The organism is Brucella sp. GW823-FHT04E01 (genome assembly GCF_058796175.1).
The window spans coordinates 398,242-455,912 of record NZ_JBXAIK010000002.1; the positions used below are offsets into that span (position 1 = coordinate 398,242).

Sequence of the window (57,671 nt, forward strand, 5' to 3'; positions counted from 1 at the left end):
ACCGGTTGAAAGCTTTAGTCAAAGCCGGGGAAGAGCAATCGGTTGTAGCTGTTGATGAACGTATACGCAGCGAAAGTTTCGGGCTCATTGATGTCGATCCGACTGCACTTTTAAGTTGGTCTTCCTCGGCAACTGATAAGGATATTGCAGAAAAGTTCAGCCAGCTTGCAAAAGTACGGCAGCAACAAATCGACAAGCAGCTCGAACTTCAAAGATCTGATGAGAAACTTCAGTATCTCCAAGGTGAGCAGAGTCGTCTTCGCGACAATATCGCGGCTGTGCCAGAGAATAGCGACCTGAAAGCCAAATATCTAACGATGCTAGAGGAAAGTGAGAGGGCTATCTCAGAAATGTCGAAAGCCAGTGAAGCGAGTAAAGTAGACCTCGATCGCTTTGCCAAAGAGCTCAAACAGCAGATACGGGATTTCTAGAACGGGAAACGTGACTGTCCCATCTCTCGAATGTTCATTTCATGGACACCAGTTTATCGGGCGTCCATGAAATGGTTGAAGTGAGTTACTCTGATTAAAATGTGGGCTTATTCTGACGGACAATCAATGGATTTGACGGCTGCTTGAGGTGCTCTGTTACGTTTTAGGCGGTCAGGGAGCCATCCACTTTGTGGAGCACGTCTTCAAGCGGGACAAGTCCTTTCATGGCACCCCTGCCGATGGCCGGCTTGCCGTTTTCAATCGCCAATGCAAAGCGAAACGCGGCGTCAACCTCGAGGCGTTGGCGCAACTGCAGAATGCGTGGAAAATGTCGCGGTTCGATTGCCTGGTGGAAATCCGCCCATCGCGCTACCCCTACAAACATAGCGTCCGCTAACGTCGGCTTGTCTCCCAACAGATAGTCGGTATCGCCGATCATCGCTTCTAGCTGTTCGTGGCGCGTGGCAATGAAGTTGCGGCCGAATTTGCGCAGCGTTTGCTTTTCTTCTTCGGTGGAGTCCTCCGCTTCCAGCGCGACCCACATTGGAGAGAATGCTCCGGTGAAGCCCGTATTGAGGAAGGCGATGTATTGATGCATGCGGTCAGCCTCCGGCGTACCAGGCTCGAAGCTAATCAGGCGCTCGGTATCGCGCGCTTCAAGCCAGAGGGCGATCGCCATCGTCTCGGTGAGAACGCGGCCTTCAGAGGTGACTAGCACCGGCGTTTCCACCCTGCCGTTCAGGCGTTTATAGGCTTCAGTGCGCATTTGCCCAAGCATGTCCACGCGGGTAATGCGATAGGGCTGGCCAAGCCATTCAAAGGCAGTGACGAGCCCCGCCGAACTGCCAAGCGGGAAGCCTGAGGTGAGGATCGGTTCGAATATCGGTTTCATGAGAATGTCTCCGTAGAATTGATGCGTTGATATTACAAATGTAGACTTTGATACAAAAGACTGGAAAAATGAGACTCAATAGACACAAACGTGGACATTAATGTTGAACCTCAACGATCTCTATTTCTTCACCCAGGCAGTTGAATACGGGGGCTTTGCTGCGGCAGCCCGACGGCTCGACTGTCCAAAATCGACGATCAGCAAAAGGGTCGCGACCCTGGAAAAAACACTCGGCGCGCAATTGGTCCACCGCACCTCACGCAGGTTTTCGCTGACCGACGTGGGGCGTGAAGTTTACGATCATGCTCGTGCGGCGATGATCGAAGCGGAGGCGGTTGAAGCTGTCGTGCATCGGCGGTTGGCGGAGCCCAGCGGCACTGTGCGGATCACAGCATCAGTGCCAACCGCGCAGTTTCAGCTTGCGGACCGTTTGCCTCTGCTGGCACGGCGGTATCCGAAACTAACGATACAGTTGCACGTCACCGATCGCTTCATTGATCTGGTTCAGGATGGTTTTGACATAGCGGTTCGTAGCCATTTTGAGCCATTGCCGGACTCAGGCCTTATACAGCGCCGCTTGAGTGAGGATCGGATTATTTTAGTGGCTGCACCCTCTTATGTTGCTCATTACGGCGAGCCGATAACACCGGAGGTGTTGAGCGAGCACGACGGTCTGATGTCCAACATGACAATGAAGCCCTGGCGGTTAAGTGACTCAGACGGCGGCACTGTCGAAGTGGTGCCGCGGCCGCAGTTTTGTTCGGATGAATCTGTGACGCTGATAAAGGCTGCCGTAATGGGTATGGGGATAGTTTGTTTACCTGAAATGATGTCCGCGCAGGCCATCAGGGATGGACAATTGGTACGTGTGTTGCCGGGATGGACGGCTGGTAGCGTGATGACAACAATCCTGACGCCACACAAGCGAGGACAGCTTCCCGCAGTGCGCGCAGTCATCGATTTTCTAGCAGAGGAGGCTGCTTCGGGAGCGGCTTTACCGGTCAGCAACACTTACTGATTTTAAGCGGCTCAGCGATCATGTTGCCAAGGAGCGGGTTGCCAATACGAACAATATCACGACCGACATCATCAAATTGTCCGGTGGATTTTATCTTCTTCGGCTGAACTGGCATCGTCGGATTTTCTATTCACAATGATGCGTTATCTCGTGTCCCGGACATCACTTATCACCGCGGTCTATCGCAGGGCAGATTATTTCAAATGCGGACCAGACGAACACGCTGCGATCGTGGATGCCATATTACAGAAAAATGTGACGAACGCTGTCAGTCTGATGGCGCATCATATCGACTATGTGGAAACCAGCTCGATCTTCGCGAAGTTAATGAATACTCGTATGATTTGAGCACTATGCTTGCTTAGTTCGCTGAGGTGGCAGGGATTCAACCCGAACGCAATGATTTGTCGTGAGGTTTGAACTCTCTCTACCGTCCAGCAATATCGCTATAATGAGAGAATGACAGGGATACCGGCTTCGTCAAGCATGCCGGACAGGATCGGGGCAGGCATTTCATTTGTTATAACCGCGGTGAAGTCGCGAACCGAACCAAGCTTCACCATGGCGCGTTTGCCAAACTTTGAGCTATCAACTGCGAGCAATTTGTGTGCAGCTTGTCCAAGTGCTGCTGAAACGACGGCTACTTCCGTATGGTCGTCGTCACATAGATCGCCGTCATCATCGATGCCGCTCACGGAGATGATTGCATAGTCGAACTTGAAACGCCGAATGAATTCCGGTGTGTCTCCCTGAAACATTCCTCCATCGATTGGCCGTACAAAACCACCCGGGACCGCCAAGGTAAAATCTGTTTTCTCACTGATTATGGCGGCTGATCGCAGGCTATAGGTGACGACGTGCAATCGCTCTTTGCTGATGAGCGCTTTGGCGATAGCTTCACAGGTGGTCCCGGCGTCAAGAAAAACAGTGGCGTTGTCTGGAATGAGTGCGACGACCGCTTCTGCAATGCGGGCTTTTTCATCCATTCGATCGCGTCTGCGCTGCCGATAGGTAACGGGATCAAGTGGGGCGAGTTGCGATACACCGCCATGAAGTCTTCTTACTTTGCCCTGATGTTCCAGATCCGCAATGTCGCGTCTTGCGGTCTGCGTGGTCACGCGGAATTGTTCAGCGATCTCTTCAAGGGAAACATAGTGGCTGTTCTCTACCCATTGCAACAACATCTGCTGCCGGATTTCTTTCTTCCTGCTACCGGAACCAGAAAGTTCATTCATACCCGCTGTCACATCCTTAAGCAGTTGGTTGCTCAGCTTCATCTCTCATTCCCAGATAGAAATAAGCAAGGAAAAAGTGGAGTTAGGCCTCAATGGTTTCCAGAGCACTATCAAATAAAAATGTAATATCAATGACATTTACCATAATTTCCCTGCGGAAACAGCGCCCATCCAAGCTCAGTTATGAGTAAAGTGTAATAAAAGTGACATTCAACTCTGTCATTTCAAAATCGAGTGAAGCCAGATGATCAAACTGGCCTTCGCATTGATGAGATGGAAGCATTTTCCAGGAAAGGGACCGAGGGATGGCGCCGGAGACAATCAAACCTAATCGAAAATTTCTGGCTTTGGCAACGCAGCTTTCATGTTGTGTTGGAGTTTCAGTTGCCGGCACCACTCAGGCACGCGCAGTCAAGCTGGGGTTGACGGCGGCAGGAGCCCTGTTCCTGTTATCGTCAGGATCGGGAGCGCTGGCACAAGGCATGACGGGCGAAAGTCACTCCTTGACTATCATGGGGTTCAATATCTGGAACAACGGTGCCAACTCAAAAATGTGGGATGCCAACGAAAAGGCGAAAGGCAATCTCGTTTACAATCAAAAAATGCAGGATCTTTTGCGCGGTGTGGCACCAGATGTCCTCATCATGCCGGAGCTTTATAACAACTCAGGTAAGGTATTTAACGGACAAAGCGTTGTTGGAGCGCATGTCCAGAATACGCTTGATCTTCTCAACAGCAATCCAGGCAAGCTTGGGATTTATCAGAAAAACAAGGACTATGACGCTCGTGAAGGCAGTGGCATGGTTTTCGCGAGCGGCAATGTTCAAAGCCTGGGCAACAATACAATTCGCGTGAATCCCGGCAACGGCTTCTCTGATGTTATCATTGAGGGACGCCACCTGAACTATTACGATGAACCAACAAACCGCATCGTTGAAGCTAAACAACTCGCTCAAGCTGCGCAAACACGCACACTTCCAACGATTGTTGCAGGTGATTTCAACGCCGGTGATGTTTCGGAACGCGGATTACTGAGTATCGATGCACAAATCAGGCTCATGAAGAAAGCAAGCGGCCAGAACTTTTACGCCAGGCTTGCCTACGAATACATGGCCGCTGGTGATGAGGCGATCTCGCACAAGATCATCCAGGACGCACATCCATCCAGCAATATTAATAACCTGACGTGGAGGCAATGGGCGGACGCGCTTGACGCTGCCTACAGGCAGGGAGCTGACACCGGTCTGAAGGATGAAACCTATCCCGTGACCAACAATGAGCCCGTAACGCTGAATATTCTCAAACAGCAGTATCAATTGATGCAACTCGAGAGAAACCGTGAGCTTTTCAAGCCAAGCGAGATGGGTGACGGTCGCGCAACATGGACAAGCGACGGCGAGGACGCGACCAACATTTGGGAAAGTTGGGATCGCGTGAATATCGACCACATCATGGTGTCGCGTCCGTTCGCCAAGTGGGTGGAAATCGTCGACAATGGCAAATGGTCCGGCACGCTTTCGGAAGCGGCGCGTCTGCCAAATGGCAATTCCTTGTCGGATCACGAACCCATAGCACAGGAACTGCGTTGGACCGGGCCGCAAATCCAGACCTACAAGGAGGGCGAAACAGAAAAATCGCGTCTTGTCTGGGGTGCGGGAGCATATGGTTTTGAGACAAGGAACAATGAACTCGTTCTGACCAGGAACAATCACCGGGCCGATGTTTATCTTGGTCAGATTTCGGATGCCGATGGCAAGTCGACCTTGAATGATCTGACGCTTGAAGAAAAGAAAACGCTGCTTGATTGCGAGAGTGGGGATGCACGCTTCCAGCAGGCTATCAAGGACTATTGCATCGACGACCATTCCTTCATCGGTGAAACAGCTGTCACCGACGGCGGGACGATCCTCGTCAGCGAAGATGCGGCTCTTGGCAATGCCGATGCTCGGCTGCGTCTTATTGATGGCGGTCTGCGTATAACGGGCAGCGACATGAAAACGCTGGATCGCACCGTGTCCCTTGAGGGACTCGGATGGATCGACATCGCGGATGCAAACAACCGCGTGACGCTGCTGCAGCAAGCCACAGGAGAGGGCGCGCTGCTCAAGCGCGGAGCCGGTACGCTCGTTCTGGGCCAGGCAAATAGCTATACGGGCGGAACCTCGGTGGAAGGTGGAGTGCTTCAGGCTGGCGTGGACGGGGCATTCGTCGACAATACGGCCTTCTCGGTGAATGGTGGCAAGCTTGATCTCAATGACTTCAACGTGACCATGTCGTCGTTAATGGGCGAGGGCGGCACATTGAGCCTTGGTTCGGCAGCTCTGGCCGTAGACCAGTCCGCCAATACCCGTTTCGACGGCAATATTGATGGTACTGGCAGTCTCACGAAGTCCGGCACTGGTGTTCTGGTTCTGAATGGAGCCAACACCTATACAGGCGGTACGACTGTAAAAGAAGGTGGGCTGGTCATTGGCGATGCATCCCATTCAGGTGCATTCCTCGGCGGCACAGCCAGCGTTGAAAACGGCGCATATCTGGCTGGTGCAGGTTCAGTCGGAGGCCTTTATGCCGGCGCTGGCAGTATCATCGCACCGGGCAATTCTATCGGCACGCTAAAGGTCAATGGCAATCTGGCCTTTGATGCGGGAGCCACTTACGTTGCGGAAATTGATGCTTCCGGTAAAAGCGACCGCATCGATGTGAACGGAACGGCGACGCTTGGTGGCGCGAAGGTCTACATAGAAAAAGCCGCCGGCACCTATATGCCAGGCAAACGCTACACGATTTTGAGCGCTGGAGCTGGCATCACAGGTACATTTGGCGATTTGAGCCAGAACATGCCGTTCGTCGACCTTGGTCTGACCCATGATCCCAATGCGGTTTACCTCGATATCGCTCGTAATGATGTTGACTTCATTGCGACGGCAAAGACAGGCAATCAGAAGTCGGTAGCTGTGGCTGTCGAAGCGCTTGGTGCTGGCAATGCTGTTTACGACACGGTCGTCATGCAGGACAACGAAGACAATGCGCGTCGCGCATTCAATGCACTCTCAGGTGAAGTTCATGCATCGATGCGAACTGCGATCATCAATGACAGCTCGGTTGTTCGGAATGCCGTTTTGGACCGACTTGGTGCAGCGTTCGGTGGTGAAGTGCCGGACACACCGTTATCGACAGTCGCAACCGATGCCGGTTCAGCCCCGTTGTCGGCACCGCGCGCATCAATCTGGGGACAGGCGCTCGGCCAATGGAGTGAAACCGGAGCTGATGGAAATGCAGGCAAGCTGAAGCAATCCACGGGCGGTTTCGTTGCTGGTTATGATGCGGAAGTTGTCGAAAACTGGAGGCTGGGTACTCTCGCCGGATATAGCCGCACCAGCTTCGATGTGAATGATCGTAACTCGTCTGGCCACAGCAATAACTATCACCTGGGTATTTATGGCGGCACTCAATGGGCTGCGACGCTGCTCAAGGCAGGTGTTGGCTATAGCTGGCACAAGATCGAAACTGATCGCGTTGTCGCTTTCCCGGGTTTTTCAGAAAGTCTTGATGCGGGTTACAGCGCAGATACCTTCCAGGCTTTTGGTGAACTCTCACATCGTTTCGATCTGAACGGAACAGCGATTGAACCGTTTGCGAATGTTGCTGTAGTACGCCTGAAAACTGATCGGTTTAATGAAAATGGTGGCAATGCCGCGCTCCAGATTCGAAAAGAAACAACTACATCCACGTTCACCACACTTGGTCTTCGCGCTTCTGCTCCAGTCGTATTCGGCGGTATGAATGCCAAGCTCAACGGAACCGTTGGTTGGCAGCATGCTTATGGCGACACTATACCAACTGCAGCTGCTGCATTTGATGCTGGGACAGTATTTGAAGTGGCTGGTGCGTCAATTGCCAGGGATACCGCGATTATCAAGGCTGGCCTTGATATTGATCTGGGCAATCAGACGACGCTGGGTCTTGAATATTCCGGCCAATATGGTTCGAGCTTCAATCAAAACACTGCTAAGGCCAAGTTTATTGTAGATTTCTAAAATAATTATAGTAAAAACTACATCGCCAGCGGAAATATATTTCGATGGCGATGTGGTTTTTGAGTAATTATATAATAATAGAATTCTGTTATAACTATTTATATGGATTATTAATTTTGGAAATTTATTTCCTTTAGGGGAATCGGATTTTATTTAAATGATTGCTTCGAACACTCGCCAACCTACAGAATTCAATTTCCCTAAAACGGAACGCAATGACGAAGATGAACGAAGTGTGCTCAAATGGTGGTTATACGAAATTAAACTTGACTATTATAGTCATATATAAGATGAGGAGCGGGCGAGCTGCCAGAGCAGCGACGCACCAGTTCGTCATCCCCCATTTGACTGGTTTCAAGCAATGTGGAATTTGCATCGTCTTTTCCAGAACCATGCCCGGGAGTTGAACCGGTTCTTTCGGCGCAGGGGGCACAATGCGGAAACGGCTGCCGATTTGACGCAGGATACATTCGTCCGGGTGCTGACTGCGACACCACAAAAGGACGGCAATCCGCGTGCCTATCTGCATCAGGTTGCGCGTAACCTGTCGATCGACTTGTATCGGCGCGAACGGCTGTTCCAGCAGTCCGATCTAGCAGAAGACGAATGGCAGCGACTTGCCGATAACACGCCGACGCCCGAAGCGGTCGTCTATGACCGGCAGCGTCTGGCGATCATCGAAAGCGCGCTCCTGGAACTGCCTGAAAAGACACGCAGGGCCTTCGAGATGCATCGTCTCGACGAGAAGACGATCACCGAAGTCGCGTCGGAGCTTGATCTTTCCGTATCGCGGACATGGACGCTCATCAAGCGCGCCTATCTGCACCTGCGCGCGCGGCTCAAGGAAGATGTCTCTTTTTGATCGCCGTTCTTCCGCTGGCAGGTGAAAATTCCCGCCGCTCGTCCGTTTCACCCATTATAGAGAGATTACTCCGGCTTGCGGAGTTGCAGCGCCACGAGGAACTATTCGTTCATGGATGAAAAACTGTCGAAAAGCGAAAGGCTGTTCGAGGAGGCGCTCGACCTCGTCATCCGTATGCAGGACGACCCCGGCAATCCGGTCGCGCATGACCTTGTCGCCCGCTGGCGTGCCCGCAGCCCCGATCATGAAACCGCTTGGCGCGAGGCAATGGAAATTCACGACATGGCCGGAAAGGTAATGCAGGCGCAACGCAATAGCGCGGCTGGCAAGGCGATGTCGCGCCGCTCGGTTCTATTCGGCGGCATGGCTGGTCTGACGGTGATTGGCGCAGGCGCAATACTAGGACCACAGTTGGTCCTGCAAGTGCGCGCCGATTATGTGACGGCCGCCGCCGAATTGCGCCGGCTCGCACTCAAGGACGGAACGCAGGTGACGCTCGGTCCGGACAGCGCCATCCGGTCGCGCTTCGGCGACCAATATCGCCGCGTAGAGCTTCTGGCAGGCATGGCCTTCTTCGATGTCGCACCCGATACGGCACGGCCCTTCCAGGTGACGACGGGCGACCTGGTGGTGACGACGCTGGGAACGGCGTTCGACGTGAGTAACGATGCGGGTTACCTCGCCGTTTCCGTCGATTACGGCGCGGTGGATGTGAAGGTTCGGGCGGCGGGCTTGCCCACGCAGCCGCCGGTTGGCGCAGGTGAATGGCTGTCCTTCGATCCCCGCAGTTCCAGCTTTGAGCGCGGTGTTCGCGATGTCAGCCAGATCGCGGCATGGCGGGAAGGGCTGCTGGTGGCGGATCGCGATACCATCGCCTCGGTCGTTGCCCGTATTGCGCGGTGGAAATCGGGCCGTGTCGTGCTGGCCCAGTCGGATTTTGGCGCTGAGCGCATCTCTGGCGTGTTCGATCTCAACCAGCCGCTGTCGGCACTGGAAGCGGTGGTCGAACCCTATGGTGGCAAGGTTCGTCAGATCTCGCCGTGGCTCACGATTATTTCCACTATCTGATTTTTTCCCTCTTTTTTAGAAATCAGGGGAGAAAATTGCGCCCGCCCGTCCGTTTCAGACATCAGGGCCGGAAGTTAGCTGCTGCCATACGACTGCCCATTTCCATAAATGGCGGATTGGAGTGGTTGAGCTATGGGGCTTGATGTCAATATTCGGGTTGGGCGGCAGTTCGGACGGCAATTTGGAATCGGTATTCTGACGACGGCGCTTCTGGGATCGACCTGTGTCGTCGCACTTTCATTGGCGGCAAGTGTCGCCGCGCATGCCCAGACCGCGAGACAGACCTCGTTCAACATACCCGCCGGGTCCCTTTCGGGCGCGCTTGCCACCTTCGGCAAGCAGGCGGGTTTGCAGGTCACCTATCTGCCGGAGCTAGCCTCTGCCAAGCGCTCTGCGGGCGTTTCCGGCACGATGACATCGCAACAGGCGCTGACAAGGCTTCTGTCGGGGTCGGGCATTTCCTACCGGTTCACCGGCAGCGGAACGATTGCGCTTTCTGGCCAGACAGTTGGCGGACAGGCGCCGCTCGATGTGGGCGGGACGACGCTTCTCGACACGATCACGGTTACGAGTGGCGGGGGCATCGCCGCGCAGGATGCGCCTTACGAAACACCGGCGGCCACTTCGCACATTTCAGCTGAGACCATCGAGCGGTTCAGGGGATCCAGCCCTGCCGATATTTTCCGCGGAACGCCGGGCGTGATGTCGGGCGAGGCGCGCAATGGTGCAGGCGCGGTTGATGTCAATATTCGCGGCATGCAGGGCTTTGGACGGGTTGCCACCACGATTGATGGCGCGGAAAACGGCATCACCGTCTATCAAGGGTATCAGGGTCTTTCCAACCGTACCTATATCGATCCCGATTTTATCGGCGGCATCGATGTGAGCAAGGGATCGGATGCCGCGTCGCGCGGCATTGCCGGTAGCGTCGCCATCCGTACATTGAATGCGGACGATATCGTCAAGCCGGGCGACACCTGGGGCATCCGGGTGAAGGGCGAATATGTCGGAAATTCCTCGACGCCGCATGGTGACGCCAAGGGCGGTTATCAGTGGCCCTATTCCCCGAGGGACAATCCGGTGACCATTCCTTCCGGCGATGGCTTGGACAGGCCGTCCCTTCTTTCGCCAACTGCCGGTTCAGGCAGCATTGTCGCAGCCATGAAGGAGGAGAACTACGACCTCTTTGCGGGTTATGCCTATCGCAAGCGCGGCAATTATCATGCGGGCAAGCACGGCCCATCGGCAGAGCCGGTCAATGTCGGGCCGCGAAGGGTGTGCAACACTTCGGGATCATGGTGCGATAACTGGCCGTCCTATGTCGAAAACGGCGGCCTCACGAATTATCGCGCCGGGGAAGAGGTGCTGAACACGCAGCTCCAGACCGAATCCTATCTGACCAAGGGGACGTTCCGCTTCGACGGCGGCCACGAGCTTCAGCTCGGCTATACCGGTTTTCGCAGCGAAGCAGGTGATCTTCTCGCCTCGCGCTTCACCGACGATCGCAGCCAGCCGGTACAGCAGGAGCAGACATCGGGCGCAAAACTCGATACGGGCACGCTGCGCTATCGCTGGAATCCGGACGACAACGATCTGATCGACATGAAGGCCAGTCTCTGGCTGACCAAGCTCGAAATGCGCAATCCGCGGCGGGGCTCGCCGATCCCGACTTCGGAATCCGTTGGCCTTCCTTCCGGTTACAGGACCGGTGCTGATACCGTTATGTGGGGAGGCGACATATCCAATACGTCAAGTTTCGATCTGAGCCGCTACGGTTCGGTCGACCTTACCTATGGTGCTTCCTATCTTAACGAGGATACCAAGCCGAGCGGCTATACCGATCTGCTGGAAGGCTGGCTGAAACTTCCGAACGTCTCCCGTGAAGAAGCTGCCGTCTATACCAAGTTGGGCTATAAGCCGGTGGATTGGCTGACACTGAATGCGGGCCTGCGTTATTCGCATTACTCCTCGCATAACCGGGGCGAGAGCTCCAATGTGGAAGAGGAGCCGAGCGATCGTTCGCAAGGCGGGATAAGCCCGACGGCGGGCGTCGTAGTCGAACCTTTCGACGGCGCGCAGCTCTACGTCAACTATTCCAATGCGCTGCGTTTCCCGAGCACGGTCGAATCCATGGGTGTTTTCACCGTGATCCAGCCGGACCTTGCTCCCGAACGGGGCAATAACTGGGATATCGGCGCAAATCTCAAGCGGAACGATGTTTTCCAGAGCGATGATACGCTCATGATGAAGCTCGGTTACTTCAACTGGGACATCAAGAACTATATTTCCCGCGAGTGGTGGAGCAGCCCTCTCGGTTATTCCAGCATGCGGATTCACAATATCGACCGGGCCCGCTTTTCAGGTCTTGAATTCTCGAGCCGGTACGAAACCGGAGGTTTCACTGTCGATCTGTCGGCCAACTATTATATCGATGCGGAGTTTTGCCGCACGGCAGATTCATGCGGAAACAAGTCGCTTTATGGTGACTATGCGACCAACCATGTTCCGCCGAAATATTCCGTCGATCTGACACTGTCGCAGAAAATGCTTGAAGACAGGCTGACACTTGGCGGGCGCGTTTCCTATATCGGTCCGCGTGCCATCGGCCATGGTGATGTGACGGCGACGGGCGCCAGCGAATTCATCTCGCAGACGCGATGGAAGCCTTATGCGCTGGTGGATGTTTTTGCCGAGTACAAGGTCACCGACAGCCTGACCGCGACAGCCCGCATCGAAAATCTGACGGATCAGTATTATGTCGATCCGCTGGGGCTGGTGAACCAGCCCGGACCGGGCCGCACTTTCTATGCAGGCCTGACGAGCACGTTCGGAGGTGACCAGAAACTGCCGCAACTATCGCGCTTCTCCCGCTGGCAGGGCACTGCGCCGGGCATCGACTGGACGGGGTTCTATGCCGGTGTCCATACCGGCATGTCATCGGGGCGGGCATGGGGCACCACCACGGCGCTCAACGGTAGCGCCGACCCTATTTCCGCTTCTGAATCGGCAGATCGCGGCTTCGGTACCGCGCCGCTCTATGGCGTTCAGGCCGGTTATAACTACCAGCTCGGCAACCGGGTCGTGCTCGGCATCGAAGCCGATGTCAGCAAGACGCGTATGCGTGGTTCGCAGACGGCCATGATGCAGGAGGAATGGCTTCAGCCGATCAATGACGTAGCGGGCATCCAGTCAGTGACCCATTACGATATCGACTGGACCGGTTCGGTTCGCGGCCGTCTCGGCTATGCGCTCGACAATCGCTGGCTCGTCTACGGTACTGCAGGCGTTGCCTTCCTGCATGAAAGACAGACCCGCGATCAATATCGCTACACGCAGGATATGATGGGCCAGAAAGACACGGCCATGTTTGCCGTCGACCAGTCCTCGGGAACGCGTGCTGGCCTGACGGTCGGCGGCGGCGTGGAATACGCGATCAACGACCGCTGGTCGGTAAAGGCGGACTACACCTACAGCCGGTATGGAAATCGCAGCTTCAATTTCGAGAACGGACGCGCGGGAACCAGCGGCAACTACACCACGACCGAGCAGGTCGGGACGGAGATCGTGCCGCCGGAGCCATTCATCTGCGAAATCCTCGGGGGGAAATTCTGCGAGCCGAGGGAGCGCCCGATTTACGAAATCGTCGAACATCAGGGAAGTTCCGGTGTCGTGAATGGACGCAAGGCATCGAACTCTCTCGATACGCACACCGTGAAGGTTGGTCTCAATTTCCACTTTTAGGCTGAAATGCGGAACGACGGAAGTTCGCAAGGTCTTTCGTCGGCTGTCCGATCGGTTGATTCAATCAAAACAGGGAAAAACGTCATGTCAGAAGCCGTCATTATCCGACACCCCGCCCTTCTTCGTTCGAAACGCCTGAAGGCGTGCACGGCAGAGACGCATGAACGGCTGGATCAGAGCATCATGCGTGGAAATCCCTTCGCAAGCCGTGATCGCTACGGGCTTTTTGCGGCGATGCAATATCAGTTCCACCGCGATATCGACGCACTCTATGGCAACAAGGCACTTGATGCGCTTCTGCCTGATCTGAAAGGCCGGCGCCGCTTCGCGCAGATTAGCCAGGATCTGGACGATCTGGCGCATCCGCATCCGGCGACGGATAGAGAACCGGCATTCACCGTCCGGCAGCCGGTCGATATTCCGACGGCCCTTGGCTGGCTCTATGTGGCGGAAGGCTCCAATCTCGGCGCCGCATTCCTGCTGAAAGAGGCGGAAAAGCTTGGACTTCATGAAAAGTTCGGCGCCCGTCATCTGGCCGGTGCACCGGAAGGACGCGGGCTGCACTGGCGGACCTTTACCGCAGCGCTGGACGAGATCGCACTGAGCGAAGCCGAAGAAGACCGGGTGGTCGCGGGTGCGGAGACAGCTTTCCGTCGTGTTCATGCACTTGTGCGGGAGATGTTTGAATGAACGCTGTCGACCTGTCGACCCGTAACGGGGATTTCACATCTGGCGAAACAGCACCTTATCCCGACGAAAGACAACGCGCAGGTTATCTAGCACTCGGCTTTCTGCTCAGCGGGGCCGCGCTGGTTGGCTTGCAGGTCTGGCTGATGCCGTCCGCTCTGTTTGGCTTCTGCGCGCTGCTTTGTTTCATCCAGTTGTCATCGCGGGCCCTGCACTGGCTCGAGAGCAATCGTATTGCGCGTCGCACGCTTTCGCTCTGGCGAAGGCTCGGCGCGTTTCCGCGTCTCTTCCGGCTGTCGGTCCTCGCCTTGATCGTCATCCTCTGCATTGTTGCGCTTGCACTCGGCTCACGCCTCTTCTGGCATTTCGAAATGGCGATCAACGTACTGCTTTGCGCAGGCCTGCTTCTCTTCGTCGGACCGCAAAAACGGGTGGAAGCCTGCGTCTGAAGCACCAAAGGACATAAGTCAGTTCGACATGAAGCATATTGAAGACGATCGGAGTTTCGGCAACGGCTTTTCGGAGTTTACCCTGTGGGCCGGTGCCGGGCTCATGGTTCTGTCTATTCATGTTGGCACGGCGCTGTGGCTCTTGCGTGATGCCGCGATGGTCGCTGCTGACGACATGCCGCCAGCGGCGATCATGATCGAGCTTGCGGAAATGCCGGAAGCGCAAGTGACGGAAGAAAACGAAGTCTCTCCCGATCAGGAAACAGCGGATGCCAGCGCGCCTGCAGAAAATGTGGAAGAACCGATAGAGGAGCCGAAACAGCCGGAGGAAATAGCCCAACAGGAGCCGGAGCCGGTTGGGGACGAACAGGCGGAAGAACTGGTTCAACTGGACAAGGTCGAGGTTCCACTACCGATTGCCCGGCCAAAACCGCCCGAACTGGAAAAGAAAATCGTTCGGAAAGAAGAACCGAAAGAGAAGCCGGTCAAACAGCGCCAACAGGAGCAGGCTGTGTCGCGGCAGCTGAATCAGGCACAGGCGCAGGTGACCCAATCTAGTCGCAACGCAGCACGCCAGTCGGCATCGGGCCTGTTTGCGTCTTCGGTCAGTCCGGCCCGCTGGCAGTCGCGGCTGATGGCGCATCTGGAGCGGCGCAAGCGTTATCCCGCGGGCGCAAAGTCTCGTCGCGAGGAAGGCGTCGTCTATGTCCGCTTCCGTATCGACGAAACGGGCAAGGTCCTGTCGGCTTCGCTGGCACGTTCGTCGGGCTTTCCCGAACTCGACAGCGAAGTCCTGTCGCTGGTCCAGCGTGCCTCACCGGTTCCCGCACCACCGCCCGATGTCAACAGGACTATCACGGCGCCGGTGAAGTTCTCGCGTCGCTGATTACACTTTTAGTGGTATCACGTTAAGTTTGCGAGGTTGCGAGAGACCCGTGGTACCTTACTTTCACACGATACAGCCTGCACTTTCCACCGTTGAAAGTTTCAAGATTATGGTAGTCCGGTCCGCCTTTGCCGCATCGTGGGAACGAAGTTTATCGAGGATGATCCGGTTTGGAACAAAGCCATAGCGCTTCATCAAACCGCACCATTGCCTCCGCAAGATACTGGCTCAAATTTGTCCACGCCGCCCAAGCGCCTCGCACCAGAAACGATTGTCTCATTCTCCAGCTTGATCCATTCGAATCTGCCGTAACATGTTTCGTCCCGCGAGAAGCAATTCAAACAAGAATGCAACGAGAGACAGTATGAGCGAGACGATGGCTCCACCAAAAAACCAGTAGAGATTTTCGTGGCGCAGTCCGAACGAGAGGGCTCCAGCGAGAAGATTCAACGTTGCCGCACCCGTGCAGACGCCAGCGATGACTCCTAGCGCCACGGCAATCTCCAGGGCAAGCGTCCGCCTCCGTAGATAAGCGAGCTGCACACGTGACGTTTCGTTTCGCTCCAACCTTTCAGCAACCTCATTCAGGCGATCCGATACTCTTCCAAGACGAGTTGTATAGATATTCACGAAGCCTGCCGTGCCCGCTAATAGAAAGACAGGAGCAAGAGACGTTTGTATTACGGAAGCAAAATCAGAAATGATAGGCGGCGTAGTCATCAGTATCCTCAAGTAGACTTTGACACGATCAAAATAATTAACCGGGTCCTGCATGGCAATGGCCTTGAATATGACGTGCCAACACGTTGACCCAAACGGTCACCGGCGTTCTGAAACAGTGCGTGCGGCATTTTCAACGAGTGGTCCGAAACTCTCACTGAAGCTATCAGCCGTCCATTCCTGCAGGCTACCAGCCACATGAATTGCGCCGACCGGATTGCCTTCTGCATCAAGAATGGCTGCCCCGATCGCAACTTCATTATATAAAAGCTGGCGACACAGGACAGAATGCCCGCGCTCCCGCGTGGCCTTCACTTCTCCCATTACCTCTGCCAGAGACTGAATCGTATGGGGCGTGAAGGGCGTCAGGTCGGAGCGGCCAACGATGTCGGCAATTCTTTCGTCAGGCAGTTTTGAAAGAATGGCCACACCACCGGCCGTGCAATAAGTTGGCACAGCATGTCCGACGAGTGTCGCGCTGAATATTTCATGCTTCGAGGGCATGCGCACGGCATACACAACGCGAACATCATCGAAAAGCGAAAGGTCAACTCGTTCGTGCACGCGGCGTCGCAGCTCCAGCATGATCGGGTTGGCGCGTTGCAGCATCGGATTGAGCCGCAACAGATCATGGGTCATATCGAGAATGCGCAGGCCTGGTAAATAGCCGCGGTCTGCGGGATCGCGGGCGATTACATCCAGTTTCTGCAACGAATGAACGATGCGTTGTGCCGCACTGCGGTCGATTCCCGCCGCAGTCGCGACTTGGCTCAGCGACAGCGGCTGTCGCGCCTTCTGAAACGCCATCATGACGGCCACGGTCCGCGCAACAGAGCGCAGGAATAATGGATCCTCATTGTACGCTTCCCCCTCGTCGGGGTGAAAAGTGGAGATACCGCCCAAGTCTCGAAACGTGTTCATGGGAAAAATCTTTAGTCGTCGTTCTAGGATTGACAAGAGCCAAAATTGGTTCCTAAGATAAAAATAGATATAGATGTATCGCTGACAGATACACGTTCCTGCCCGAGGGGGCAAATCGATGAATTGGGAGTAAGCTCGTGTCAAAACGCGTGGCTGTTGCTGGCTTTTTGCATGAAACGAACACGTTTGCCGTGGCTCCAGCTGATAAGGCGGCATTTGTTCAAGGCGGTGGCTATATTCCACTGTCACGTGGCGATGCGATTATCGAGCGTGCGCAAGACGTCAATCTGGGTATTGCCGGTGCGTTGCAATTTGCACGCGAAGCAGGATGGGAGATTGTGCCGATCCTTTGGGCGGGTGCCATACCGTCCGCACCAGTTACGCAAGACGCCTATGAGGCTATAGTCACGGAAATCGTGGCAGGGCTGAAGGATTGCGGTCCGCTCGACGGAATTTTCATCGACCTACACGGTGCAATGGTTGCGGCGCATGTGGATGATGGCGAAGGTGAATTGCTGGAGCGGGTTCGAGCTGTTCGCCCCACTGAACTGATTGCCGTTGCCCTCGATCTGCACGGTAATATAACAAAGCGCATGTTCGATCTTACCGATGTCATGGTTGGTTTCCGCACCTACCCGCACGTCGATATGGCTGAAACCGGTTTTCGTTCGGCCGAGGCGTTGCAGGCGCTGATGGACGGATCGGATGGTTGGCACAAGACGATGCGCCGGGGCGATTATCTCATTCCAATTGCATGGCAATGCACCGACGAGCAGCCCGCCAAGGCCCTTTATGGCATGACTGTCAACTTGCCGGAAAACGTGCAGACGGCTTCGCTCTTCATGGGCTTTCCTGCTGCCGATTTTGCTGAATGCGGTCCCTCTGTTTTCGCCTATGGGTGGGATCGCGCTGCGGTCGAGTGTTGTGCGGATGCCATTGCCGATGCACTTGCTGCCGCGGAAAGCTCATTTGCAGGCATTGCCTATCAGCCTGAAGAAGGTGTCGAAAAAGCGATCGAACTTTCCCGCAATGCAACGCGTCCCGTTGTGATTGCCGACACGCAGGACAATCCGGGCGCTGGCGGCAGCTCTGACACGACAGGCATGCTCCGGGCACTCGTGTCCTGTGGTGCCGAGCGGGCATCCATCGGCTGCATGCACGATCCAGACGCTGCAGCACTCGCTCATAGGGCAGGCGAGGGCGCCGAAATCGAAATATCGCTAGGCGGCAAGTCCGGTATCGCCGGAGATGCGCCATTCACAGCGCGGTTTCAGGTAGAGAAACTTTCTGATGGCAAAGTACATGCAACTGGACCGTATTATGGCGGTGCATGGTTGCATATGGGGCTGTCGGCATGTCTGCGGCTTGGCGGAACGCGCGTCGTGGTAACGACCAATCTCGCGCAAATGGCGGATCGCGCGCTGTATCGCATGGTGGGTATCGAGCCGGAACAGGAAGCCATTCTCGTCAATAAAAGCTCTGTGCATTTCCGCGCCGACTTCGCGCCGATTGCCGAGAAGCTTCTGGTGTGCACTGCTCCAGGCGTCATGCCGCTGAGCCCCGCTCAACTGCCATGGAAATATCTGCGCCCGGGTATTCGGCTCGAACCGTTCGGAAAAGAATTCAAACAATAAACAAACAAAAAAACTTTCAGAGGAACCACTCAGATGTTGTTTTTCAAATCCCCTGCCTCCGGCCCAATTGTTCGCCGGATGAAGTATGGACTAGCCGCTTCTCTGATCGCACTCGGTGCTGGCAACACACCAGGCAATGCATGGGCTGAAACGACCCTGACTGCTGTCATGCATTCCGATCTACGTGTGCTCGATCCAATTATCACCACGGCGCATATCACGCGCGATCATGCCTATATGATCTACGATGTGCTGATCGCTGTGGACGAGAATTTCAAGCCGCAGCCGCAAATGGCGGACTGGACGATTTCCGACGACCAGAAAGTCTATACGTTGACGCTGCGTGATGGACTCAAGTTCCACGATGGCACACCAGTTACCGCAACCGATGCAGTGGCGTCGCTGCAACGCTGGGCCAAGCGCGACGCGGGCGGCCAGCTAATCATGGACATTTCGGAATCACTCAAGGTCGCCGACGACAAGACGCTGGTATGGACGCTCAGGGAACCTTTCGCACCGTTCCTCGATACGCTGTCGAAGCAGGCTGCCCTTCCCCCTTTCATCATGCCCGCCCGCATTGCAGCGACCCCTGCGGACACTGCCATCACCGAACATATCGGTTCGGGCCCGTTCAAGTTCGTCCCTGCGGAGTTCCAGCCGGGCGTCGGTGTCAGCTACGTCAAGAACGAGGATTATGTTCCGCGAAAAGAGCCTGCGAGCTGGATGGCTGGGGGCAAGGTCGTGAATGTGGACAAGGTACGTTGGCTTACAATGACTGACGCGCAGACGGCGGTCAATGCGCTGATGAGCGGCGAAATCGATTATCTAGAGCAGGTGCCGGTTGATCTGGTTCCGCTGTTCGACGGGGACGATTCCGTCGTTCTGGAAAAGCGCGATCCGCTTGGCTACCAGACCATGGGTCGCCTGAATTTCAAGCATCCTCCTTTCGACAATCCTGATATTCGGCGCGCTGCTTTCCTTGCCATGTCGCAGGAGCCGGTACTGGCCGCGCTTATGGCGGACCCCAGCTATTACAAGCTTTGCGGCGCGATTTTCGGTTGTGGTACGCCGAATGCCACCGATATCGGCGCCGAAACCATAACTGCGAAAGGCAATATTGAAGAAGCCAAGGCGCTCCTGAAAAAGGCTGGCTATGACGGCAAGCCGGTTGTGATGATGCAGCCGACGGATGTGACCAGCCTTTCACCTCAGCCTGTCGTCGCTGCACAGCAATTGCGCGCGGCCGGATTCACGGTTGATATGCAGCCGATGGACTGGCAGACGCTGGTCGGTCGCCGCGCTTCCAAGGAAGAGCCATCGAAAGGCGGCTGGAACATCTTCTTCACCAATTGGCAGATTCCAGAAATCGCAACGCCGCTCAATTCGGTAATGCTCAACGGCCGTGGCGATCAGGGTTGGTTCGGCTGGCCGAAGGACGACCAGATCGAAGTTTTGAAGAAGGACTATATCAACGCGCAGTCACCGGAAGACCGCAAGGTTGTGATCGAGAAGATACAGGCGCATACGCTTGAGAATGTGCTCTATATTCCGCTTGGCGAGTATAATCCACCACAGGGACGCCGAGCAAATATCGTGGATATGCTTGGCTCGCCTGTTCCGGTATTTTGGAACGTGAAAAAGACAGAGGAATAATCCTGCCACCTCTATCGCGCTGAAATCTCCCTGGCGTGATAGCTCCCTGTTCAATGCGGAACCGGCTCCCCCCTGCGGTTCCGCCTCACGTGGGACGCGTATATGGCTGTCTATCTGATAAAACGCATTCTTGCGCTAGTGCCGGTTCTGCTGCTGGTATCGATCTTCGTTTTCCTTCTTCTGCGCCTGACGCCCGGCGATCCGGCGGCGATCCTCGCAGGCGACACGGCGACGACCGAGCAACTGGAACGCATTCGCGAGGCCATGGGCCTTAATGAACCGATCCTGACCCAATATTTCACCTGGATGGGTAATATATTGCAGGGCGATCTCGGTGTATCGCTGATTTCCGGCGTTCCGGTAATGGACATGGTCTCGCAACGCATCGGTCCGACCATTTCGATTGCCGTTTTGACAATCATCATTGCAGTTCTTGTGGCGATCCCCATGGGCGTCGTCGCGGCATGGCGACATCGTTCTTGGATCGATTATCTCGTGATGAGCCTTTCGGTTCTCGGCTTTTCCGTGCCTGTGTTTCTGGTCGGTTATGTGCTGTTGTTGATTTTCTCTGTCAATCTCGGCTGGTTGCCGGTGCAGGGTTTCAAGCCGATTTCATCGGGCTTCGGTGGTTTCATGGAACGCGCAATCCTGCCTTCCCTGACATTGGCCTCGATCTATATCGCGCTCATCGCCCGAATGACCCGTGCGGCGATGCTGGATGTACTGGGTGAAGACTACATCCGAACCGCCCGTGCCAAGGGAGTGAGTGACCGCCGTCTACTTTTCGTGCATGCGCTCAAGAATGCGGCCGTGCCGGTCGTCACGATTGTAGGTACGGGTTTTGCTCTGCTTATCTCCGGTGTCGTCGTCACCGAGAGCATCTTCAATATTCCGGGCATCGGTCGCCTGACCGTGGATGCGGTGCTCGCGCGCGATTACCCGGTCATTCAGGCCATGATCCTTCTGACGAGTGCGCTTTACGTGTTCGTCAATTTGCTGATCGACCTTTCCTATACTTTGTTCGACCCGAGGATTCGTTATTGATGCGCTCTGAATCGACATCGGCCGGCATGCACTGGATGCTTCGCCTGTTCTCGTTGCCGCGCGTCGCTCGCGTCGGTATCGGGCCACTGATTGCGGGCGTTCTTCTTGCCGTAATCGTTCTGCTCACTCTCATCTCGCCCTGGATCGCGCCACACGATCCACTGACCATGAACCCGTTGATGCGCCTGAAACCGCCTTCGGACGAATATCTGCTCGGCACGGATAATTACGGTCGCGATCTCTTCTCGCGCATGATCCTTGGCGGGCGGATCTCGCTCTTGATCGGGCTTCTGGCCGCAACGGCGTCGATTGCGGCCGGTGTCTTCATTGGTCTCATCTCTGGTTTCTTTCGTACCGCCGATGCGATCATCATGCGCATGATGGATGCCCTGATGGCGATGCCGTCGATCCTGATCGCCATCGCGCTCGTTGCGCTAAACGGGCCGTCCGTCGGTTCGGTGATTGTGGCGATTACAATTCCCGAGATTCCGCGCGTGGTGCGTCTGGTCCGTTCGATTATTCTGAGTGCCCGGGAAGAGCCTTATGTTGAAGCAGCGTTGGCGCTCGGTTCCAGCACACCGAAAATCCTGTTTCGGCATCTTCTGCCGAACACGATGGCACCGCTGATTGTACAGGCGACTTACATCGTCGCTTCGGCGATCCTGACCGAAGCGATCCTATCGTTCCTCGGTGCCGGTATCAGCACAGAGATTCCGACTTGGGGCAACGTCATGGCGGAGGGCCGCCAGTTCTTCCGTATCAAACCGTCGATTGTGCTCTGGCCCGGCCTGTTGCTGACATTGTGCGTGCTGTCGATCAATCTTCTGGGCGATGCGGCGCGCGATAGTCTCGATCCACGTCTCAAGAAGCGGGAGGGCTGATATGGAATTGCGCAATCGTGATTTATCGCAAGAGACCGTTGTGCTTGAGGTGGAGAACCTCGTCGTGGCCTTGCCGGGCGGCACACCCGTCCTGCGTGGAGTCAGCTTCGATATCCGCAAGGGTGAAACAGTATGCCTCGTCGGCGAATCCGGATCGGGCAAATCGGTGACCTCGCTGACGGCGATGGGGCTTTTGCCCAAGCATGCCCTCAAGGTGGAGGGCGGCGCGATCCGCTTGGATGGCAAGGACCTCCTCAAGCTGTCGCCCTACGATATGAAGAGAATCCGCGCCAGGCGCATTTCCATGATCTTTCAGGAGCCTATGACGGCACTCAATCCCGTCATGCGGGTGGGCGAACAGATCACCGAGGTGCTAGATATTCATACTGGATTGTCTGCAGATGCAAAACGCGCCAAAGTTATAAACATCATGGAGCAGGTGCATCTGCCCGATGTCGAGCGCATTTATCAGAGCTATCCGCACCAACTATCTGGTGGACAGCGACAGCGCATCATGATCGCCATGGCGCTCATTCTGGAGCCGATACTGCTGATCGCCGATGAACCGACGACAGCACTTGATGTGACGACGCAGAAGCAGATTTTGTCGCTTATTGCCGAATTGCAGGATAAGCATGGAACTGCCGTGCTGTTCATCACGCACGATATGGGCGTGGTTGCCGAGATCGCGGACCGGGTCTGCGTGATGTGCAACGGTGAGATCGTGGAGCATGGCAGAATTCGACAGGTGCTGACACAGCCACAGCAGGAATATACGAAAGACTTGCTCAGTTCGGTACCAAGCCTCATTCCACGTGCGGCGCGCGAACCGCAGGGACGCGATCCGATAATTCAGGTCCGTAATCTCGGTATGACCTACAAGAGCGGCAGCATTTTCAAAAGAAAACCCGGCGTCAAGGCATCGAGCGAAGTCACCTTCGATCTCCAGCCGGGTCGCACACTTGGTATTGTTGGTGAATCTGGTTCCGGCAAGACGACGGTGGCGCGGTCGATCATGCGCTTGATCGAGCCGACGGAAGGCGAGATCGTTGTCGATGGCCGCGACATCGCTCATCTTGGCAAGCGCGACATGAAGCCGTTTCGAAAAAAACTTCAGGTTGTATTTCAGGACCCGTTCCGCTCGCTCAATCCGCGCTGGACCATCGAACAAAGCCTGACCGAAGGACCGCTTAACTACGGTGTCTCTTATGAAGATGCCGTTGCGGAAGCAAAGCGGCTTTTGAAGATCGTATCCTTACCGGAAGATGCTTTGAAGCGTTATCCGCACCAGTTTTCAGGGGGGCAGCGCCAGCGCATCGCAATTGCCCGCGCGGTCGCCCTGCGGCCGGATATTCTGGTTGCGGACGAGGCTGTGTCGGCGCTTGATGTGTCGGTGCAGGCGCAAGTTCTCGATCTCCTGGCAGAGCTCCAGAAAGATACCGGTATCGCCATCATCTTCATTACGCATGACCTACGGGTTGCAGCACAAATCTGCGATGAGGTGCTGGTGATGAAGCGTGGCAAGGTGGTTGAACAGGGGGATGCGGACGATGTGCTGAGAAGTCCGTCGCATGACTATACGCGCGCATTGATTGAAGCGGCTCCCGGTCGTTTCTGGGATTTTGCGGCGGGACAACCCGTCGCCTAACCGTTGTCTGATTGGGGTCACAGGCCCCCCAAGATTTTCCGAGTGATTTTAAACAGGAATGAAATCATGCCCATCATACCGTTTATTGAGGAGAAAGCCGGCGAGATGCGCGCGGTTTTTGAGGATTTGCATCGTCATCCCGAGATCGGCTTTGAGGAGAAACACGCGTCGGGCGTTGTCGCCGCTCTTCTGGAAAAATGGGGCTTCGATGAAGTTCACACCGGTATTGCCAAGACCGGCGTTGTTGGCATCCTGAAGGGGCGTAATGTCGGGAATCGTCGGGTCGGCCTGCGCGCGGATATGGATGCGCTGCCTATAGACGAAATTTCCGGCGTTCCATATAGCTCGCAGAACCCCGGACGCATGCATGCCTGCGGCCATGATGGCCACACGACGATGCTGCTCGGTGCCGCGCAATATCTCGCGGCAACGCGCAATTTCGAAGGTAATGCCGTTTTCGTTTTCCAGCCCGCCGAAGAAGGGTTAGGTGGCGCACGCGGTATGATCGCGGAAGGCCTGTTCGAGCGCTTTCCGTGCGATGAAATCTACGGCATGCACAACCAGCCCCTGGGCACGCTCGGTAAAGCCGTTATCCGCAAGGGCGCGGCCATGGCCGGTGCGAGTTTCTTCGACATCAAGCTGACCGGCAAAGGCAGCCATGCCGCCCAGCCGCATAATTCGCGCGATGTGCTAGTGATCGGTGCCGACCTGGTCGGTCAGTTGCAAACTATAGTCTCTCGCAACATTCCGGCGACTGAAGCTTGTGTTGTTTCCTGCACCCAGTTTCACACCGGCAGCGCTTACAACATCGTGCCGGAAGTCGCGTCCATCACCGGTACCATCCGCTATTTCGAAAAGCGCATCTGCGATCTTGCCGAAAGTCGCCTGCGCGATATTTGCGCCGGTGTCGCGACAGGCTACGGCATTACCGTCGATGTCGAAATTCGCAATGTGTTCGATGTCTTGCGTAATGATCACGAACTGGCTGAGGCTTATATCGCGGCTGCACGTGATGTTCTGGGCGAGGAAAACGTGACCGACGATTGCCCGGCTTTCATGGGCAGTGAAGATTTTGCCGACATGCTCGCACGTGTGCCCGGTGCCTACATCAATGTGCTGCATGGCGGCAAAGCTGCCCTTCACAATCCCGCCTTTACCCTAGATCCCGCAACGTTGCCCATCGGATCGTCGATCTATGCCCGGATCGTGGAAACTCGTCTGCCTGTGAACAAGGAATTTGCCGCATGAGTGCGCATGAACTGTCATTCGATCTCGACGAGATGATCGGGCGCCTGCGCCCATGGATCGAGACGGAAAGCCCGACCTTTGATGCTGACGCCGTAAACCGCATGGTTGACGTTGCCGCTTATGATTTTGCCGCCGCGGGTGCGAGCATCGAATTCATTCCCGGACGCATGGGGTTTGGCGGCTCTCTGCGTGCACGCTTCCCGCATGCGGATCAGGGCAAGCCGGGCGTTCTGGTGTCCGGTCATCTCGATACAGTACATCCGCTCGGCGTCATTAATGTAAATCCCTTTCGCCGCGAAGTTGGCAGGATTTATGGCCCCGGCATCCAGGATATGAAGGGCGGGAATTTCGTCGCTCTCGAAGCCATGCGCCTGATCGCTCGCTCGGGACTGACAACGAAACTGCCCGTCACTTTCCTTTTGACGCCCGATGAGGAAGTCGGAACCCCCTCGACGCGTGATCTGATTGAGCACGAAGCTCTCAAGAACAAGTATGTTCTGGTGCCCGAACCTGCACGGCGCGATGGTGGTGCTGTGGTGGGTCGCTATGCGATTGCCCGCTTTAATCTCGAGACGGTCGGACGGCCCAGCCATGCCGGCTGGCTATTGACGGAAGGCCGCTCCGCCATCCGCCGCATGGCTGAAAAGATCATCGATATTGAAGCGCTCACCTCGGATGACTGCACGTTCTCTGTCGGAGTCATTCAGGCGGGACAATGGGTCAATTGCGTTTCCTCGAACTGCAAGGCCGAAGTGCTTAGTATGGCCAAGACCCAGAAGGATCTCGAAGATGGCGTTGTGAGGATCATGGCACTTGCGGGCATGAAAGACGATGTCGAATTCATCGTGACGCGCGGCGTGACGCGGCCGGTGTGGGAAAATGCACAGCCGCAGGATATGAAGCTCTTTAACTTCGCCAATGACATTGCCAAGGAGATCGGCTTCTCCATGACCGCACAGAGTTCGGGCGGCGGGTCTGATGGCAATTTCACTGGCGCGCTCGGCATCCCGACGCTCGATTCCATCGGCGTGCGCGGCGATGGCCTGCATACTTTGGGCGAGCATATCTTCGAAGATAGCCTTGTCGAACGGGCGCGGCTCCATACGGGCCTGTTTCTCGGGCTTGAATAAAGCGTGACGGGTGCGGCCATGGTCGATGTGAGGCCGTATACGACGAGGCTGGATGCCCGGCAGGTCTCCGGCCTTAAACAGGACGTAGCCATCACGGTGGATCTGTGGGGTGTTGCCCATATTCGGGCTAACAACCTTTACGATCTTTTCTTTGCCCAGGGCTGGAACGCCGCGCGTGATCGCCTCTGGCAGATCGATATCGCGCGTAAGCGCGGTCTTGGCCTGCTGGCGCGCGAATTCGGTCCCGGTTATCTCGAACAGGACAGAGCTGCAAGACTGCTGCTCTACCGCGGCGACATGGCTCCCGAATGGAAAGCCTATGGGGCGGATTCGGAAGAAATATGCACCGCATTTGCCTTTGGCATCAATGCCTATGTTGATGCCTGCGACGCGGGTTCGATAGCGCTGCCGCCGGAGTTTGTACTGCTGGGTCATCGGCCGGATCGCTGGAAGCCGGCGGATGTCGTGCGCGTACGGACCCACTCGCTTACGCGCAATGCATCATCCGAGCTTCTGCGGTCTAAAGTGATGGCAGCAGCCGGAATCGAACGTGGCGCGAGACTCGATCAGTTGCGGAAAGAATTGTCCCACGGTGTCGACCCGCAACCGGTCGACGGGTTCGATCCGGCGATCATGACGGATCGGGTTCTGCGCGATTTCAATCTTGCCGTCAGCCCGGCGACCTTCACCAGGGACCGGCTTGCCGCCACACTTGAGGAGGCACCTCTATGGACCTCGATTGCCTCGTCCGGTGAAATTGGCAGGGCCGCATTCGAGGAGGGATCGAACAACTGGGCCATATCGGCGGCGAAAACTGATACGGGTCGCCCGATCCTGGCTCTCGATCCGCATCGCATGCATGTCTTGCCGTCGATCCGTTATGTCGTTCATCTGTCGATGCCAGGGCTGGACGTGATCGGCGCGGGTGAACCAATGGTGCCGGGCATATCGATGGGCCACAACGGCACTGCCGCTTTCGGGCTGACGATTTTCGGTGCAGATCAGGAAGACATTTATGTCTATCAGACCAACGTGGACGATCCCGATCTGTATGCCTATGACAACGGCCAGGAACGCGTCCAGACGATAGAGGAGCCGATTTCCGTGAAGGGTTGCCCGGATCAGACGGTTGCGCTTAAATTCACCCGCCACGGTCCGCTCCTGTATCAGGACGCGAAAAATAATCGCGCCTTCGCATTGCGCACTGTCTGGATGGATGCCGGCATGGCACCGTATATGGCCAGCCTCTCCGTCATGCGAGCGACCAGCTATTCGGTGTATTCGGATGCACTAGCAGGTTGGGGTTGTCCCTCCGTCAATCATATCTATGCCGATACCAGCAACACGATCGCCTGGAAACCATCCGGTGCGACGCCTGTTCGCATCAATTGGGATGGACTTCTCCCTGTGCCGGGAGATGGGCGTTATGAATGGGGCGGATATTTGCCGCCGCAGGCCGGACCCTACGAGATCAATCCGGCGCACGGTTTCGTGGCGACGGCCAATGCGATGAACGTGCCTGACGATTGGTCGCGTTCCAATCCGGCCATAGGTTACGAGTGGCTCGACAGCAGCAGGCACGATACGCTTCATCGCGAATTGTCGCGCAGCGAACCGATTTCGCTTGCGGATTGCGCACACTTGCAATGCTCGACTTTCTCACCGATTGCCGGGCGTGTGCTCGCCTGTTTGTCGACCATGCTGGCGGTTACTGAGATGCCTGTATGGCGGCTGCTGCAAAACTGGGATGGCGATCTCACGCCTGGGTCCGCCGCCGCTGCCTTCTTCGAGGTTTGGTTCAGTAAACATCTCGGCCCGCTTGCCGCCCGGACGGAAGGTGCGACGCCGCAGATAGTTCCGTTGCTCTTCCCGTTCGATGCGCCGAGCATCGTGGTATGGCTGGAAGGGGCGCATGGCGATGCGCAGATGGCCGAACAGATTGTCCAAAGCCTCAACGATGGCTTTGCCGAATGCGAAGTTATGATGGGCTCCGATCCCGAACAATGGTCATGGGGGCATATCCACAAGCTGCATTTGCAGCACCCTTTACAGGAACTGACGGAAGAAAACTGGTCCTTGCAGCCAATCGGTCTCGGCGGAAGCAGTTCGACGCTCAATTATGCCAACTATCGGCTTGCGGATTTTTCCGTTCTGGCGGGGCCATCGGTTCGCATGGTGATCGACGTTGGGGGTTGGGATAACAGCCTGTTTATCAATAATCCGGGGCAGTCGGGTGTTCCAGAAACATTAAATTATCAGAATCTTTTTAATGGTTGGCGCGATGGAAACCATTGTCCGCTCGTCTATTCGCCAAAAGCCGTGCAAGCGGCGGCCGTGTACACAATCATGCTGACTGCATAATCGACGGTCACTGTATGAGGGATTGCCAAGTGAACTGGTGCAAGCTACGCAAAGTGGGCATGAGTGCTTAAACGGTCATTTCTGCAATGTAATCACGCGATGTTGCAAAACGTCAGCTCCGGCATGACGGCAGGCCACGGCAGTGAGCTTGTTGCTGGGAGAGTGGAAAGCCAAATTGGTCTGGTCATGCGCGGAGAGTAATCTTTAAGCGTCGTGCGCTGGCGTGAACCGTGCAGATATCTTCTCCCGTTTTTGCGGTGGCCCCGTGGAGACTTCGATTGCATCGTTAAATCCTTTTTGGGTTCAACGGACTGCATCTGGCACGACGGTTCGTGTTGGTTTGATACTGCTTCGCAGTAAGGGTTTAGCGCCCCTGGTGTTTCAATGAGACGGAATGAGAATATCGAGTACATCGCCATGTGTTGCGGTTTTGCTACCACAAATTGCACTCCTATGTGTTAGCTAGAGCTAAACTAGCTGATTCTGGAGAATAGTATGCTGCACCGGAAATACGCCCTCCTTTCGACGTGTTCGGCGTTTGCCTTCACTGTTTTTCTTCCTGCAACACTTGCTTTGGTTCCATCGCAAGCCCTGGCAGCATGTACAACGACGGGCAGTTCAACCGTTTGTACGTCGACCGCACCGGCAGTGTGGACAGCAACTGTGGGTACGGGGCGTTCGGATAACAATCGGTCTGTTGACGTGCAGTCAGGAGCAGGAATAAACACAAATAACGCTCCTGCCATCAGTATCGGAGATGGCGGTACGATCAATGTCCGTAACGGCGCAAGCGTCACAAACAACTCCACTCCATCCGGTTCGGGCCCATTCGGTACCGGTCCCAATACCATTGAATTCGGCAGCAACGGACTGCTAACAATCGAGCAAGGCGGCCGGGTTATTGCAAACGGCACCAATACGCGGGCCGAAGCCGTCAACGTGCATGGTTACGGCAACACTATCATCAATCGAGGCCTGATTCAGGGGCAAAGTAGTGCGGCGATCTGGTTCGAAGATCAGGTAACCGGCGCCAAGAATACGGTGGATAACTACGGAACTATCCAGAAACTCGGCGGCGGTAGCGTCATCGGGACCAACGGCGGTGCCGGTATCAACTTCATCAACCGTACTGGCGCTCAGGTCGTCGGCGACCTGAGCTTCGCAGGGGGCAACGATACGCTCACTTTTGAACCAAACTCAGTCGTAACGGGCAATATTAACGGCGGCGGCGGTATTAACGATCTAGTTTTGCAAGGTATTCTAGGCTCCAGCGACACCCTCGCGGGTGCACTCAGAAACTTTACCACCCTGACGAAGAACGGTGATGGTCTCTGGACGGTAAGTGGTAGCCTCACAGGATTCACTACTGTTACAGTGAATGATGGAACGCTGGCCCTGACGGGTAACAATAAAGATTATACCGGCAACGTGATCGTTCGTCCGGATGGCGTTCTAGAAGCGCGTGCGCAAAGTCTTCCCGTTAAAACCGTAATAGCCAACAACGTCAATAACGTGCAGAACGACGGCCTCGTTCGCTTCACGCAACCAGACGACGGCACTTATATTGGCCAGATCGTGGGCTCTGGCGCGGTCGAGAAAACCGGCACTGGGGTTCTGACCTTGACGCCTGCTGCCCCGGCTGGGAACACTTATTCTGGTGGTACAAGAATTAATGGAGGCACGATCGCTGTCTCGGCCGACAATGCCTTGGGCAATGCGAATGGCGGCGTCACTCTCGATAGTGGCACACTGCGTTTCGACACTTCGTTCGATCTCGCGAGCAGTCGTGCCATTGTTCTGAATGCCGGTGGCGGCACGTTCGATACGAATAACAACACGACCAATGTAACCCAGGCAATTACGGGTTCGGGCGGCCTTACCAAGGCCGGTGACGGTGTGCTCAACCTTGAGGGATCCAATGCCTTTGGTGGCGCGACTACGGTAACGGGCGGCGCACTTTATGTGAATGGCAATCAAAGCGCTGCTACGGGTGTGACAGATGTAGGAACTGGCGCAACAATTGGTGGTGCTGGCACGATCGGTGGCGACGTCACAATACAGAATGGCGGTTCGCTTGCACCGGGCCGTGCAGGGGCCGTTCCCGGAGCGCTGACAATCAACGGAGATCTCGCACTTAGTAATGGCTCGGCGCTCGAATACAGTTTCGGACAGGCCAATGTAGTTGGGGGAGCACTCAACGACCTGACAACAGTTCATGGAAACCTAACCCTCGACGGCACGATCAACGTTGTTGCCACTCCGGGCGGATCGTTCGACCCCGGTGTTTACCGTGTCATCAGCTATGACGGCACCTTGATCGATAACGGTTTGACGGTTGGAACAATCCCCGCGAGCGGCTACTACGTTCAGACGGCGGTCGCAAATCAGGTCAATCTGGTCAATACGAGCGGATTGAATTTGAACTATTGGGACGTGTGGCCCGCATCAAATGGTGCAATTGGCAACGGGGCGGTAAATGGTGGCACCGGCACATGGCAGAGTTCGGGGTCCGGTGGATCCAATATCAACTGGACCGAACCAACGGGAGCTATCAACGCACCATATCAGGACGATGCCTTCGCCATCTTTATGGCTACGGCCGGAACTGTAACTGTCGACAATAGCGTTGGTGCAGTTCGTGCGGCAGGCATGCAGTTTGCGAGCGACGGTTATGTCGTTACCGGAGATCAGATCACTTTAGTGGGGGCTCCCTCGTCGATTATCCGTGTGGGTGATGGTACGGCTGCAGGTGCCGGTTATACCGCGACGATTAACTCGGTACTTACCGGTAACACCCAACTGACCAAGACAGATCTCGGCACACTGGTTCTCCAGGGCAACAATAGCTATACAGGCGGTACGGCGATCAATGGCGGCGTGCTACAGATCGCGAGCAATGTTAATCTCGGTGGTGCAACGGGTGGCATGTCCTTTAATGGCGGCACACTGAGAACGACAACCGATTTCACGATTGATCGCGCTACGGTGCTTGAGTCCCGGGGTGGTACGATCGATACGTTTGGTGCGACGAGGCTCGATTATGACGGTGTGATAAGCGGCAATGGCGGACTAACGAAAATCGGCACTGGTACGCTTGTCCTGAATGGCGAGAATACTTACGCTGGCGGAACCGCGGTCAACGGTGGAACTGTTCAGATCAGTTCGGATGCAAACCTAGGGGCAGCTTCCGGGCCGTTTGGCATCAACGGAGGCACACTGCATTCGACCGGCAATATCGCGATGAATCGCGCGACGACCATAGGGGCTGGCAATGCGACAATCGAAACCGATGCGGGGACGATCCTCACCCAGCAGGGAAATATCGCCGGAACAGGCGCACTGACCAAAACCGGCGACGGTGCACTGGTCCTTACGAGTGCGGGAACCTACAGTGGCGGCACCACCATTGCATCAGGGCTGCTTCAGCTTGGCGATGGCGGGACATCGGGCTCAATTGTCGGCGACGTCAACAACAAAGGTATTCTGGCATTCAACAGGTCTGACGCACTCGTGTTCGATGGCGTGATCTCCGGAACAGGTAATGTTAGGCAGATCGGATCCGGCGTCACCATTCTCAACAATCAGAGTGCCTACTCGGGCGCGACATCTGTCGAGGCGGGAACGCTCGCGGCGGGCGGAGTGAATTATTTCAGCTCCAACTCTGATTTCACTGTGGCCCAGACCGGTACTCTGGCACTCAATGATTTCAACCAGTCGCTCAAATCATTGAGCAATTCAGGAATTGTTGACCTTGGACCGGAAGCAGGGACCACGTTAATCGTGACCAGCGACTATACCGGAAATGGCGGGACCGTTCGGATCGGAACCGCGCTTGGCAACGACAGTTCCGCAACAGACAGACTGGTCGTCAATGGCAACACGAGTGGAACTGGCGTTCTGGCTGTCAAGAATATCAATGGCAGCGGCGCCCAGACGAATGAGGGCATCAAGATTGTCGACATTGCTGGCGCGTCCAATGCAACATTTATGTTGATGGGCGACTATGAGTTTCAGGGCGCACCAGCCGTTGTCGGTGGTGCTTATGCCTATCAACTCTACAAAAACGGCAAAACCAATCCGAACGATGGCGATTGGTATCTGCGCTCGACTATCAAGAACCCTATTGATGGCGGTGGAACAAATGGCGGCGATGATGGTGATGGCGGCGAGGAAGTCCCACTCTACCAGCCGGGTGTCCCTGGTTACGAAGCCTATCCACAGCTTCTGCTGGGCCTGAACGGCCTGCCTACTTTGCAACAGCGCGTCGGCAATCGCTACTGGAGCAATGCAGGCAATATCATGCTCGCAGAAGGCGCTGATCCGGTCGGCTCTCCCTATGCTCCAGCAGAAGAAGCTGGCAATCTGATTGAGGGTAACGGCGTGTGGGGGCGCATTGAAGGCGCTCACACAAAGGCCGATCCACGTTTTTCCACGTCTGGGACGGATTACAGTTTCAACACACTCAAACTGCAGGCTGGCCTCGAAGGCATGCTGGCTGAGAAGGAAAACGGAAAGCTGATTGGCGGGATCACTATTCACTATACTCACGGTAAGGCCAAAACACGTTCGGTCTACGGGAACGGCGAAATTTCGACCGACGGTTACGGCTTTGGCGGTACGCTGACTTGGTATGGCGATAACGGCTTCTACCTTGATGGCCAGACTCAGGTTACCTGGTATGACAGCGATCTTATGTCTGATCTTGCCAATATGGGACTGGCAGACGGGAACAACGGTTTGGGTTATGCCTTCTCTGCGGAAAGCGGCAAGCGGGTAGCGATCGATCAGAACTGGTCGGTTACGCCACAGGCACAGTTGACCTACTCGAATGTCGATTTCGACAGCTTCAATGATGCCTTCGGTGCGCGGATCAGCCTTGATCGCGGTGAGAGCCTGCAGGGCCGCATCGGACTGGCTGTTGAACACCAGAACTCCTGGTACAACGCCAGCGGCCTCATCGACAGAACCTACCTCTATGGTATCGCGAACGTCTATTACGAGTTCCTCGATGGAACCAAGGTCGATGTTTCAAGAACGAGTTTTGCCAGCAAGAACGAACGTCTTTGGGGTGGTATCGGTCTGGGTGGCAGCTATAACTGGAGCGGAGACAAATACTCGATCTATGGCGAGGGATCTGTCAATACCAGTCTCGAAAACTTCGCCGATAGCTATAGTTACAAAGGTACACTGGGCTTCCGAGTGCGGTTCTAGAATGTAACCGCCAGTTTTACAGGCACCGGCAAACAGTTTGCCGGTGCCTGTTTTTACGATATTTCCTTGCATGGCGCGCGGCCTGGCTTTTAATTGGCGGAAATATCCATCGGTTTGATGGCCAAAGAAGCGACCTGTCTTCCGAATTTTCTCAATCACCCCTCGACTGTTGGCGTGTTCCACAGTTCCAAGTCGTTATTGTCGGCCTCGCCAAAAGCCTTCCTTGAACGCGCCTGGTCATTCTTCTGGCTCGCATCTTGCGCCTCGTCGCTGCTATCCAGCTCGAAGGCAGAAACGACGCTCAACGAGATCAATCGTATTGCCTGATCTATATGGGGTGCCGAGTTCCGGTGTTGTTGCAATTGCAACGCTGTGTTCCTTGTCCTGAGGCTGGTACTTGAATCCAAACTCATCATACTGAAGCAGAGCGCGTATGAAGAAAAACAAGGAGGCCCGCGTGAAGGGGAACAATGTATTTGCGATGCGACATATCTGGTTGCATGTATTTGTATTGGCGATCATCTGTATTTCAGAACTGGTTGGCATTCAGAAAATATCTATTGGGATAGGCGCCGTAATTTTCCTGCCGATGCTGTATGCGTTTACTCTTGGTGTCATTCTGAACCCGAGTATCTTGAAGGCGACGGGAAAAGTCCTGAAGTCCGATTCCGTCAAACTGTCAGGCACTATGATCACCATTTCTATTATGCCGTTTATTGCCAAGTTCGGCACGACGGTTGGTCCTCAAATCGAGAACATCATTGCTGCGGGACCTGCTTTGATTTTACAGGAAATCGGCAATCTGGGGACTATAGCCGTCGCTTTTCCTATCGCCGTATTCCTGCTGCGTATGGGACGAGAAACGATCGGGGCGACCTACTCCATCGATCGCGAGCCCAATCTCGCGCTTATTGCCGACAAGTACGGTCTGGATAGTCCGGAAGGCGCTGGAGTGATGGGGGTATACGCTACCGGAACGTTGATTGGCACGTTCGTTTTTGCCTTGATGCCACCGCTAGTCAACGGTCTGGGAATTTTCGATTTTCGTGCGTTGGCCATGTCGTGCGGTGTTGGTTCGGGCAGTATGCTCGCGGCCTGCACTGGTGGACTGGTGAGTGTTTTGCCAGAAAAGAAAGATCTCATTCTAGCTCTTGCTGCTGCGAGCAACATCCTCACCTATGCAACGGGACTTTATGTAGGCCTCTTTGTGGCGTTGCCGCTCACAGAATGGCTTTATAAGAAGTGCCGCCCCGAAGAATATTGCAACGCGGCATAAGGGAGAGACGGATGACTTCCAAATCAATGAAGAATACAATCGACAACCTGACTTTATCCGTCGAGACAACTGACGAACGCAAGATTGATATTGTCGAAAATGCCTTGCTCCTGGTCATTGCATGCTTTCTGGGTTTGGTTGCAAACTGGGTCGGAACAAATGTGACGCCGATCCAGGCGCTGCCCGGCATGCTCGTGCTTTATGCAGCATCTATCGGTGGCTTGATGCTGGCCCGCTTTATGCCTTTCTATTTGCCGAGTGTAGCATGGGTTTCCCTCATCGCCATTATCATCACTATTCCGGGCGTTCCGGGCGCTGATTATGTTCTGGCGAATGTCGGGGAATTAAATTTCCTGGCGCTCGCAACACCGGCGCTGGCCTACGGAGGGCTGGCGTTGACGCGTAACGAGTTCGAGATTGCCCGCCGCTCCGGATGGAAAATTGTCATCGTCGCTATTTGCGTAATGATCGGCACCTATCTTGGTTCGGTGGTAGTCGCTGATCTGGTATTGCGCATTACGGGTTAAACCGTCGCGTGGCAGGTTCGATCCCGGGCCTGCCACGAACGTGTAGGGGAAACGATATTATGCCTATTTTTCTCAGCGAAACAGATCTGGCAGAAGCGACGGCCTGGCGCCATGATCTCCATCGACATCCCGAAACTGCGTTCGAGGAAAACCGGACCTCAGCCTTCATAGCCGAAAAACTTCAGCTCTGGGGATTTAGCGTTCGCTCCGGTTTTGCTGGTACGGGCGTGATTGGTAGCTTGACGCGAGGGACATCGAAACGCGCAATCGGTATCCGCGCCGACATGGATGCCTTGCCAATCGTCGAAAAGAGCGGTGTCGATTATGTGTCGGAGACTTCCGGTAAAATGCATGCCTGCGGTCATGACGGGCATGTAACCATGGCTCTTGCTGCAGCAAAAGCTGTCAGCAAACTTGATTTTGATGGAACTGTGCACTTCATTTTCCAACCGGCGGAAGAGAACGAAGGTGGCGGTCGCGAAATGGTGCGCGAAGGGCTGTTTAAGGACTTTCCGGTTGATGCGGTTTACGGTCTTCACAATTGGCCAGCACTGGATGTTGGCACCTGTGTTGCCCGCGATGATGCGATGATGGCAGCCTTCGGTACGTTCGAGATCGAGTTGATCGGCAAGGGAGCGCACGGAGCGATGCCACATGAAGGCGCCGATCCGGTGGTCGCCGCCGCGCAACTGGTCACGGCATTGCAAACCATTGTCAGCCGGAATGTTTCGCCACTGGAATCTGCGGTTGTTTCGGTAACGCAGATGCATGGCGGTGATGCCTGGAACGTCATTCCGGAAAGTATGATCGTCCGTGGAACTACTCGCTGGTTCTTACCTGACGTCGGGGAGACGATTGTCCGCCGGATACAGGCGATTTCCACTTCAATTGCCGAAGGCTTTGACTGCACGGCGCGTGTTGCTTATGAAGAACGTTATCCATCGACGATCAATACAGCTGACAATGCCCGCAAAATCCGGAACCTGGCTGCTTCGCCCGATCTTGGTCTCAAGGTTCTTGACGAAGCCCCAAGCATGGCGGCGGAAGACTTTGCATTTATGCTGCAGGAGAAGCCGGGTTGTTATTTCTGGCTTGGTAGTCGTCGCGACGGTACCAATCCGGGCTTGCATTCGTCCTATTACGATTTCAATGACGCCCTGCTGCCAATAGGCGCCAATTTCTGGATCAAACTGGTTACAAGTGAACTGGCGGCCAGCTGATTACTGTCTGGCCCTGTTTCTATAGTCTATTCAACCTAGAAACCAACGAAGCAAAATGATGCCATGGAAACGCTTGATGCAAAAGAATTGCGGATGTTCATGGCGGTGGTCCGGATCGGATCAATCAGAGGTGCAGCCGAACATGTGAACGTTGCACCTTCCGTCGTGAGCCGTCAGATCGCCGAAACCGAGCGCAAGATTGGCTTGACTCTGTTTGAACGAAATGCGCGCGGCATGGCGTTGACTGAAGCGGGCGAGTTGGTTCTGGAGCATACTAGACGTGTTTTGGAAGAGCATAGCCTGCTTACCGAACAACTCGGGTTTCTCAGGGGCGTGCAACAACGGCGTGTCCGCATTCTTTGCGGGGAGGGATTTCTCGCCGATATCTTGCAATATGGACTTGGTTCATTCGTCAAAATCTATCCTGATGTGCAGTACGACATGCAGCTCGGCGGCACGGAAAGCGTTCTGGACGGGATTGCCAACGGGGATGCAGATATCGGAATTGCGTACAACCCGCTGGTCGATGCAAGGGTTCGCTCGCTTGCAATCTCGAAACAGCCGCTCTGTCTGGTCGCACCGCCAGAGCACCCTCTATTGGCCAAAGACAGGTTGGAACTGGCTGACTGCTCGGGTCTGCCCAATGCGTTACTAGGACCTGGCCATGGCATTACCCGGTTGGTCACCCGTGTTGCCGCCGATCGCGGTTTTGCAATCTCTCCCGTTGTCGAAACGACATCGATAGATGTTTTGAGACGGTTCGTAGTTGCCGGGCTTGGCATTACTTTTTTGCCGCGCTTTGCCGTCTCTACCGAATTGGAACGCGGAGCCGTAGCGATACGCGAATTGTCAGATCCGCTACTGGCCGAAGCTAGTGCACACCTGATGGTGCGGGCCCGGCGCCGTTTACCGCTTTCAGTCGAGCGACTGAGCGGGTTTCTCTCCAACAACATGGCAGCGTTTCGATAGATCCTTCAACGGACTGTTGCGTCGGATGAGACGCAGCGTTGCCTGTAAACCGGCTATGCCTCTGCCCCCTTTGGTGCGAGCCTTTCACCATTAATGATGCGACCAATCTGAGGGTTGGTCGATGAACAATGGAGACATGGAATGGCGCAACCTGAAAAGCCGGTAGTCGGTGTTGTTGGTCTTGGCAGTATGGGGCTCGGCATGGCTCAGACCCTTGTGGCAAAAGGGTTCGTTACGCTGGGGTTCGATCTATCAGCTGAGCGCAAGACACTTGCCCGAGCATCAAAAGTGATGCCTGCAGACACACTCGAGATGCTTTTCGAAGAATCTGAGTTTCTGGTTTTCTCTCTTCCGACGGCTCAGGATGTCGAGAATGTGGTCAACGCGCATATCCATCAGTTGACGGGCGGGCGCAGACGCGTAGTCATTATCGACACGTCGACCTCCGAGCCGGATGTCAGCCGCGCGCTGGCACAGAGGCTTGCTTCACTCGGACATGGCTTTCTTGATGCTCCTGTGAGCGGAGGCCCGGCCGGAGCCGCATCCGGCAAACTGACGATGATGATCGGGGGCAGCGATACTGATCTGGCGCTGGCGCAATCGGTTATCGAGGCAATGGCTGCCAAGGCCCTGCATGTGGGGCCTAGCGGAGCAGGTAATGTTGCAAAACTTGTCAACAACCTGCTGGCTGCGGCTCATATGGTGGCAACCAGCGAAGGCCTGAAACTTGCACTTGCCGCTGGAATAAGCCCTGAATCGGCCCTCCGTGTTCTGAACGCCGCTTCCGGTAAATCCATGATCAGCGAAGTTCACTTTCCAACCTGGATAATGAACGACCGTTTCGACAGCGGCTTTTCGATGGGGTTAATGCGCAAGGATGTACGGCTGGCACAAGAGATGGCTGAACGCGCAGGCGTGGACAATCCGCTGACATCGGTTGTGGCAAAACTCTGGGCTGGTTCGGAGCATCTCAAGGACAGTGATGACTTCACCCGAATGGGCGCTTTTCAGCCTAATTCATCAAGGTAAGGACCAGAATTATGACGCGACTACATGATCCCAAAGAACAAGCCGCACGTATTGCTCAAATTTTCGAGAGTTTCTTTCCGAAGAGTGAGATTGGCAGTTTTGTGAACGGTGAGATAGTTGCCGGAAGTGGCAACGAGCAAAATCTGACGGACCCGGCGACCGGTATAGTTTTTGCCTCATTCAAGGATGCAGACCAGTCGATTATCGATGCGGCGATGGACAGTGCGGCTCGTGCTCAAAGGGAATGGATGGCACTGACGGCATCAGCCCGCGGTCGTGTAATGAACCAAATCGCCCGCTGTATCCGCGAACATGCACCGTTGATCGCCGAAATCGAGAGCCGTTCCGCCGGTCGCCCCATCCGCGACATTCGCGGCGAGGCGGTCCGTGTGGCAGAGATGTTTGAATATTATGCCGGCTGGTGCGACAAGCTCTATGGTGATGTTATTCCAGTACCAAGCAGCCATCTCAACTATACCCGGCATGAACCAATTGGTGTGGTCACGCAGATTACGCCGTGGAATGCCCCCCTTTTTACTGGTGGATGGCAGATCGCACCCGCAATCTGTGCCGGAAATGGCGTTGTCATCAAACCTTCCGAGCTAACCCCACTTTCCACACTCATCCTGGGGCTGATGTGCGAGCAGGGTGGTGCTCCGCGCGGATTGGTAAACGTGATTGCAGGCCAAGGTCCAACTGCCGGACAGGCAGCCGTATCCCATCCACGTACGGGTTTGGTGGTTTTTGTCGGGTCAGCACAGGCCGGATCAGCGATTGCGTCGACTGCTGCAAAAAATGTGGTTCCGTGTATTTTGGAACTGGGCGGAAAATCCGGCAATATTGTTTTCCCCGATGCCAATCTGGATCGCGCGATTGTTGGTGCGCAGTCGGCTATCTTCAGCGGAGCGGGGCAAAGCTGCGTTTCCGGGTCACGCTTGCTAGTTCACCGGTCCATCCACAAGGCGTTTGTGGAGCGCTACGTTGATGCTGCCAATCGTATTGTTGTCGGAGACCCGTTTAACAATAACTCGCATGTCGGTCCGATCAACAACGCGCGTCAATGGATGAAGATTGATCAGATGGTTCGGGATGGTGTGGCCGAAGGTGCGATACTTGTGGCAGGTGGAAAGAAACCTGACGCACTGGAGGAAACCGGGGGCTACTACTATGCGCCGACAATCCTTGATCGAGTTGAACCGGCAATGACGATTGCCAGGGAAGAGGTGTTCGGTCCGGTTGTCTCTGTCATGCCTTTTGACGACGAGGCGGAAGCAATTGCGCTCGCCAACGACAATCCCTACGGTCTCGCAGGTGCCGTTTGGACCGAGAATGTCGCGCGGGCTCATCGTGTTGCAGCCAGCGTGCGGGCCGGAACCTTCTGGATCAATGGTTATAAAACAATCTCGGTCATGTCGCCGTTTGGCGGTTTCGGCCGCAGCGGTTACGGTCGCTCGAGCGGCAAGGATGCGCTGATGGCTTATACGCAAGCAAAGAGTATCTGGGTGGAGACAGCCGAAAACCCAACGGTAACGTTCGGTTACTCGCCAGAAGCATAACTGGAGGAATGGCAGCAAGGTGTTGCAATCATGGACCGATTACAAATCTTGCTGCCGCCTCTTCCGAGCGAAGCCGGTCTCAAGGAGGCGGATCGGAACTCCTGGGACCCGGGCTTGGCCGACAGGTTGCTGGTCTTGTTACTTGGTGGTGTAACCGCCGTTCACGAGGATTGTCTGGCCCGTCATCCACCAGCCATCGGAGACAAGAAAACGGATATAAGGAACGATGTCCTCAATGTCGGTAAGTCCGGTCTTTGAGAAGGTGGAGAGCGCCGCCGCCGTTTTATGATAGGCTTGGGCCTCGGCGCTTTCCTGGCCGTAAAAGAACGGTGTGTCCATCGGTCCGGGCCCGATGGCCGTCACCGAAATCCCGCGCTCACCGAACTCTTTCGAGGCCGCACGCGTGAAGTGCTCGACAGGCGCCTTGGTGCCGGCATAGCTCGAGTAGAAGGGCGTGAACGCACCGAGCAGGGAGGTAACGAGTGTCACCAGCTTGCCGTTGTCGTTGAGATGCTTGCCGGCTTCCTTGATAAAGAAGAAAGCACTCTTGGCGTTGACGGCGCTCATCTCGTCATATTCGGCTTCGGAAATCTCAACAATCGGCTTTTTGAGTACCTTGCCGACCGTGTTGATTGCAATATCCGGTCTGCCGATAGCGGCGACAGCATCTGCGAAAAGCTTTTCGACAGCGCCTGCCGTCGTCATGTCGGCCTTGATGGCGACACAATCGGCGCCGGCTGTCTTGAGCGCCGCCACCGTTGCTTCAGCATCGGCTTTGGTCGCCGGACTGTTGTAGTGGATAGCGATCGCTTTCGCGCCCTGTGCTGCAAGATCGCGGGCGATCAGTCCGCCGAGATTTTTTGCCCCACCGGCGATGATAACAGTTTTGCCCTTGATGCTGTGATCGGTCATGAGGTGGCCTCCTTAGCCAACGTGCGACCACACCAACGGCCGCTTTCGTCGGGAAAAGATATCGTCTATAATTTCGGTATAAAGATTATCATTCTGACTTCACTTGTCAGAAAAGCAGTACAATAAGGATTCCCGTGTACCTTGGACCGCATTGATCTGTTCCGTATTTTCACCCGTGTCGTTGAATGTGCGAGCTTCACCCGTGCCGCCGACACGCTTGGCGTGCCGCGCTCCTCCGTTTCCGCCGCGGTTCAGGAGCTTGAAGGACGGGTTGGGGCGCGGCTGCTTCATCGCACCACCCGCAAGGTTTCGCCGACCCAGGACGGGACGGCTTTTTACGATCGTTGTCAACGTGTTATCGCCGATGTTGAGGAAACGGAAAATCTATTCCGACAGAGTGCAGCTCAACCATCGGGCAGGCTGCGCATTGATGTCCCCGGTCGGATTGGTCGCCTGATCATAGCGCCAGCGCTTCCGGAGTTCCTTGAGCGCTATCCACAGATTGACATCGACCTTGGAGTTACGGATCGTGCGGTGAATCTGGTGGAGGATAGCGTGGATTGTGTTGTCCGCGTCGGTCTCTTGAGCGATTCAGGCCTGATTGCTCGCCCAATCGGCAGATTGGCCCTGATCAATGTCGCAAGCCCCGCCTATCTGGCGAGACATGGAACCCCAAGGGAAATAAACGATCTCGACAAGCATTGGGCTGTCAACTACGCATCACCGTCGAGCGGTCGCGTTGAGGACTGGGAATGGCTGGAAGACGGAACCTTGCGCACCTTGCCGATGCGCGGGAGGGTCACCGTCAACAGCGCTGAGGCCTACATTGCCTGCTGTCTCGCCGGGCTCGGGGTGATCCAGATTCCGGCTTACGATGTGCGAAGCCATCTCGATGCCGGTGAACTCGTTGAGCTGATGCCTGACTATCGCGCCGAACCGATGCCAATGACGCTGCTCTATTCGCATAAGCAACATCTCTCACGCCGGCTGCATGTGTTTGCCGAGTGGCTTGAGACTTTGCTAAAGCGAGAACTCCTGGATAGCCGGGGCGCATCATAAGCCGATCAATGTTAACATTGGGGTTAAGCAATTCCTGATCATTGAACGGACGCCTTCTGTCTGCCAAAGGGCGGCTCTGCCAAGCAAGCTGCAAACCGTGGCGTTTGATAGCGGGAAAGCCAAAATGGCTTTCAGTCGAGTGTTCGCAAGTGCCCGAGAATCCGTATCCGTATTTCCTTGCCGCTGCGTATAAATCTTCGCGCAGTGTCGGGGAGGTGGGTAGCTGGAGATTGATAGCGAGATGATCGATCAATTGCGTTGGTGCAACTGGAACGGTAGATGCGGAACTCAATCTCGCGGTCAATGACTTAAAGATATAAACATCTCTTTATATTCTATTGACATTATGTGGCCGATGCAGGAAGATTGTAATGCCTAGGTTCTCCGGCTGTCGTGTTCGATACGCCGGAGCTAAGAGGGAAGTCCGTGCCCCGTCTCATTCGGGAAAGCCGGCGCTGCCCCCGCAACTGTAAGCGGCAAGCTGACGTCCAGATTGTCACTGGGGTTCTCCCTGGGAAGACGGACGAGAGCAATGACCCGCGAGCCAGGAGACCTGCCTTGGCAAAATAACGTCCACGGGCGGGGTGTCCCGGTGTGCCGTAGCGAAGACCGTCTAACGGTCTGTTTTGCTATGTGTCCGCTGACCCATGCCCCCAACTTATTGGGGTAAGCCATGTCTCAAACCGCAATTCCAGTCGCCGCCAGGGGCGGGCCGGTCGTCGATCGCCCGCGGATCACGATGCGTCACGACTTTACATTCCGCGTCAAGAGCCATCATTTTGATGAGAACTATCTCCCCTTGGACAGTACGCGTATCACGACCAATTTTGCCAATTTGGCCAGAGGAGAAAATCGCCAGGAGAACCTGCGCAACGCCTTGAGGATGATTGACAACCGTTTCAACGCGCTGGTGCATTGGGACAACCCAACAGGCGATCGCTATTCCGTTAAACTCGAGATTATTTCGGTGGAGATGGTCATTGATGCGGAAGGCAGCAAGAATACTTTCCCACTCAATGAAATATTGAGAGCGAATATCGTCGATCGGAAGACAAATGAACGCGTCGAAGGTATCGTTGGGAACAATTTCTCTTCTTACGTGCGTGATTATGACTTCAGCGTCGTGCTGCCCGAATACAATAATGGTCGCACCACATTCAGCATTCCGGATGACTTCGGGGACCTCCATGGAAAACTGTTCAAATGCTTCCTCAACTCGAATACTTACAAAGAGCAGTTTCGTAAGCCGCCAGTCATATGCCTGAGTGTCTCCAGCAGTAAAACATATCATCGTACTGGAAATCGCCATCCTGTATTGGGCGCAGAATATCAACAAAATGAACTGTCTTTGACGGATCAGTATTTCCAGAAAATGGGGTTAAAGGTACGCTTCTTCATGCCGCCGAACAGCGTTGCGCCGTTTGCCTTCTATTTTGTCGGCGATCTCCTCGGCGATTATACCAATCTTGAACTCATCAGCACGATCAGCACGATGGAAACCTTTCAGAAGATCTATAGACCCGAGATTTATAACGCCAATTCCGTGGCCGGGGCCTGTTATCAGCCAGATTTGAACCATCAGGACTATTCACTGACTCGCATTGTCTACGATCGCGAAGAGCGTAGCAGGCTTGCTGTTGAGCAGGGGAGGTTTGCTGAGGAGCACTTCATGAAGCCATATAAGACCGTTCTTGAAGAATGGTTTGCCAATTACTCCCTTTAGTAAGTCGATACATAAGGTCGCCCATCATGAAAAAACTGTTGCCCACATCTACCGCTGGTAGCTTGCCTAAACCTTCGTGGCTTGCACAACCTGAGAAACTCTGGTCCCCCTGGAAATTGCAGGATGAGCAGTTGATTGAAGGTAAACGGGATGCCCTGCGTCTGGCATTGGACGATCAGCGACAGGCAGGCATTCACATCGTCAGTGACGGCGAGCAAACACGCCAGCATTTTGTCACGACGTTTATCGAGCACCTTGACGGAGTTGACTTTGAAAAGCGTGAAACGGTCAGGATCCGCAATCGCTATGATGCGAGTGTGCCGACAGTCGTTGGTGCTGTATCGCGTCCAAAGCCGGTTTTTGTCGAAGACGCCCAGTTCTTACGTCAGCAGACCCGGCAGCCCATCAAATGGGCCTTGCCGGGGCCAATGACCATGATCGATACGCTCTATGATGCATATTATAAAAGTCGAGAGAAGCTGGCCTGGGAATTCGCCAAGGCCCTCAATGACGAAGCGAGGGAACTGGAGGCTGCCGGTGTCGATATCATCCAGTTCGACGAACCGGCGTTTAACGTCTTCTTTGACGAGGTGAATGATTGGGGCGTCGAAACCCTCGAGAAGGCAATGGAGGGGCTTCGGTGCGAGACTGCCGTGCATATTTGCTATGGTTACGGCATCAAGGCCAATACAGATTGGAAAAAGACCCTGGGAACAGAGTGGCGGCAATATGAGGAAACATTCCCCAAGCTACAGAAATCGAGTGTCGATCTAATCTCGCTGGAATGCCATAACTCGCATGTTCCAATCGAACTTATCGAACTTGTTCGAGGCAAGAAGGTGATGGTGGGCGCCATCGACGTGGCAACCAACGCCATGGAAACCCCGGAGGAAGTTGCCAACACTCTGCGGAAAGCCCTTAAGTTCGTCGATGCCGACAAGCTCTATCCTTGCACGAACTGCGGCATGGCACCCTTGTCTCGTCAAGTGGCGACTGGAAAGCTGCGGGCCTTGAGTGCAGGTGCGGAGATTATCAGAAGAGAGCTTTCGGCCTAGTGCTGGCTGAGCAACAGGTGGTCGCCATGACTATGGTGGAGCGTCGCTTCGAAATTGTTGATAGAGCCACGTTTCACAATGACGTGGCGCTCCTCGGCTCGACAGTCAAGGTTGCAGCGAAACTTCTCTTAACGGATTGCCGCCATCGATGAACAGCCTGCCCGTTGGTTTCAGTGCAGCCCTGATGCTCTTGATTGCAAGCCTGGTGACTTCTGGATGACGGCCATCCAGTGCACCGACGCGCATTGCGAACGCCATGTCAAAAAGTTCATCACGTGCTGAAAGCTTGAGATGTTCAATTGCCACCTGCCTAAACTCCAGGCGGCCTGATTCAATTTCTTGCTCTGATCCGGTGCGCGCCAGGCGTATCGCCTTTTCGGACCGATCTATGGCAAGCACGAAGCCGCTTCCAATGTTTCGACTGACCTCTCGTGCGGCAACACCTGGACCACATCCGATTTCGAGTATGCGAAGCCCCTCCTTCAACGGAAGGGCGTTCACAAAATCGGCGATCCTCGGCGAAACAGCAGCGGGCATTTAGGAGTATTACGTCAGATCTGCTTTCATCGCCACTCATTCTGGTAGATTGCCGCCTCTGGTGTCACAAAACTCCCAAACCCTGCAACACCTTTCGTTGCCGATTTGTGACGGGAGCAATTCTCAATCAGGAACTATCGCCTTCACGACGACAGCGTGAGCTTGCGCTACGACGAGCGCGCGATGTTGAATGCCTACCTAGTTGTTCCGCGAGGGGGAACATTTATAAAGGGTCGTTATTCAAGGAGCATGTCGAGCACACAGATTATCCCCCGATGGTAGTCTGTGTAGCTGGGCTGACGTCGAGGGCATGGTCAGGAAGACGGCTGACGTGTTTGGCTGAATTGACGCATTCGACAACAGTGCGGGCATGTCGATTGCCTTGCTGGCCATCTCAAGGAAGCACATTCGAATTGTAGCCCGTGGTTAAATCTCACAGAGTGAGCAAAGGCTTTATTTCGTTTTGCTGGGCCGCAGACCATAAATGGATCCGATTGACAATATCCTGGGGAGCTGTCGGTAGCGCTTTGTTTGGAATTACTGCGACAGTGCCTTGAAAAACCAGGATCAGATTGTCTGACTGCAAGATTGCATGATGGTACATCGCCCAACTCAGTTCGATCGTATAGATTCGTGTGGCCTGTCTGAAGCCCGTTGGTCCAATTTTGACATGGAAGTGAGGAGAGAAGGCAAGCTCCTGTTCGATATTCCAGTGCGCTATGGTTTCACTATATTCGCGATTTGACTTTTTCGAGCCGATCCACAGGACAAGCCATACAGCAATTGCGACAAGAGGCGCAGGCGCTAGGATCCAATAATCAAGGCTGGCCCGTGCCCCGGGGATAAATGCCAACGTTACAGAACAAATGAGGCCGGCAACAACGGCGGACCAAAAGGAAAGGTTCGTTCTGATCCACCAGAAATGCCGATCCCACGACCGGTCGAACATCATCCGGTAATTTTGATAGGCCTGATGTTCAAAGCCCAGAACATAGTCCGGTATCTGATCCACGTTCGGCGCATAGGTGATAGTAATGCTACGATCGTCAGCCATTCTTACCGTTTCTCTATCTCGTTGGGGCAGTGGCACATTCGAACAAGAAGCACTTCTGAACTCGGCATTTCAAGGAAAGAGCAGGTTTCTGCAGAATGATCATTTTGCCACCTAAAGAGGATGTTTCGGGAGAACAATGTCAATCTGGTGCCGAAGCTCCCGATGCGCCATAGTCTGACGAATGAACTTTGGGTGTGGGATCAACCTGATCCGGTAACTGAACAAAGCCGGCTTTGATACTCGAGCTGCGGTGGGGAACGGATTCAGTTTTTTGCTTCAAGGCGGACCCCGAGAACAGATTAGTTGCGGTTGAATCGAATGGAATCCAGCTGCCCGATCATCACTGCAAGTCCAAAACAAACTGATCCGAGTCCAAATGATATTGTCCCCAGTATCAATCGCTGCGTTGAAGGGGCGTCAATGATAAACAACAGACCAATCACGATCTGGATCACGGCGAGAGCAAAAACTACTATTTTCATTATCTGTCCGAACTGACTAATCTGGATGAAAACTGGAGCGGCTATGGTGCGCGCCGGATCTTGTGGCAAAATTACTTGACCACGGCAGCGCAGTCGAACTTGATGGCATCAATGTCACCCGAGGCAACATTGTATTCGCTAACCTGCAGAAAGGAACAGATGTAAATTTTCTCTTCATTCTGCAAAAATACATAGTTTCCCGTCGCCGATTTAATTTCATAACCCTGCTCAGCGAGATCCAGAATTGTGGGCTTTCTTTCCGCGTTCGCGCTAGCAGTGGTGGCAATTGCAATAATGAAGGCGGTGTAAAAAAGTTTCATTTTATTTTCGTGCCTGGATTGGACTGTGCGATTGATTGGGGTGAATCCACACAATACTTATGGCGAAGCCGTGTTCAACTGAAAATTGGTTCCTGTTTGGCGCAGATCGTATCCACGATTTCCGTGTCGCAAACTTTCACAATGCATAATGTTTGATTCTGCTCTCCTGTATGTTGAGTATCTGGTTTGTCAGAATAAAAATGTCTTTTCAAATCGAAGTGCCGGCCGTCACAAGAAGGATAAGTTCGAGCGGGCGGGCGATTTGCGCTCCGACTGTCCTCAGGCCGGATTTACGCACGTCACACGGTTGAGGCCGGGGCACCGTTGCGTGCTGATGCCAGAAGGGTCGTAGGTCTATTGCCCGTTTCCTCACCCGTTGCCTTCGGTCTAACCGATAGAGTTTCGTTCTTTTCTACGTCGTCGTGCACATCTTCGCATTGATGAGGGAATGGTTTGCTCGCGGAGTTCTAAAAGTCCGTTTTATCGCTTTTCCTGTATAGAGCTCAGCAACCCTTGTAGAAAACTATTCGTACAAAGCTGCAATATCAGATGGTTTCCCTTCCATCCGTATTTGGAAACCATCTGATGCAGGTTTTTCATCGCGTCACATCTGCGGTCGGGATAGCGGATCCGGCTTGCCAATGTTCTGCGTGATTGCTTCGACAACCGGTAAATCCGGTGCCGACACGCTTTGTCCGTCCAGTATCCTGCGGGCGCGATCCTTATCAATATCGCCTACCCAGGATGCGATGACGACGGTTGCCACGCAATTGCCGATATAGTTGCCGAGTGCGCGCGCAATGCCCATGAACCAATCCACCGAGAGTACAAGGACCAGCCCTATGGCAGGGATGCTGGGGATGGCTGCCAGCGTCGCGGCAAGAATGACAATCGCCGAACCCGGCACGCCATGAGCACCTTTGGACGTTACCAAAGCAACACCGAGAATTGCCAGGAGATCGCCGAACGCAAGTGGGGTATTCGTGGCTTGGGCTATGAATACGGCGGCAAGTGTCAATTATATCGAGAATGCGTCAAGGTTGAACGAATACCCGGTTGGGATGACGAGGCCGACTGTGGAGTCTTTTATACCCAGATGTTCAAGTTTGCGCATGGTCTGGGGCAAGACTGCATCGCTCGAGGCTGTACCCGCAACAATACTGACTTCAGTGCGCAAATAGCGCAGCAGCTTCACGATGCTGAAACCGGCAGCCCTCAGTATGGAACCGAGTACGATGGCGACGAAAAGCGCAATTGTCAGGTAGAACAAAACCACCAGGTAGCCCAGTTGCGCCAATGATCCGATGCCGTACCTGCCGAATGTGTAGGCTATGGCGCCAAATACGCCAAACGGTGCCAGGCGAACGATAAATGCCATGATTTTGAAGACGACTTCGCCAGCCATCTCGATGATATGGAGAAGCGGCCTGGCGCGCTCGCCAACTTGTGCAAGTGCGCAACCAAAGAGGATAGCAACCAGAAGTACCTGCAGGATGTCACCCTGGACGAAACCACTCACAATCGTGGTGGGTATGAGCTTCATCAGGAACTCTACCGTGCCGCCGCTGGAGACATCGTGTGCCTTTTCCACATAGGTGGAAAGGGCGGACGCATCGAGCTTGCTGACATCGATGTTCATGCCGTGGCCCGGACCAAAGACATATGCAACAACGATGCCGAGCGCGAGCGCGATTGTGGTGACGACCTCGAAATAGATAAGAGCCCGGACGCCGACGCGCCCAACCTTGGTGAGGCTGCCAGCGCCAGCAATTCCATGTACAACCACACAAAAGACAATCGCTGGAACCAGTATCTTGATCAGTTTGATAAAACCATCGCCGAGCGGTTTCATTTGCATCGCCATGTCAGGTATGAAGAAGCCAGCGGTGACACCGAGAACAAGTGCTATGCACACCTGTCCGAGCAAGGACTTTGACCAATTCGGCATTTAAGTTCCTCCCAATCAAGAAGGGGGAATGATTTTCGCGAAAGCCTGCGAACAACGGCCTCCACGATAGCGTCGCCTTAACCGGCTGGTTTGAATTGACTTGTTATTCAAGCGTCATGACCGAAGCCCGACATGCCCACTTCAAACGCCACCGATTTCCTGCCGAGATCATCGCACATGCGGTGTGGCTCCATTATCGGTTCCCGTTGAGCCTGCGCGACGTGGAATATCTGTTGGCGGAGCGCGGCATCATCGTCACGTTTCAGACCGTCGCCGAGTGGGCGGCGAAATTCGGCTTGAAGTTCGCTCATCAATTCCGCCGCCGCTCACGAGGCCACTTTGCCGACAAGTGGCAGCTCGATGAGATGGTGGTGACGATCAAGGGAAAGAAATACTGGCTGTGGCGCGCCGTAGATGCCAACGGTTACGTCCTCGATGCCCTGCTGCAAAGCCGAATGAGCAAGGTAGCAGCGCTTCGTTTGATGAGAAAACTGCTCAAGGGCCAGGGGACCACCCCGCGTGATGGTAACCGATAAGCTGCGTTCCTATTCGGCCGCGAAGGCCGAGTTGATGCCTGGCGTCGAACATCGCTCGCACAAGAGATTGAACAATCGAGCTGAGAATTCGCATCTACCAGTACGACGACGAGAGCAACGTATGATGCGCTTCAAGTCCGCGCGACAATGTCAACGCTTCGTCTCAACTCACGGCCAGACCGCCAATCTGTTTCTCCTTCACCGCAAATGCTTGACCGCCGACGAACACCGCCAACTCCGCGCAATCGCCGTCACTACCTGGCGTGAAATCGCATTGTCGACTGCGCTCTGAAATTCGCCCTTCAAGAACTCACGACGTCCGCAATCGGTTAAGGCGACGCCACCCTCGTAGGTTCTTCAGTCCCTGAAAAAGCCCGCAGTCAATGAGAATGTTATTCGCATTGAATGAGAGCAAGAATTTTGAACCGGTCACAGTTCCGGCTTCCCCCAGAAACTTCAGCTTCAGCACAGTTTGTCTTCCTTCTTCAAGGGCCAGAGGATTTAATCATTCGATACGGCTTTCGTGGGCGGTTTTGAGAACGCCTGGTTCATCTGGTGTAAGGCCATTTCCAATCCCTGATTTCCGGCATGTCCTCGCCATGATCGCAAACGTATTTCTTATGCAATGTCAGTTTTTCCTCGAAGTTGGCAATCAGAGGTAGCGCCACCTCGTTGTTTAATGGCAAACGCCTTATCGCCTCAATCGCCAGATGAAAGCGGTCCAGTTCGTTGAGAACCGCCATATCGAAAGGCGTTGTCGTTGTCCCCTTTTCGATGAAGCCTCGCACGTGGAAGTTAGGGTGGTTGGCGCGCTTATAAATGAGCCTGTGAATGAGATAAGGATAGCCGTGATAAGCGAAGATGACCGGACGGTGGGTTGTGAACATCAGGTCAAAATCTTCATCAGAAATACCGTGCGAATGATGCTGCGGTGACTGTAAAACCATCAGGTCCACGACATTGACAACGCGGATGCGCAGGTGCGGTAGAGACTGACGCAGTAGATCAACCGCAGCAAGGGTTTCCATGGTCGGGACATCGCCCGCGCAAGTCATCAGTATGTCTGGTTCCAGACCGTCTTCCGTCCCGGCCCAGTCCCATATGCCCAGACCCGCTTCGCAATGGCGTATGGCGTCCTCCATTGCGAGCCATTGTAGTTCTGGCTGCTTCCCCGCCACTATCACGTTCACTCGGTTCCAGGTTTTCAGGCAATGATCGCCAACCCACAGCAACGTGTTGGCGTCCGGTGGAAAATAAACTCGAACCACGTCTGCACTTTTGTTGGCGACGAGATCAACAAAGCCTGGGTCTTGATGAGAGAAACCGTTGTGATCCTGACGCCACACATGAGACGTCAAGAGATAATTGAGTGACGATACAGGCTTTCGCCATTCCAATTTTTGCGCAACCTGCAACCATTTCGCATGTTGATTGAACATCGCATCAACGATGTGGATGAAAGCTTCATAGCAAGAGAAGAACCCGTGCCTTCCGGTCAGCAAATAGCCTTCGAGCCAACCTTGGCACAAGTTCTCGCTTAATACTTCCAATACCCGCCCGTCTGACGACAGATGATCATCTGTATCAAGCGTTTCAGCCATCCATACACGGTCGCTAACGTCGAAAACAGCGCCGAGACGGTTGGAAGCTGTCTCGTCTGGACCAAATATGCGAAAGTTCTTCTCATGTTCGTTCAGCATTAGAACGTCACGGAGATATTCACCAAAAATTCTTGTTGATTGTGCCTCTTTCACGCCAGGTTGATCCATAGACACAGCATATTTACGGATATCGGGTGTGTGAAGTTCGGTGCGCAGCAATCCTCCATTGGCATGTGGATTGGCAGCCATGCGTAACTCGCCTTTTGGAGCGAGCTCACGTAATTCGGGTTTCAATGTACCCATTTCGTCAAACAAGTCCTCCGGACTGTAGCTATTTAGCCAGTTTTCGAGGATCTTTCTGTGTCCGCTGTTTTCCCGGCAGTTCGCAACAGGCACCTGATGCGAACGCCAGTAATTCTCTACAATTTGACCGTCGACTGTTTTGGGACCCGTCCAGCCTTTCGGGCTTCGCAGGATGATCATGGGCCAGAACGGACGTTCTGGTGATTTAACATCGGCATTCTTCTTGATTGTAGCAATACGTTCGAAGACCGCGTCAAGTGTTTGCGCCATTTTCTGATGCATTGCTTCCGGCTCGCTGCCCTCGACGAAGAACGGTTCGTAGCCATAACCGATGAACAAGTTCGTTAGGTCATTATCTGCTAGTCTCGCGAGTATAGTAGGGTTCGCTATTTTGTAGCCATTGAGGTGCAGGATCGGCAGGACTGCGCCATCGCGGGAGGGATTGAGAAACTTGTTTGAATGCCATGAAGCGGCAAGCGTTGCTGTTTCTGCTTCGCCATCGCCTACGACACAAGCAACCACCAGATTTGGGTTGTCGAAAGCGGCGCCATAGGCATGCACGAGGGAGTATCCAAGTTCTCCGCCTTCATGAATTGAACCTGGTGTTTCAGGCGCGACGTGGCTTGGTATGCCGCCAGGAAATGAAAACTGGCGAAATAACTTGCCCATGCCTGCTTCGTCCTGACTTATTGCGGGGTATATCTCCGAGTACACTCCTTCGAGATAGGTGTTCGCCACAATGCCCGGACCGCCGTGACCGGGGCCGCATATGTAGATTACATTGGCAGCCTGTTGCTTGATAATGCGATTAAGATGAGCATAAATGAAATTGAGGCCAGGCGTCGTACCCCAATGACCGAGCAATCTGGGCTTAATATGTTCCGGTTCAAGCGGTTTGCGCAGGAGCGGATTGTCCATGAGGTAAATCTGCCCTACCGATAGATAGTTGGCCGCGCGCCAATATCGATCAATTAGCGAAAGCTCCTCGGAATTAAGAGGACCAAGAGGTGATGCCCTGCTCATGCTTCGTCTCCTTCACTGATTTACGCAGTCATGTCAGTTATGGTTTAAGCGGCGCTGTTCTCAAGAACCTGAAGTGTTTCCAAGGCGATGATACGTTCTTCGTCGGTAGGAAGTACAAATGCAGCCGTACGGCTCGAGTTGGTGGTGATCCGGAACGTATTTCGATTGTTGGCACTAATATTGAGATCTATCCCTAGCCAAGAGAGGCGTAGGCAAACCGCAGCGCGAATCTCTGGCTGGTTCTCCCCAATTCCGGCAGTGAAAATGAGTGCGTCGAGACCGCCAAGAGTGGAAACAAGACGGGCAATTTCACCAGCTATACGCAGAGTGAATACTTCAAGAGCCTCACGGGCATGGGGTGCGTTGCTTTCAAGGAGATCGCGCGTATCACCGCTTATTCCGGAGAGTCCGAGAAGGCCCGAGCGATGATAGAGCAAATCTGATAGCGCATCTGGAAACATGTTCTCTTGTTGCAGAAAATAAAGAAGCAAGCCCGGATCGAGTGCTCCGCAGCGGGTTGCCATCGGAATACCGTCCAGTGTCGAGAAGCTCATGCTTGTATCGATGCTTTTGCCCCCCTTGATGGCGCAAAGACTGGCTCCGCTGCCTAAATGTGCGACTACGATCCTTCCGACAGCAAGCTTTGGCTGCTTCTGGGAAAAACTGCCGATTATCGACTTATAGGAGAGGCCATGAAAGCCATATCGCTTTAAGCCACGCTCGTGGAATTCACGTGGAAGCGCGAAGCGGCGAATGACTTCCGGGATAGTTTGATGAAACGCAGTATCAAAGGATACGGTTTGCTTGACGTGCGGAAAGAGCTTTTGGATGCCTCTGATTAAAGCGACGCTTTTCGCTTGGTGCAACGGAGCAAAACTTGACAGTCTTTCAATTGCGTTGATGCGCTTATCATCGACCAAGATTGGCTGGATGAATTGGTCACCGCCGAAAACCACCCGGTGGCCAACTGCCAGCATACGGGAGAGATTTGTATGCGTCGAGAGCCTCGAGAAAAGTTCTTCAACGATCACAGCGATCTCATCTGCACCAGATGTATCTAATACGATATCTAGGTTGCAAAGTTCTCCCCGTAAGCGAAAGGTTAAGGGTGAGCCGTTCAGATCGATCCCACCTCGGGAGAATTTTACGATCTGTTCCCCATCATACGCGAAAAAACCGATTTTCACGCTGGACGAACCGGCATTGAAAGTAATCAGCTGCTTGTCCAAGCCGCATTTCCTTTGCTTCAGATCGACTACACTAGAGCGCGTTTCGATCTGATTGGATCAGATCGGCGCTCTAATCATTTGTTTTTACGCGCATCTTTTCCGAAAACCGTTTCACACTTTTCGGGATGCGCTCTAGCACAATGCTATTTAGATTATTGGTCTCACGTTGCGTTTAAAGAATTTTAGCCCGAAATTTTTGCCGACAGCATAGACAATAACAGCTGCAAAATTGCGTCGCATTGTTTGAGATCAAATTAAATCAGAGTTTTTGATCTCAGGAGCGATATGCACAGTCAGGCATGCACGTGCCATCGCTTTCAATCGTGTGTGCGTTGCCGTCTTTTGTGCGGATATACTGCAATAAAGCGGTGTTTCTGTGAGTTGATCGCTTCGTTCACGCTTAAGATCGAGCTCAACGGCCCGCGGATCCTTCGAAAAACGGATCTCCCTTGAATATTGTTGCCGGAACTAGGCGCAAAGGTATACCTTGAATAGGATGCATTCGCGATAGTTTTTTCTTAAAGCGAAGCGGGCTTTGACGTCTGTATTCTGGTCGAACTGATATTCGAAAAATACCCGAATTGGTTCTAGACTGATCTAGGGGCGGGCTCATGGCACTTGGCAAAGGAAGCATGAAGAAGTCTCAAACAGGGATTCGGTTTGAGTTTCTTTGGTCACGCCTAAAACAGCACCCCCTGTCGCGTGTGGGGCCGGGCCTGATTACTGGCGTGGCGGACGATGATCCCAGTGGAATTGCAACCTATTCTCAGGCTGGTGCTCAGTTTGGTTTCAATATGCTGTGGACCATGCCTGTTGCCTTCCCGCTGATGGCGGCAATGCAATCTATGTGCGGTCGCATTGGTCGCGTCACAGGAAAGGGTTTGGCCGCCAATATCAAGCAAACGTATCCGCCAATTGTTGTCAGAAGCGTTGTCTTGTTGCTGTTAATCGCCAACGTACTTAATATAGCCGCTGATGTCGCAGCGATGGGTGAAGTTGCCGAACTGGTCAGTGGTGTCGACCGCCATCTGATGACAGCCTTGTTTGTAGTTGCGACGCTTTTGCTTCAAGTATTCATCCCGTATCATCGCTATGTCTATTTCCTCAAGTGGCTCACACTCTCCTTACTGGCGTATGCCGGTGTTTTATTCGCTGTGCACGTTCCGTGGGCGGAAGTGGCGCGGCGCACGATGTGGCCGACATTTGCCGTGGATTCTAATCCCGCTGCCATGATCATCGGTGTTTTCGGCACTACGATCAGTCCTTATCTTTTTTTCTGGCAAGCTTCAGAGGAAGTAGAAGAAATGCATGGAAGAAACAATGAAGCTCCCCTTTCAAGGGATGCGGCCGCCGCCCCTAGGGAGCTTCAGCGCATACGCTGGGATACTTGGAGTGGTATGCTATATTCCAACGTCACGGCCTTCTTTATTATACTGGCTACCGCGGTCACATTGAACGTACAGGGCATAACAAATATTGAAACCGCTGCCCAAGCAGCCTCTGCGCTTAAGCCGCTGGCGGGCAATTTTGCTTATATTTTGTTCGCACTTGGCATTCTTGGTGTCGGTCTCATTGGCGTGCCTGTTCTGGCCGGGGCCGGTGCGTACGCATTATCTGAAGCTCTGGGCTGGAAATCCGGTCTTGAACTCAAAGCAACTGACGCACGGGGCTTTTATGGCATTATCACAGTTAGTATTTTGCTCGGGCTTGTGATTCAATATTCCCCCATAAGTCCCATGAAGGCCTTATTTTGGAGTGCGGTAATAAACGGGGTCGTGGCCGTTCCTTTGATGGTGGTGGTGATTCTGCTTGCTTCAAACAAATCTGTGATGGGTGCTTACCGAATTGGATTACCGCTTTTAACACTCGGCTGGATTGCCACCCTGGTAATGGGCGCCGCCGCAGTGGCAATGTTCATGCCTTGATGGTCTTTTAAATCCAACATCGTTGCGAAGCGGAGACACTATGATTTCTTTGTTTTCATTCAAGGGTCGGATTGGGCGGCTTCCTTACGATTACAATCCCTCTCGCCTTCGTTTTCCTAAACTGGGTTGCTTGGTGGTTCTTTGCTACGACCCGCTCTGATACATATGGCCCAGTACATATTCAGAGGATGAGTTCGTTCGGTTGGATTGTCTGCGCGTGGCCGTATTTCGCGGCAGGTGTAAAACGTTGTTATGATGGTGGGAAGTCCGGGATATGGTATGTAATCTGGACCGCGGGGTGCTTGAGTGGTTGGATATCGAGCATTTATTTTCAATCGAGGTACGCAGGATTCGCCGGCAATGATCGCACTATGGACGATCATTGAGATGGAACTCCTGAAAGGAGATCCAATGAAAACAGATTTGGTCAGCCTGCTATAGAAATTGGAGAGGGAAGTTTTTGAGGCCCTTTCGGTGGGCACAAAGCGCACACGCTGAACCTCACTATCTCCGTCGAATAGGTGCGAAGAACGTACGAAATGCGTTCTGCACGCTGCGTCATCGCCGCCTTATCCACTTCTGTTAAGAGAACTGGTTTTCTTCGGACCGAGCCCGCTGATCACGGTTTCGCACATACAATTCTAGATGCACACCCAGTGACTATTTAGCGTTTGCCTGATCACCAACCCAAACTCCACAATAAATAGCAATGGCGAGTTCGATTCTTATTCTGCTGGACGCGTCCGTGGGATGATTATGCTCATATAAATATTGATGCATCGCGATGATGGTTCAGAATATGGCTTGAGTGGATATGTATAGATAGCTGCAACAAAAAATTGTGCTAAACTCGTGCATAGAGGAGAAATTCGGCTTGTGAGCGTCATGAGATATATCATCGATAAGCCGACTTTCTTGAGGAGGTTCTAGTGAGTGCACCGCCAGGATTGATATTCGGTCCCAAAAGGGATGGAGGATACCCAGGCAGAGAGATAGACTGCCAAGAGTCTATTTCTGCCCGATTAGTCGAACTCATTGATATCGCTACAAACGCAGGTTGGACGGCTCTCGAAGTGACGCGGGCAATTCGTAATCTCTCGGATGATTTGTTGCTTGGACTGGAGAATGAGTTGCCCGAAAATTAGCCCGGACGTTCGACAACGATTTGACGCTTTGATTGTGGAAATGTGTCGTCCGATTTGATTGAATTCCCTAAAATCGCTCCGCAATTATGCGTCTCATATCTTGCATGCATCAAGATGTAGAGAAAGATCGGAAGTATCTTTTCAGTTTTTCTGTCCAAACGACAACGCAGCGTTACCCGACGTGACCGGTGTCGCAACTTTTTATCTCTGTTCAGATCGAGACCACTTTTTGAACGGGAGCCAACGCATTGAAGGTAACCGGTGTCACACCCGCACCTTGACGCCGCAGCCTATTTTTTGTGGCGAGCGGGTTCAGACTGAGACGTAATTGCAAAACTGGACTGCGTGAGCTACTTAGCGTCATCCACAAGGACCCGGTGAAACTCCGGGTGGCTCTTCTGGCCGCCGATCCGCCAGACAACACAGCAACGCAACCTATTCCATTTTCGAGGACCGAGTTTCCCTCGGCCCGTTGCCTCAACTGT

Annotated in this window: 40 protein-coding genes, 3 pseudogenes, 1 riboswitch and 1 other annotated feature (1 of these 45 running past the window's edge); of the genes and pseudogenes, 32 read left to right on the top strand and 11 right to left on the bottom strand. The window is 54.2% G+C overall.

Annotated features, from left to right (window positions below):
* Positions 1–431, top strand: partial view of a DUF4139 domain-containing protein gene (locus AC1RHM_RS07265; protein WP_151612461.1) — the 3' end only. The gene continues 1,564 nt to the left of window position 1, outside the view; the window shows 431 of its 1,995 coding nt (coding positions 1,565–1,995); its start codon lies beyond the left edge, outside the window; its stop codon occupies positions 429–431.
* A gap of 163 nt (positions 432–594) precedes the next feature.
* Here the strand turns inward: AC1RHM_RS07265 and AC1RHM_RS07270 are convergent, their stop codons facing one another.
* Positions 595–1,323, bottom strand: coding sequence for a glutathione S-transferase family protein (locus tag AC1RHM_RS07270; RefSeq protein WP_151612463.1), 729 nt, complete (start codon positions 1,321–1,323; stop codon positions 595–597).
* Between the two features lie 100 nt (positions 1,324–1,423).
* Here AC1RHM_RS07270 and AC1RHM_RS07275 point away from each other — a divergent pair, with 100 nt between their 5' ends.
* The gene (locus tag AC1RHM_RS07275) at positions 1,424–2,341 is read left to right on the top strand and encodes a LysR substrate-binding domain-containing protein (protein ID WP_010660430.1); all 918 of its coding nucleotides are present in this window, start codon (positions 1,424–1,426) and stop codon (positions 2,339–2,341) included.
* Positions 2,310–2,706, top strand: a pseudogene (locus tag AC1RHM_RS07280) (FCD domain-containing protein); the annotation flags it as partial. The gene AC1RHM_RS07275 and the pseudogene AC1RHM_RS07280, both read left to right, overlap by 32 nt.
* A gap of 81 nt (positions 2,707–2,787) precedes the next feature.
* Here AC1RHM_RS07280 and AC1RHM_RS07285 read toward each other — a convergent pair.
* Complete coding sequence (locus AC1RHM_RS07285) at positions 2,788–3,618, bottom strand: DeoR/GlpR family DNA-binding transcription regulator (protein ID WP_010660428.1); 831 nt, start codon at positions 3,616–3,618, stop codon at positions 2,788–2,790.
* Between the two features lie 263 nt (positions 3,619–3,881).
* On the opposite strand from AC1RHM_RS07285, the gene AC1RHM_RS07290 reads away from it, so the two are divergent.
* The 7 genes from AC1RHM_RS07290 to AC1RHM_RS07320 all read left to right on the top strand — a co-directional run bounded on the left by AC1RHM_RS07290 (position 3,882) and on the right by AC1RHM_RS07320 (position 15,306).
* The gene (locus AC1RHM_RS07290; protein ID WP_151612465.1) at positions 3,882–7,613 is read left to right on the top strand and encodes an autotransporter domain-containing protein; all 3,732 of its coding nucleotides are present in this window, start codon (positions 3,882–3,884) and stop codon (positions 7,611–7,613) included.
* 361 nt (positions 7,614–7,974) lie between these two features.
* Positions 7,975–8,475, top strand: coding sequence for an RNA polymerase sigma factor (locus tag AC1RHM_RS07295; protein WP_094515198.1), 501 nt, complete (start codon positions 7,975–7,977; stop codon positions 8,473–8,475).
* Between the two features lie 111 nt (positions 8,476–8,586).
* Positions 8,587–9,543: a FecR family protein gene (locus tag AC1RHM_RS07300; RefSeq protein WP_151612467.1), complete on the top strand. Its 957-nt coding sequence runs from the start codon at positions 8,587–8,589 to the stop codon at positions 9,541–9,543.
* Positions 9,544–9,675: 132 nt separating this feature from the next.
* Positions 9,676–13,284 (top strand): TonB-dependent receptor domain-containing protein, encoded by a 3,609-nt coding sequence (locus AC1RHM_RS07305; RefSeq protein ID WP_151612469.1) that lies wholly within the window; start codon positions 9,676–9,678, stop codon positions 13,282–13,284.
* Positions 13,285–13,368: 84 nt separating this feature from the next.
* Positions 13,369–13,974: a biliverdin-producing heme oxygenase gene (locus AC1RHM_RS07310; RefSeq protein ID WP_094515201.1), complete on the top strand. Its 606-nt coding sequence runs from the start codon at positions 13,369–13,371 to the stop codon at positions 13,972–13,974.
* The gene (locus AC1RHM_RS07315) at positions 13,971–14,420 is read left to right on the top strand and encodes a DUF454 family protein (RefSeq protein WP_094515202.1); all 450 of its coding nucleotides are present in this window, start codon (positions 13,971–13,973) and stop codon (positions 14,418–14,420) included. Before AC1RHM_RS07310 ends, AC1RHM_RS07315 begins: the two co-directional genes overlap by 4 nt.
* Before the next feature lie 28 nt (positions 14,421–14,448).
* Positions 14,449–15,306 (top strand): TonB family protein, encoded by an 858-nt coding sequence (locus AC1RHM_RS07320; protein ID WP_114048298.1) that lies wholly within the window; start codon positions 14,449–14,451, stop codon positions 15,304–15,306.
* 276 nt (positions 15,307–15,582) lie between these two features.
* Here AC1RHM_RS07320 and AC1RHM_RS07325 read toward each other — a convergent pair whose 3' ends face one another.
* Together AC1RHM_RS07325 and AC1RHM_RS07330 are read right to left on the bottom strand one after the other, a co-directional pair.
* On the bottom strand, positions 15,583–16,026 hold the full coding sequence (locus AC1RHM_RS07325) for a DUF2721 domain-containing protein (protein WP_094515265.1): 444 nt from the start codon (positions 16,024–16,026) through the stop codon (positions 15,583–15,585).
* Between the two features lie 99 nt (positions 16,027–16,125).
* On the bottom strand, positions 16,126–16,947 hold the full coding sequence (locus tag AC1RHM_RS07330; RefSeq protein WP_094515204.1) for an IclR family transcriptional regulator: 822 nt from the start codon (positions 16,945–16,947) through the stop codon (positions 16,126–16,128).
* 137 nt (positions 16,948–17,084) lie between these two features.
* Here AC1RHM_RS07330 and AC1RHM_RS07335 point away from each other — a divergent pair, with 137 nt between their 5' ends.
* The 16 genes from AC1RHM_RS07335 to AC1RHM_RS07410 all read left to right on the top strand — a co-directional run bounded on the left by AC1RHM_RS07335 (position 17,085) and on the right by AC1RHM_RS07410 (position 40,334).
* On the top strand, positions 17,085–18,581 hold the full coding sequence (locus AC1RHM_RS07335; protein WP_151612471.1) for a M81 family metallopeptidase: 1,497 nt from the start codon (positions 17,085–17,087) through the stop codon (positions 18,579–18,581).
* 33 nt (positions 18,582–18,614) lie between these two features.
* On the top strand, positions 18,615–20,234 hold the full coding sequence (locus AC1RHM_RS07340) for an ABC transporter substrate-binding protein (protein ID WP_151612473.1): 1,620 nt from the start codon (positions 18,615–18,617) through the stop codon (positions 20,232–20,234).
* Positions 20,235–20,336: 102 nt separating this feature from the next.
* The gene (locus AC1RHM_RS07345) at positions 20,337–21,278 is read left to right on the top strand and encodes an ABC transporter permease (RefSeq protein ID WP_151612475.1); all 942 of its coding nucleotides are present in this window, start codon (positions 20,337–20,339) and stop codon (positions 21,276–21,278) included.
* Positions 21,279–21,313: 35 nt separating this feature from the next.
* Positions 21,314–22,159 (top strand): ABC transporter permease, encoded by an 846-nt coding sequence (locus AC1RHM_RS07350; RefSeq protein ID WP_226622783.1) that lies wholly within the window; start codon positions 21,314–21,316, stop codon positions 22,157–22,159.
* A 1-nt stretch (position 22,160) separates the two neighbouring features.
* Complete coding sequence (locus AC1RHM_RS07355) at positions 22,161–23,807, top strand: ABC transporter ATP-binding protein (RefSeq protein WP_151612479.1); 1,647 nt, start codon at positions 22,161–22,163, stop codon at positions 23,805–23,807.
* Between the two features lie 66 nt (positions 23,808–23,873).
* Positions 23,874–25,055, top strand: a complete 1,182-nt coding sequence (locus AC1RHM_RS07360) for a M20 aminoacylase family protein (RefSeq protein WP_151612481.1) — start codon at positions 23,874–23,876, stop codon at positions 25,053–25,055.
* Positions 25,052–26,185: a M20/M25/M40 family metallo-hydrolase gene (locus AC1RHM_RS07365; protein ID WP_151895734.1), complete on the top strand. Its 1,134-nt coding sequence runs from the start codon at positions 25,052–25,054 to the stop codon at positions 26,183–26,185. The genes AC1RHM_RS07360 and AC1RHM_RS07365 overlap by 4 nt, the downstream gene beginning before the upstream one ends.
* 3 nt (positions 26,186–26,188) lie before the next feature.
* A complete protein-coding gene (locus tag AC1RHM_RS07370) occupies positions 26,189–28,546 on the top strand; it encodes a penicillin acylase family protein (RefSeq protein WP_226622763.1) in 2,358 nt (785 codons plus the stop codon).
* A 702-nt stretch (positions 28,547–29,248) separates the two neighbouring features.
* A complete protein-coding gene (locus AC1RHM_RS07375) occupies positions 29,249–33,757 on the top strand; it encodes an autotransporter outer membrane beta-barrel domain-containing protein (RefSeq protein WP_235907486.1) in 4,509 nt (1,502 codons plus the stop codon).
* A gap of 117 nt (positions 33,758–33,874) precedes the next feature.
* Entirely contained in the window at positions 33,875–34,084 is a 210-nt protein-coding gene (locus AC1RHM_RS07380; RefSeq protein WP_094515213.1) for a hypothetical protein, read from the top strand.
* A gap of 106 nt (positions 34,085–34,190) precedes the next feature.
* Positions 34,191–35,033 (top strand): DUF3100 domain-containing protein, encoded by an 843-nt coding sequence (locus AC1RHM_RS07385; protein WP_094515214.1) that lies wholly within the window; start codon positions 34,191–34,193, stop codon positions 35,031–35,033.
* A gap of 11 nt (positions 35,034–35,044) precedes the next feature.
* A complete protein-coding gene (locus AC1RHM_RS07390; protein ID WP_094515215.1) occupies positions 35,045–35,560 on the top strand; it encodes a hypothetical protein in 516 nt (171 codons plus the stop codon).
* Positions 35,561–35,619: 59 nt separating this feature from the next.
* Positions 35,620–36,780: a M20 aminoacylase family protein gene (locus tag AC1RHM_RS07395; RefSeq protein ID WP_094515216.1), complete on the top strand. Its 1,161-nt coding sequence runs from the start codon at positions 35,620–35,622 to the stop codon at positions 36,778–36,780.
* Between the two features lie 63 nt (positions 36,781–36,843).
* Positions 36,844–37,749: a LysR family transcriptional regulator gene (locus AC1RHM_RS07400; protein WP_010660411.1), complete on the top strand. Its 906-nt coding sequence runs from the start codon at positions 36,844–36,846 to the stop codon at positions 37,747–37,749.
* Positions 37,750–37,890: 141 nt separating this feature from the next.
* Entirely contained in the window at positions 37,891–38,778 is an 888-nt protein-coding gene (locus AC1RHM_RS07405) for an NAD(P)-dependent oxidoreductase (protein ID WP_010660410.1), read from the top strand.
* Between the two features lie 11 nt (positions 38,779–38,789).
* The gene (locus tag AC1RHM_RS07410) at positions 38,790–40,334 is read left to right on the top strand and encodes an aldehyde dehydrogenase family protein (protein ID WP_151612483.1); all 1,545 of its coding nucleotides are present in this window, start codon (positions 38,790–38,792) and stop codon (positions 40,332–40,334) included.
* Positions 40,335–40,472: 138 nt separating this feature from the next.
* On the opposite strand, the gene AC1RHM_RS07415 is transcribed toward AC1RHM_RS07410, so the two are convergent.
* Positions 40,473–41,246 carry an SDR family oxidoreductase gene (locus tag AC1RHM_RS07415; RefSeq protein ID WP_094515218.1) on the bottom strand — a complete coding sequence of 258 codons (774 nt, stop codon included), beginning with the start codon at positions 41,244–41,246 and terminating at the stop codon, positions 40,473–40,475.
* A 141-nt stretch (positions 41,247–41,387) separates the two neighbouring features.
* Between AC1RHM_RS07415 and AC1RHM_RS07420 the strand changes: the two genes are divergently transcribed.
* The 3 genes from AC1RHM_RS07420 to AC1RHM_RS07430 all read left to right on the top strand — a co-directional run bounded on the left by AC1RHM_RS07420 (position 41,388) and on the right by AC1RHM_RS07430 (position 45,083).
* A complete protein-coding gene (locus AC1RHM_RS07420; protein WP_010660407.1) occupies positions 41,388–42,305 on the top strand; it encodes a LysR family transcriptional regulator in 918 nt (305 codons plus the stop codon).
* A gap of 360 nt (positions 42,306–42,665) precedes the next feature.
* A riboswitch (cobalamin riboswitch) is annotated at positions 42,666–42,880 on the top strand.
* 164 nt (positions 42,881–43,044) lie between these two features.
* Positions 43,045–44,028, top strand: a complete 984-nt coding sequence (locus AC1RHM_RS07425) for a DUF1852 domain-containing protein (RefSeq protein WP_492332516.1) — start codon at positions 43,045–43,047, stop codon at positions 44,026–44,028.
* A 26-nt stretch (positions 44,029–44,054) separates the two neighbouring features.
* A complete protein-coding gene (locus AC1RHM_RS07430) occupies positions 44,055–45,083 on the top strand; it encodes a methionine synthase (protein WP_151612485.1) in 1,029 nt (342 codons plus the stop codon).
* 105 nt (positions 45,084–45,188) lie between these two features.
* Here AC1RHM_RS07430 and AC1RHM_RS07435 read toward each other — a convergent pair whose 3' ends face one another.
* The 4 genes and pseudogenes from AC1RHM_RS07435 to AC1RHM_RS07450 form a co-directional block, all read right to left on the bottom strand.
* Positions 45,189–45,620: a class I SAM-dependent methyltransferase gene (locus tag AC1RHM_RS07435; RefSeq protein WP_010660404.1), complete on the bottom strand. Its 432-nt coding sequence runs from the start codon at positions 45,618–45,620 to the stop codon at positions 45,189–45,191.
* A 433-nt stretch (positions 45,621–46,053) separates the two neighbouring features.
* Positions 46,054–46,674 (bottom strand): hypothetical protein, encoded by a 621-nt coding sequence (locus AC1RHM_RS07440; RefSeq protein WP_029928543.1) that lies wholly within the window; start codon positions 46,672–46,674, stop codon positions 46,054–46,056.
* Positions 46,675–47,227: 553 nt separating this feature from the next.
* Entirely contained in the window at positions 47,228–47,476 is a 249-nt protein-coding gene (locus AC1RHM_RS07445) for a hypothetical protein (protein ID WP_010660401.1), read from the bottom strand.
* Positions 47,477–48,080: 604 nt separating this feature from the next.
* Positions 48,081–49,424, bottom strand: a pseudogene (locus AC1RHM_RS07450) (C4-dicarboxylate transporter DctA).
* Positions 49,425–49,540: 116 nt separating this feature from the next.
* On the opposite strand from AC1RHM_RS07450, the pseudogene AC1RHM_RS07455 reads away from it, so the two are divergent.
* Positions 49,541–50,252 (top strand): annotated as a pseudogene (locus AC1RHM_RS07455) (IS6 family transposase).
* A 256-nt stretch (positions 50,253–50,508) separates the two neighbouring features.
* On the opposite strand, the gene AC1RHM_RS07460 reads toward AC1RHM_RS07455, so the two are convergent.
* Complete coding sequence (locus AC1RHM_RS07460; RefSeq protein WP_094515219.1) at positions 50,509–52,887, bottom strand: phosphoketolase family protein; 2,379 nt, start codon at positions 52,885–52,887, stop codon at positions 50,509–50,511.
* A 44-nt stretch (positions 52,888–52,931) separates the two neighbouring features.
* Positions 52,932–54,116: an acetate/propionate family kinase gene (locus tag AC1RHM_RS07465; RefSeq protein WP_151612487.1), complete on the bottom strand. Its 1,185-nt coding sequence runs from the start codon at positions 54,114–54,116 to the stop codon at positions 52,932–52,934.
* 611 nt (positions 54,117–54,727) lie between these two features.
* Between AC1RHM_RS07465 and AC1RHM_RS07470 the strand changes: the two genes are divergently transcribed.
* Entirely contained in the window at positions 54,728–56,041 is a 1,314-nt protein-coding gene (locus tag AC1RHM_RS07470; protein ID WP_208617829.1) for an NRAMP family divalent metal transporter, read from the top strand.
* Positions 56,042–56,112: 71 nt separating this feature from the next.
* Positions 56,113–56,427 (top strand): DUF805 domain-containing protein, encoded by a 315-nt coding sequence (locus AC1RHM_RS07475; protein WP_432475235.1) that lies wholly within the window; start codon positions 56,113–56,115, stop codon positions 56,425–56,427.
* A 1,126-nt stretch (positions 56,428–57,553) separates the two neighbouring features.
* Positions 57,554–57,609 (top strand) — a sequence feature (sul1 is cis-regulatory element that is thought to sense ions involved in sulfur or methionine metabolism; They are found in Alphaproteobacteria).
* The last annotated feature ends 62 nt before the right edge of the window (positions 57,610–57,671 follow it).

What these genes read in the sequence shown, in the direction of transcription:
- AC1RHM_RS07380 (WP_094515213.1), top strand. Translation starts at nt 33,875, where the DNA reads ATGGCCAAAGAAGCGACCTGTCTTCCGAATTTTCTCAATCACCCCTCG.
- AC1RHM_RS07445 (WP_010660401.1), bottom strand. Translation starts at nt 47,476, where the DNA reads ATGAAACTTTTTTACACCGCCTTCATTATTGCAATTGCCACCACTGCT.
- AC1RHM_RS07405 (WP_010660410.1), top strand. Translation starts at nt 37,891, where the DNA reads ATGGCGCAACCTGAAAAGCCGGTAGTCGGTGTTGTTGGTCTTGGCAGT.
- AC1RHM_RS07410 (WP_151612483.1), top strand. Translation starts at nt 38,790, where the DNA reads ATGACGCGACTACATGATCCCAAAGAACAAGCCGCACGTATTGCTCAA.
- AC1RHM_RS07425 (WP_492332516.1), top strand. Translation starts at nt 43,045, where the DNA reads ATGCGTCACGACTTTACATTCCGCGTCAAGAGCCATCATTTTGATGAG.
- AC1RHM_RS07320 (WP_114048298.1), top strand. Translation starts at nt 14,449, where the DNA reads ATGAAGCATATTGAAGACGATCGGAGTTTCGGCAACGGCTTTTCGGAG.
- AC1RHM_RS07430 (WP_151612485.1), top strand. Translation starts at nt 44,055, where the DNA reads ATGAAAAAACTGTTGCCCACATCTACCGCTGGTAGCTTGCCTAAACCT.
- AC1RHM_RS07270 (WP_151612463.1), bottom strand. Translation starts at nt 1,323, where the DNA reads ATGAAACCGATATTCGAACCGATCCTCACCTCAGGCTTCCCGCTTGGC.
- AC1RHM_RS07295 (WP_094515198.1), top strand. Translation starts at nt 7,975, where the DNA reads ATGTGGAATTTGCATCGTCTTTTCCAGAACCATGCCCGGGAGTTGAAC.
- AC1RHM_RS07415 (WP_094515218.1), bottom strand. Translation starts at nt 41,246, where the DNA reads ATGACCGATCACAGCATCAAGGGCAAAACTGTTATCATCGCCGGTGGG.
- AC1RHM_RS07395 (WP_094515216.1), top strand. Translation starts at nt 35,620, where the DNA reads ATGCCTATTTTTCTCAGCGAAACAGATCTGGCAGAAGCGACGGCCTGG.
- AC1RHM_RS07460 (WP_094515219.1), bottom strand. Translation starts at nt 52,887, where the DNA reads ATGAGCAGGGCATCACCTCTTGGTCCTCTTAATTCCGAGGAGCTTTCG.
- AC1RHM_RS07345 (WP_151612475.1), top strand. Translation starts at nt 20,337, where the DNA reads ATGGCTGTCTATCTGATAAAACGCATTCTTGCGCTAGTGCCGGTTCTG.
- AC1RHM_RS07440 (WP_029928543.1), bottom strand. Translation starts at nt 46,674, where the DNA reads ATGGCTGACGATCGTAGCATTACTATCACCTATGCGCCGAACGTGGAT.
- AC1RHM_RS07315 (WP_094515202.1), top strand. Translation starts at nt 13,971, where the DNA reads ATGAACGCTGTCGACCTGTCGACCCGTAACGGGGATTTCACATCTGGC.
- AC1RHM_RS07300 (WP_151612467.1), top strand. Translation starts at nt 8,587, where the DNA reads ATGGATGAAAAACTGTCGAAAAGCGAAAGGCTGTTCGAGGAGGCGCTC.
- AC1RHM_RS07325 (WP_094515265.1), bottom strand. Translation starts at nt 16,026, where the DNA reads ATGACTACGCCGCCTATCATTTCTGATTTTGCTTCCGTAATACAAACG.
- AC1RHM_RS07350 (WP_226622783.1), top strand. Translation starts at nt 21,314, where the DNA reads ATGCTTCGCCTGTTCTCGTTGCCGCGCGTCGCTCGCGTCGGTATCGGG.
- AC1RHM_RS07275 (WP_010660430.1), top strand. Translation starts at nt 1,424, where the DNA reads ATGTTGAACCTCAACGATCTCTATTTCTTCACCCAGGCAGTTGAATAC.
- AC1RHM_RS07290 (WP_151612465.1), top strand. Translation starts at nt 3,882, where the DNA reads ATGGCGCCGGAGACAATCAAACCTAATCGAAAATTTCTGGCTTTGGCA.
- AC1RHM_RS07385 (WP_094515214.1), top strand. Translation starts at nt 34,191, where the DNA reads ATGAAGAAAAACAAGGAGGCCCGCGTGAAGGGGAACAATGTATTTGCG.
- AC1RHM_RS07365 (WP_151895734.1), top strand. Translation starts at nt 25,052, where the DNA reads ATGAGTGCGCATGAACTGTCATTCGATCTCGACGAGATGATCGGGCGC.
- AC1RHM_RS07340 (WP_151612473.1), top strand. Translation starts at nt 18,615, where the DNA reads ATGTTGTTTTTCAAATCCCCTGCCTCCGGCCCAATTGTTCGCCGGATG.
- AC1RHM_RS07285 (WP_010660428.1), bottom strand. Translation starts at nt 3,618, where the DNA reads ATGAAGCTGAGCAACCAACTGCTTAAGGATGTGACAGCGGGTATGAAT.
- AC1RHM_RS07355 (WP_151612479.1), top strand. Translation starts at nt 22,161, where the DNA reads ATGGAATTGCGCAATCGTGATTTATCGCAAGAGACCGTTGTGCTTGAG.
- AC1RHM_RS07330 (WP_094515204.1), bottom strand. Translation starts at nt 16,947, where the DNA reads ATGAACACGTTTCGAGACTTGGGCGGTATCTCCACTTTTCACCCCGAC.
- AC1RHM_RS07360 (WP_151612481.1), top strand. Translation starts at nt 23,874, where the DNA reads ATGCCCATCATACCGTTTATTGAGGAGAAAGCCGGCGAGATGCGCGCG.
- AC1RHM_RS07390 (WP_094515215.1), top strand. Translation starts at nt 35,045, where the DNA reads ATGACTTCCAAATCAATGAAGAATACAATCGACAACCTGACTTTATCC.
- AC1RHM_RS07470 (WP_208617829.1), top strand. Translation starts at nt 54,728, where the DNA reads ATGGCACTTGGCAAAGGAAGCATGAAGAAGTCTCAAACAGGGATTCGG.
- AC1RHM_RS07310 (WP_094515201.1), top strand. Translation starts at nt 13,369, where the DNA reads ATGTCAGAAGCCGTCATTATCCGACACCCCGCCCTTCTTCGTTCGAAA.
- AC1RHM_RS07400 (WP_010660411.1), top strand. Translation starts at nt 36,844, where the DNA reads ATGGAAACGCTTGATGCAAAAGAATTGCGGATGTTCATGGCGGTGGTC.
- AC1RHM_RS07435 (WP_010660404.1), bottom strand. Translation starts at nt 45,620, where the DNA reads ATGCCCGCTGCTGTTTCGCCGAGGATCGCCGATTTTGTGAACGCCCTT.
- AC1RHM_RS07305 (WP_151612469.1), top strand. Translation starts at nt 9,676, where the DNA reads ATGGGGCTTGATGTCAATATTCGGGTTGGGCGGCAGTTCGGACGGCAA.